64 protein-coding genes and 1 pseudogene (1 of these 65 cut by a window edge) are annotated in these 54,506 nt (G+C 60.2%); 45 read left to right on the top strand and 20 right to left on the bottom strand.

Annotated elements, in window-relative coordinates:
• Both JQ567_RS38040 and JQ567_RS04425 read right to left on the bottom strand, forming a co-directional pair.
• Positions 1–53: the 5' portion of a hypothetical protein gene (locus JQ567_RS38040; protein ID WP_212263907.1), read on the bottom strand. It extends 223 nt beyond the left edge of the window; 53 of the gene's 276 nt are visible here — the first part of the coding sequence; the start codon lies at positions 51–53; the stop codon falls past the left edge of the window.
• Between the two features lie 182 nt (positions 54–235).
• Positions 236–853 carry an XRE family transcriptional regulator gene (locus JQ567_RS04425; protein WP_212437652.1) on the bottom strand — a complete coding sequence of 206 codons (618 nt, stop codon included), beginning with the start codon at positions 851–853 and terminating at the stop codon, positions 236–238.
• A 133-nt stretch (positions 854–986) separates the two neighbouring features.
• Here JQ567_RS04425 and JQ567_RS04420 point away from each other — a divergent pair, with 133 nt between their 5' ends.
• Both JQ567_RS04420 and JQ567_RS04415 read left to right on the top strand, forming a co-directional pair.
• Entirely contained in the window at positions 987–1,517 is a 531-nt protein-coding gene (locus JQ567_RS04420) for a GcrA family cell cycle regulator (protein ID WP_212437651.1), read from the top strand.
• Positions 1,518–1,583: 66 nt separating this feature from the next.
• On the top strand, positions 1,584–2,153 hold the full coding sequence (locus tag JQ567_RS04415; protein WP_212437650.1) for a DUF6456 domain-containing protein: 570 nt from the start codon (positions 1,584–1,586) through the stop codon (positions 2,151–2,153).
• Between the two features lie 3 nt (positions 2,154–2,156).
• Here the strand turns inward: JQ567_RS04415 and JQ567_RS04410 are convergent, their stop codons facing one another.
• On the bottom strand, positions 2,157–3,743 hold the full coding sequence (locus tag JQ567_RS04410) for a winged helix-turn-helix domain-containing tetratricopeptide repeat protein (protein ID WP_249165218.1): 1,587 nt from the start codon (positions 3,741–3,743) through the stop codon (positions 2,157–2,159).
• Between the two features lie 125 nt (positions 3,744–3,868).
• Here JQ567_RS04410 and mddA point away from each other — a divergent pair.
• The 3 genes and pseudogenes from mddA to JQ567_RS04395 all read left to right on the top strand — a co-directional run bounded on the left by mddA (position 3,869) and on the right by JQ567_RS04395 (position 6,622).
• Positions 3,869–4,637, top strand: a pseudogene (mddA, locus tag JQ567_RS04405) (methanethiol S-methyltransferase).
• 36 nt (positions 4,638–4,673) lie between these two features.
• Entirely contained in the window at positions 4,674–5,096 is a 423-nt protein-coding gene (locus JQ567_RS04400) for a GFA family protein (RefSeq protein WP_212437648.1), read from the top strand.
• 263 nt (positions 5,097–5,359) lie between these two features.
• The gene (locus tag JQ567_RS04395) at positions 5,360–6,622 is read left to right on the top strand and encodes a CaiB/BaiF CoA-transferase family protein (protein WP_212437647.1); all 1,263 of its coding nucleotides are present in this window, start codon (positions 5,360–5,362) and stop codon (positions 6,620–6,622) included.
• 116 nt (positions 6,623–6,738) lie between these two features.
• Here JQ567_RS04395 and JQ567_RS04390 read toward each other — a convergent pair whose 3' ends face one another.
• Positions 6,739–6,924, bottom strand: a complete 186-nt coding sequence (locus JQ567_RS04390) for a hypothetical protein (RefSeq protein ID WP_212210050.1) — start codon at positions 6,922–6,924, stop codon at positions 6,739–6,741.
• 25 nt (positions 6,925–6,949) lie between these two features.
• On the opposite strand from JQ567_RS04390, the gene JQ567_RS04385 reads away from it, so the two are divergent.
• On the top strand, positions 6,950–7,135 hold the full coding sequence (locus JQ567_RS04385; protein WP_212437646.1) for a hypothetical protein: 186 nt from the start codon (positions 6,950–6,952) through the stop codon (positions 7,133–7,135).
• Between the two features lie 24 nt (positions 7,136–7,159).
• Here the strand turns inward: JQ567_RS04385 and JQ567_RS04380 are convergent, their stop codons facing one another.
• The 4 genes from JQ567_RS04380 to JQ567_RS04365 all read right to left on the bottom strand — a co-directional run bounded on the left by JQ567_RS04380 (position 7,160) and on the right by JQ567_RS04365 (position 10,260).
• Entirely contained in the window at positions 7,160–7,480 is a 321-nt protein-coding gene (locus JQ567_RS04380) for a cupin domain-containing protein (RefSeq protein ID WP_212437645.1), read from the bottom strand.
• The gene (locus JQ567_RS04375; protein ID WP_312017341.1) at positions 7,477–8,184 is read right to left on the bottom strand and encodes a YqcI/YcgG family protein; all 708 of its coding nucleotides are present in this window, start codon (positions 8,182–8,184) and stop codon (positions 7,477–7,479) included. Before JQ567_RS04375 ends, JQ567_RS04380 begins: the two co-directional genes overlap by 4 nt.
• A gap of 73 nt (positions 8,185–8,257) precedes the next feature.
• Positions 8,258–9,550 carry an MFS transporter gene (locus JQ567_RS04370; protein ID WP_212437643.1) on the bottom strand — a complete coding sequence of 431 codons (1,293 nt, stop codon included), beginning with the start codon at positions 9,548–9,550 and terminating at the stop codon, positions 8,258–8,260.
• Positions 9,550–10,260, bottom strand: coding sequence for a hypothetical protein (locus tag JQ567_RS04365; RefSeq protein WP_212437642.1), 711 nt, complete (start codon positions 10,258–10,260; stop codon positions 9,550–9,552). The genes JQ567_RS04370 and JQ567_RS04365 overlap by 1 nt, the downstream gene beginning before the upstream one ends.
• A gap of 63 nt (positions 10,261–10,323) precedes the next feature.
• Here JQ567_RS04365 and JQ567_RS04360 point away from each other — a divergent pair, with 63 nt between their 5' ends.
• The 5 genes from JQ567_RS04360 (at position 10,324) to JQ567_RS04345 (ending at position 14,174) form a co-directional block, all read left to right on the top strand.
• Positions 10,324–11,343, top strand: coding sequence for a GlxA family transcriptional regulator (locus JQ567_RS04360; RefSeq protein ID WP_212437641.1), 1,020 nt, complete (start codon positions 10,324–10,326; stop codon positions 11,341–11,343).
• Positions 11,344–11,591: 248 nt separating this feature from the next.
• Entirely contained in the window at positions 11,592–11,720 is a 129-nt protein-coding gene (locus JQ567_RS38560; protein ID WP_283816444.1) for a hypothetical protein, read from the top strand.
• A 96-nt stretch (positions 11,721–11,816) separates the two neighbouring features.
• Positions 11,817–12,950: an alpha-hydroxy acid oxidase gene (locus JQ567_RS04355; RefSeq protein ID WP_212437640.1), complete on the top strand. Its 1,134-nt coding sequence runs from the start codon at positions 11,817–11,819 to the stop codon at positions 12,948–12,950.
• A 230-nt stretch (positions 12,951–13,180) separates the two neighbouring features.
• Positions 13,181–13,378 (top strand): hypothetical protein, encoded by a 198-nt coding sequence (locus tag JQ567_RS04350; RefSeq protein ID WP_212437639.1) that lies wholly within the window; start codon positions 13,181–13,183, stop codon positions 13,376–13,378.
• Between the two features lie 442 nt (positions 13,379–13,820).
• Entirely contained in the window at positions 13,821–14,174 is a 354-nt protein-coding gene (locus tag JQ567_RS04345; RefSeq protein ID WP_192738658.1) for a phasin, read from the top strand.
• Positions 14,175–14,183: 9 nt separating this feature from the next.
• Here the strand turns inward: JQ567_RS04345 and JQ567_RS04340 are convergent, their stop codons facing one another.
• The 3 genes from JQ567_RS04340 to JQ567_RS04330 all read right to left on the bottom strand — a co-directional run bounded on the left by JQ567_RS04340 (position 14,184) and on the right by JQ567_RS04330 (position 15,699).
• Positions 14,184–14,441, bottom strand: a complete 258-nt coding sequence (locus JQ567_RS04340) for a hypothetical protein (protein ID WP_212210059.1) — start codon at positions 14,439–14,441, stop codon at positions 14,184–14,186.
• Between the two features lie 455 nt (positions 14,442–14,896).
• On the bottom strand, positions 14,897–15,106 hold the full coding sequence (locus tag JQ567_RS04335; protein WP_249165215.1) for a hypothetical protein: 210 nt from the start codon (positions 15,104–15,106) through the stop codon (positions 14,897–14,899).
• Between the two features lie 407 nt (positions 15,107–15,513).
• Complete coding sequence (locus JQ567_RS04330; RefSeq protein WP_192738654.1) at positions 15,514–15,699, bottom strand: hypothetical protein; 186 nt, start codon at positions 15,697–15,699, stop codon at positions 15,514–15,516.
• An 848-nt stretch (positions 15,700–16,547) separates the two neighbouring features.
• On the opposite strand from JQ567_RS04330, the gene JQ567_RS04325 reads away from it, so the two are divergent.
• From JQ567_RS04325 to JQ567_RS04280, 10 genes are all read left to right on the top strand, one after another.
• Positions 16,548–16,979 carry a hypothetical protein gene (locus tag JQ567_RS04325; RefSeq protein WP_212437637.1) on the top strand — a complete coding sequence of 144 codons (432 nt, stop codon included), beginning with the start codon at positions 16,548–16,550 and terminating at the stop codon, positions 16,977–16,979.
• Positions 16,980–17,072: 93 nt separating this feature from the next.
• On the top strand, positions 17,073–17,612 hold the full coding sequence (locus JQ567_RS04320) for a hypothetical protein (protein WP_212437636.1): 540 nt from the start codon (positions 17,073–17,075) through the stop codon (positions 17,610–17,612).
• A gap of 5 nt (positions 17,613–17,617) precedes the next feature.
• The gene (locus JQ567_RS04315) at positions 17,618–19,165 is read left to right on the top strand and encodes a hypothetical protein (RefSeq protein WP_212437635.1); all 1,548 of its coding nucleotides are present in this window, start codon (positions 17,618–17,620) and stop codon (positions 19,163–19,165) included.
• A 503-nt stretch (positions 19,166–19,668) separates the two neighbouring features.
• A complete protein-coding gene (locus JQ567_RS04310) occupies positions 19,669–19,833 on the top strand; it encodes a hypothetical protein (protein ID WP_212437634.1) in 165 nt (54 codons plus the stop codon).
• Between the two features lie 8 nt (positions 19,834–19,841).
• Positions 19,842–20,087 carry a hypothetical protein gene (locus tag JQ567_RS04305; protein ID WP_249165214.1) on the top strand — a complete coding sequence of 82 codons (246 nt, stop codon included), beginning with the start codon at positions 19,842–19,844 and terminating at the stop codon, positions 20,085–20,087.
• Positions 20,088–20,091: 4 nt separating this feature from the next.
• The gene (locus tag JQ567_RS39005; RefSeq protein ID WP_249165213.1) at positions 20,092–20,571 is read left to right on the top strand and encodes a phage terminase large subunit; all 480 of its coding nucleotides are present in this window, start codon (positions 20,092–20,094) and stop codon (positions 20,569–20,571) included.
• Between the two features lie 163 nt (positions 20,572–20,734).
• Complete coding sequence (locus JQ567_RS04295; RefSeq protein WP_212437632.1) at positions 20,735–21,001, top strand: hypothetical protein; 267 nt, start codon at positions 20,735–20,737, stop codon at positions 20,999–21,001.
• Positions 21,002–21,009: 8 nt separating this feature from the next.
• Complete coding sequence (locus JQ567_RS04290) at positions 21,010–21,513, top strand: hypothetical protein (RefSeq protein ID WP_212437631.1); 504 nt, start codon at positions 21,010–21,012, stop codon at positions 21,511–21,513.
• Positions 21,485–21,685, top strand: a complete 201-nt coding sequence (locus tag JQ567_RS04285) for a hypothetical protein (protein ID WP_212437630.1) — start codon at positions 21,485–21,487, stop codon at positions 21,683–21,685. The genes JQ567_RS04290 and JQ567_RS04285 overlap by 29 nt, the downstream gene beginning before the upstream one ends.
• 41 nt (positions 21,686–21,726) lie before the next feature.
• Positions 21,727–22,725, top strand: a complete 999-nt coding sequence (locus JQ567_RS04280) for a phage tail protein (protein WP_212437629.1) — start codon at positions 21,727–21,729, stop codon at positions 22,723–22,725.
• Here the strand turns inward: JQ567_RS04280 and JQ567_RS04275 are convergent.
• Positions 22,722–23,585 (bottom strand): class I SAM-dependent methyltransferase, encoded by an 864-nt coding sequence (locus JQ567_RS04275; protein ID WP_212437628.1) that lies wholly within the window; start codon positions 23,583–23,585, stop codon positions 22,722–22,724. The genes JQ567_RS04280 and JQ567_RS04275 overlap by 4 nt on opposite strands.
• Positions 23,586–23,643: 58 nt before the next feature.
• On the opposite strand from JQ567_RS04275, the gene JQ567_RS04270 reads away from it, so the two are divergent.
• From JQ567_RS04270 to JQ567_RS04235, 9 genes are all read left to right on the top strand, one after another.
• Positions 23,644–24,360 carry a hypothetical protein gene (locus JQ567_RS04270; protein WP_249165212.1) on the top strand — a complete coding sequence of 239 codons (717 nt, stop codon included), beginning with the start codon at positions 23,644–23,646 and terminating at the stop codon, positions 24,358–24,360.
• 2 nt (positions 24,361–24,362) lie between these two features.
• Positions 24,363–24,521 carry a hypothetical protein gene (locus JQ567_RS04265; protein ID WP_212437627.1) on the top strand — a complete coding sequence of 53 codons (159 nt, stop codon included), beginning with the start codon at positions 24,363–24,365 and terminating at the stop codon, positions 24,519–24,521.
• Complete coding sequence (locus JQ567_RS38555; protein WP_283816443.1) at positions 24,521–24,655, top strand: hypothetical protein; 135 nt, start codon at positions 24,521–24,523, stop codon at positions 24,653–24,655. The genes JQ567_RS04265 and JQ567_RS38555 overlap by 1 nt, the downstream gene beginning before the upstream one ends.
• A gap of 248 nt (positions 24,656–24,903) precedes the next feature.
• Entirely contained in the window at positions 24,904–25,287 is a 384-nt protein-coding gene (locus tag JQ567_RS04260) for a hypothetical protein (protein ID WP_212437676.1), read from the top strand.
• Complete coding sequence (locus JQ567_RS04255; protein WP_212437626.1) at positions 25,284–25,586, top strand: hypothetical protein; 303 nt, start codon at positions 25,284–25,286, stop codon at positions 25,584–25,586. The genes JQ567_RS04260 and JQ567_RS04255 overlap by 4 nt, the downstream gene beginning before the upstream one ends.
• A 140-nt stretch (positions 25,587–25,726) precedes the next feature.
• Positions 25,727–26,155: a GNAT family N-acetyltransferase gene (locus JQ567_RS04250; RefSeq protein WP_212437675.1), complete on the top strand. Its 429-nt coding sequence runs from the start codon at positions 25,727–25,729 to the stop codon at positions 26,153–26,155.
• Between the two features lie 203 nt (positions 26,156–26,358).
• A complete protein-coding gene (locus tag JQ567_RS04245) occupies positions 26,359–27,585 on the top strand; it encodes an acyl-CoA dehydrogenase family protein (protein ID WP_212437625.1) in 1,227 nt (408 codons plus the stop codon).
• A 10-nt stretch (positions 27,586–27,595) separates the two neighbouring features.
• Positions 27,596–28,147 carry a flavin reductase family protein gene (locus tag JQ567_RS04240; RefSeq protein ID WP_212437624.1) on the top strand — a complete coding sequence of 184 codons (552 nt, stop codon included), beginning with the start codon at positions 27,596–27,598 and terminating at the stop codon, positions 28,145–28,147.
• Complete coding sequence (locus tag JQ567_RS04235; protein ID WP_212437623.1) at positions 28,147–28,833, top strand: TetR/AcrR family transcriptional regulator; 687 nt, start codon at positions 28,147–28,149, stop codon at positions 28,831–28,833. The genes JQ567_RS04240 and JQ567_RS04235 overlap by 1 nt, the downstream gene beginning before the upstream one ends.
• A gap of 8 nt (positions 28,834–28,841) precedes the next feature.
• Here JQ567_RS04235 and JQ567_RS04230 read toward each other — a convergent pair whose 3' ends face one another.
• Together JQ567_RS04230 and JQ567_RS04225 are read right to left on the bottom strand one after the other, a co-directional pair.
• Positions 28,842–29,717: a polysaccharide deacetylase family protein gene (locus JQ567_RS04230; RefSeq protein WP_212437622.1), complete on the bottom strand. Its 876-nt coding sequence runs from the start codon at positions 29,715–29,717 to the stop codon at positions 28,842–28,844.
• Between the two features lie 25 nt (positions 29,718–29,742).
• Positions 29,743–30,843, bottom strand: coding sequence for an LLM class flavin-dependent oxidoreductase (locus tag JQ567_RS04225; RefSeq protein ID WP_212437621.1), 1,101 nt, complete (start codon positions 30,841–30,843; stop codon positions 29,743–29,745).
• 186 nt (positions 30,844–31,029) lie between these two features.
• Here JQ567_RS04225 and JQ567_RS04220 point away from each other — a divergent pair, with 186 nt between their 5' ends.
• Genes JQ567_RS04220 through JQ567_RS04210 form a run of 3 tightly spaced genes read left to right on the top strand, consistent with a single transcriptional unit; the run spans position 31,030 to position 34,783 of the window.
• On the top strand, positions 31,030–31,914 hold the full coding sequence (locus JQ567_RS04220; protein ID WP_212437620.1) for a xanthine dehydrogenase family protein subunit M: 885 nt from the start codon (positions 31,030–31,032) through the stop codon (positions 31,912–31,914).
• Positions 31,911–32,393 carry a (2Fe-2S)-binding protein gene (locus tag JQ567_RS04215; protein ID WP_212437619.1) on the top strand — a complete coding sequence of 161 codons (483 nt, stop codon included), beginning with the start codon at positions 31,911–31,913 and terminating at the stop codon, positions 32,391–32,393. The genes JQ567_RS04220 and JQ567_RS04215 overlap by 4 nt, the downstream gene beginning before the upstream one ends.
• Positions 32,390–34,783: a xanthine dehydrogenase family protein molybdopterin-binding subunit gene (locus JQ567_RS04210; protein WP_212437618.1), complete on the top strand. Its 2,394-nt coding sequence runs from the start codon at positions 32,390–32,392 to the stop codon at positions 34,781–34,783. The genes JQ567_RS04215 and JQ567_RS04210 overlap by 4 nt, the downstream gene beginning before the upstream one ends.
• A gap of 23 nt (positions 34,784–34,806) precedes the next feature.
• Here the strand turns inward: JQ567_RS04210 and JQ567_RS04205 are convergent, their stop codons facing one another.
• On the bottom strand, positions 34,807–35,961 hold the full coding sequence (locus tag JQ567_RS04205) for a zinc-binding dehydrogenase (protein WP_212437617.1): 1,155 nt from the start codon (positions 35,959–35,961) through the stop codon (positions 34,807–34,809).
• Between the two features lie 189 nt (positions 35,962–36,150).
• Here JQ567_RS04205 and JQ567_RS04200 point away from each other — a divergent pair, with 189 nt between their 5' ends.
• The 7 genes from JQ567_RS04200 to JQ567_RS04170 all read left to right on the top strand — a co-directional run bounded on the left by JQ567_RS04200 (position 36,151) and on the right by JQ567_RS04170 (position 42,971).
• On the top strand, positions 36,151–37,158 hold the full coding sequence (locus JQ567_RS04200; protein ID WP_212437616.1) for an extracellular solute-binding protein: 1,008 nt from the start codon (positions 36,151–36,153) through the stop codon (positions 37,156–37,158).
• Positions 37,159–37,196: 38 nt separating this feature from the next.
• On the top strand, positions 37,197–38,012 hold the full coding sequence (locus tag JQ567_RS04195; RefSeq protein WP_212437615.1) for an ABC transporter permease: 816 nt from the start codon (positions 37,197–37,199) through the stop codon (positions 38,010–38,012).
• Positions 38,013–38,015: 3 nt separating this feature from the next.
• A complete protein-coding gene (locus JQ567_RS04190; RefSeq protein ID WP_212437614.1) occupies positions 38,016–38,801 on the top strand; it encodes an ABC transporter permease in 786 nt (261 codons plus the stop codon).
• Positions 38,798–39,859 (top strand): ABC transporter ATP-binding protein, encoded by a 1,062-nt coding sequence (locus tag JQ567_RS04185; protein WP_212437613.1) that lies wholly within the window; start codon positions 38,798–38,800, stop codon positions 39,857–39,859. Before JQ567_RS04190 ends, JQ567_RS04185 begins: the two co-directional genes overlap by 4 nt.
• A gap of 8 nt (positions 39,860–39,867) precedes the next feature.
• On the top strand, positions 39,868–40,707 hold the full coding sequence (locus tag JQ567_RS04180) for a phosphodiesterase (protein ID WP_212437612.1): 840 nt from the start codon (positions 39,868–39,870) through the stop codon (positions 40,705–40,707).
• A gap of 202 nt (positions 40,708–40,909) precedes the next feature.
• The gene (locus JQ567_RS04175; RefSeq protein ID WP_212437611.1) at positions 40,910–41,878 is read left to right on the top strand and encodes a tripartite tricarboxylate transporter substrate binding protein; all 969 of its coding nucleotides are present in this window, start codon (positions 40,910–40,912) and stop codon (positions 41,876–41,878) included.
• Positions 41,879–42,236: 358 nt separating this feature from the next.
• The gene (locus tag JQ567_RS04170; RefSeq protein WP_212437674.1) at positions 42,237–42,971 is read left to right on the top strand and encodes a Crp/Fnr family transcriptional regulator; all 735 of its coding nucleotides are present in this window, start codon (positions 42,237–42,239) and stop codon (positions 42,969–42,971) included.
• Positions 42,972–43,017: 46 nt separating this feature from the next.
• Here the strand turns inward: JQ567_RS04170 and JQ567_RS04165 are convergent, their stop codons facing one another.
• The 5 genes from JQ567_RS04165 to JQ567_RS04145 are packed head-to-tail and all read right to left on the bottom strand — an operon-like array spanning position 43,018 to position 48,043.
• Entirely contained in the window at positions 43,018–43,704 is a 687-nt protein-coding gene (locus JQ567_RS04165; protein ID WP_212437610.1) for a cyclase family protein, read from the bottom strand.
• A 24-nt stretch (positions 43,705–43,728) separates the two neighbouring features.
• The gene (locus tag JQ567_RS04160; RefSeq protein ID WP_212437609.1) at positions 43,729–44,436 is read right to left on the bottom strand and encodes a substrate-binding domain-containing protein; all 708 of its coding nucleotides are present in this window, start codon (positions 44,434–44,436) and stop codon (positions 43,729–43,731) included.
• Positions 44,433–46,574 carry a molybdopterin cofactor-binding domain-containing protein gene (locus JQ567_RS04155; RefSeq protein ID WP_212437608.1) on the bottom strand — a complete coding sequence of 714 codons (2,142 nt, stop codon included), beginning with the start codon at positions 46,572–46,574 and terminating at the stop codon, positions 44,433–44,435. Before JQ567_RS04155 ends, JQ567_RS04160 begins: the two co-directional genes overlap by 4 nt.
• On the bottom strand, positions 46,571–47,041 hold the full coding sequence (locus JQ567_RS04150) for a (2Fe-2S)-binding protein (protein WP_212437607.1): 471 nt from the start codon (positions 47,039–47,041) through the stop codon (positions 46,571–46,573). Before JQ567_RS04150 ends, JQ567_RS04155 begins: the two co-directional genes overlap by 4 nt.
• 27 nt (positions 47,042–47,068) lie before the next feature.
• Positions 47,069–48,043 (bottom strand): tripartite tricarboxylate transporter substrate binding protein, encoded by a 975-nt coding sequence (locus tag JQ567_RS04145; RefSeq protein WP_212437673.1) that lies wholly within the window; start codon positions 48,041–48,043, stop codon positions 47,069–47,071.
• Positions 48,044–48,351: 308 nt separating this feature from the next.
• On the opposite strand from JQ567_RS04145, the gene JQ567_RS04140 reads away from it, so the two are divergent.
• The 5 genes from JQ567_RS04140 (at position 48,352) to JQ567_RS04120 (ending at position 54,453) form a co-directional block, all read left to right on the top strand.
• The gene (locus JQ567_RS04140; protein ID WP_212437606.1) at positions 48,352–49,437 is read left to right on the top strand and encodes a hypothetical protein; all 1,086 of its coding nucleotides are present in this window, start codon (positions 48,352–48,354) and stop codon (positions 49,435–49,437) included.
• 152 nt (positions 49,438–49,589) lie between these two features.
• A complete protein-coding gene (locus JQ567_RS04135) occupies positions 49,590–52,364 on the top strand; it encodes a xanthine dehydrogenase family protein molybdopterin-binding subunit (RefSeq protein WP_212437672.1) in 2,775 nt (924 codons plus the stop codon).
• Positions 52,361–52,885, top strand: a complete 525-nt coding sequence (locus JQ567_RS04130) for a (2Fe-2S)-binding protein (RefSeq protein WP_212437605.1) — start codon at positions 52,361–52,363, stop codon at positions 52,883–52,885. The genes JQ567_RS04135 and JQ567_RS04130 overlap by 4 nt, the downstream gene beginning before the upstream one ends.
• A gap of 22 nt (positions 52,886–52,907) precedes the next feature.
• Positions 52,908–53,525 carry an Isoquinoline 1-oxidoreductase subunit gene (locus tag JQ567_RS04125; protein ID WP_212437604.1) on the top strand — a complete coding sequence of 206 codons (618 nt, stop codon included), beginning with the start codon at positions 52,908–52,910 and terminating at the stop codon, positions 53,523–53,525.
• 613 nt (positions 53,526–54,138) lie between these two features.
• The gene (locus JQ567_RS04120; RefSeq protein WP_212392208.1) at positions 54,139–54,453 is read left to right on the top strand and encodes a DUF3303 domain-containing protein; all 315 of its coding nucleotides are present in this window, start codon (positions 54,139–54,141) and stop codon (positions 54,451–54,453) included.
• The last annotated feature ends 53 nt before the right edge of the window (positions 54,454–54,506 follow it).

The raw sequence follows: 54,506 nt of genomic DNA, 5'->3' as shown, positions 1-54,506 counted from the left end.
ATAGCTTCTCGGCCGCGACGGCCGTAATCGATCATCACGACGAAATACTGCATGCTTGGCAATCTGCCTGAACAATTCTGAAGACGCCATTATAGTTCCGAAAATCAGAATTAGTCAAGCAAAAATTCCGAAAAGAAGAAATTCGGCGGGCGTGATTCGGCTCACCGCAGGGGACGGACCGAATCACCTTGGCGATTTGCCGCCAGGCGCCCGCTATTTCTCCGCTCGTCTGTCGCTATTTTGCCTTGGCCGCCTTGCGTGTCTTCGCAGCTGCCTTATTGCGCAGGCGTTCGATCTGACCCCGCGGCAGGGTGACGCAGATCTCGCCGATCCATTCGAGTTTCACGCCAGTGATCGGCTTGGCGTTGAAGCTCTTGAGATTGACCAGAGGTGAGGACTTTCCTCGCTCGATCGTCTTCAGATAGCGCTCGCCGCTCTTCAGGCGCACCACGGCCTCTTCGCCGTAGAAACTCGACAGCGGATGCCGCTGCTCGCGAAAAACGACAATAACGTCGCCATTTTCGTACTTTGGCAGCATGGAATCGCCTGCAACTTCAAAGGCGATGGTCTCTTCGGCCATCGGGAAGGGCAGTTCGACCTCCCCGAGGCCTTCCGGCGGCACCTGTTCATGCTCCGGCTCGATCGTTGCGCCGGCGCCGACCCGCCCCATGATCGGCACCGAATTCAGCCCGAGATATTCCGTGATCGGTGCGATCTCGGACGCCTTGATCAGCCGTATCCCGGACAGGATTTCCGAGACTGCGCCTGCACGGACCCCCATAGCGTCCGCCAGGCCACCCTTGCTTTTGCCCGTTCTTTCAAGTGCTCGTTCGATCATTTTGACGTCCAGCATGTGCTCATCCTTTCCCGAATTTCGGAAACACTAGCAGTTACGATTACCAGAAATCAAGCTTGACTTTTTGTTCGGAATATCGGAAATAAATGGAGGGTATCGGGCGGCGTTGAAAGAAACAGGAAATTCGGTAATGGAACCAACAGACTGGGCGCCCGAGCACTCGGGCGCGCTGCGGGAGCTTTTTGCCCTGCATTTGTCCTTTGCCAGGATCGCGGCAGCTATCAACAGGAAATTCAACACAGCTTATTCGCGCAATGCCGTGCTGAGCCGTGCCAGGCGGATGGGGCTCGCCGGGAACGATCGGTCCGGATCGCCCCCATACGCGCAGTCGCGGTTAGACCAGCCGGGCGAAATACACCTGGTAGAGTCGACATCGCCCAGGTTTCCATGGCCGGTGCCGCCGTTTAGAGGGGCGAAGCCGGTCGAACTGCGTTGTGTCGAGATTGATCCGCGTCATCTTTCGCTGATCGAACTGGAACGCGGCGATTGCCGCTACCCTTACGGTGGGGACGAAGAGGGCGAAGCCATCACCTTCTGCGGTCATCCACGCCGGCCTGGCTCGAGTTACTGCACACCGCATTTTCATTTGAGTCGCGGCCCCGGCACGCCATCGGAACGCACGGCGTGCACCGTCTTGCTCAAGCTGGTTGAGACGGCATGAACAGCAACGCCAGGTTCCCCCGGGCGCAATCCAAATCCCATCGTTCTTGAAAGGAGATCATCCGACATGCCGAGAGCCAAACGGAACAAGCCGTATAACCCTGCAAAGGCTCATGACCGGAAATCCCGGGATTTGCCACGCAACGCCGAGGTCGCGACCGTCGAGGTCGACAATCCCCTGGCGCTGGAGCCGGGTGAGAAGATCGTTACCCTGCGTTCGATTCGCAACGATCCGCTTGCCCGTCTGCATTCGCATCGCCAGATCGACGAGGCGCAGTACCAGGGCGGGCGGGCCTTTCAGAGCGATTGGGAGAGAGCCGAAGGCGGCCCGCGCGCGGTCGATCCGACCAGGGAGTACGTTGATGGCGGGCAGATGCGCGAGCCGATCACCGAGGGACAGCGCAAGGCGGTGCTGCGGCTCAATCGCGCCGAGCGCGAGCTGGGGGCCGATGGTTCGGCGCTGGTGCATGACGTCCTGGTTCATGGCTTGACCATGGAGCAGGTCGGGCAGAGGCGGGGATTGCGCACGCAGCGCTGGAAGGACTATTTCGCACGCCGGTTCTGTGAATGCCTCGACCGGCTGGCGCTGATCTATGGGTTCGCGACAGCCAATACCGCAAAAACGCCCCCGCGATGAAGGTTATTCCAGCCCTGCGCGGCGGAAACCTTCCAAATAATGCTCCCGATCCGCGTCGAGCTTCCAGGGCAGCTGCGTCGCAACCCAGGCCAGCGATATGTTGGGCTGGGTCCGCCGCAGCTCCTCGAGCGCGGCTTTGGCGACGTCGATCTTCCCGGCCATGCCGGCGGCCACCGTCAGCACCCGGTAGGCGCCGCTGAGATCGCCGCGCTGGCGGGTCGCTTCGCGGGCGAGCGAGATCGCTTCACAATAGTTCCTGCCGACGAACTGGGCATAGGCGGCGACGCCGTAATAGATCGCGGACGAAGGATCCCGCGGGCTCTGGCGGATGGCGCGTTGCGCGGCCGCATAGGAGTCCTGCCATCGCCCGCTGTAGGACAGCGCCAGCGCGTAGTATCCTTGCGCCAGCGAGAAGTTCGGGTTGAGCTGTAACGCCAGCTCGAATTCCGCCAGGGCGTGGTCGAGGCGACGTGTGGAGAAATAGACGCTGGCGAGCGCGGTATGCGCCCACGCATCCTCGCTGTCGGCAGCAATGGCTGCAAGCGCCGCGCGCTCGGCGATGGGTGCTACGGCCGTAATGTCCGCCCAGCCCAGATGCACGCCGAACATGCGGTTGGTGGCGATCAGGGCCAGCGCCTGGCCGTAATTCGGATCGATCGCAATCGCCTGTTCCAGGAGCGTCTGAGCGGCGGCGCTGTCCGCCCGCGTCACGCGCCAATGATGCGACAGTGCTCGCATAACAAGGTCCCACGCGTCCACGCTGTTCGGTGGTTTGCGCCGGCTGCGGAAGTTTTCGGCGGCATAGATCTGCGGCTCGATCGCCGCGACGATGGCATCGGTGATCTCGTCCTGCACGGCGAATACGTCGACGAGATCGCGGTCGTAATGCTCTGCCCAGACGTGGCTGCCGGTCGCAGTGTCGTTGAGTTGCGCGGTGATGCGCACGCGATCGCCGCCCTTGCGAACGCTGCCTTCGAGGACGTAGCGCACCCCCAGTTCGGCGGCGACCTGCTTCAGATGCACCGCCTTGCCCTTGTAGGAAAACGACGAGTTGCGGGCGATGACGAAGAACCAGCGCAATTTCGACAGCGCGGTGATGATGTCTTCGCTGATCCCGTCAGAGAAGTACTCCTGTTCCTGGTCGCCGCTCATGTTGTCGAACGGCAACACGGCAATCGCCGGTCGATCCGGTAACGGCAAAGGCCGGGGGACCGGTTCGGCAGCTGCTTCGGCTGGCTCGGGGGTCGGGTGAACGCCATTCACATGCTCGTTCACGGCTCCAACGAAACGAAGACCCTTTCGCGGAATTGTCCGGATCAGCCGTTGCTCCTTGCCGCAGTCGCCGATGGCGTTTCGGGCGGCGTTGATGCGGCTGTCGAGCGTTGAGTCCGACACGGTCCGACCGCCCCAAACCAGCGCGATGAGATCGTTCCGACTGACGACGTGATCGCGATGCTTCAACAGATGAACCAGCAAGTCGAATACTTGCGGCTGCATCGCAACCAGTTCGCCGTCGCGGCGCAACTCGCGAAGATTGGTGTCCAGAGCGTACTTGTCGAAGGCAAATTTCACGTGCGTTGTCGCATCCATTCTCAACAAACAATCAAGTCCATCTCATGGAGAGATCAAGCGTCAGGCAAAGTCTTGTCGGCGCGTTTCAGTCATTCTGCAAAAACCGAAGTCGCGATCCCATTACTCTCCACGGAGTTAATTTCATGTCCGAAGCCCGAGCCATTGGCTCAGTCATACCGACAAATCGAATGCTCAGATTCACTGCATTTCTGTTCGGCGCTGTGGCCTATTTCACATTTCTCTTCACGATTTTGTATGCGATCGGGTTCGTATCGGACCTGGTCGTGCCGAAGGCCATCGATACCGGCGTGAATTCGCCCGTTTTTGAAGCAATCGCCGTCAATCTCGCGTTGATGTCGCTGTTTGCCATTCAACACGGCGTGATGGCGCGTAAGGGCTTTAGACAATGGTGGACGCAGTTTATTCCGAGACCGTTCGAGCGCAGCACCTGTGTGCTGTTTGCCAGCCTGACGTTGCTTCTGCTGTTCTGGCAATGGCGGCCGATTCCGACCGTCGTCTGGCATATCGAAGAGCCCGAAATGGCCGCAACGATCGCCATATTGTCATTTGTCGGCTGGGTGGTGGTGTTTACCAGCCTGATCAATCATTTCGAATTATTCGGACTGCATCAGGTCACCAGCCACCTGACCGGTCGGCAGATGCCGCCACCGACCTTCAGGACGACGCTGCTCTACAATTTCGCGCGGCATCCGATCTATCTCGGCTTCATCATCGCGTTCTGGTCGGCCCCCACCATGAGCGTCGGACATCTGTTGTTCGCGGCGGTGACCACGGCCTACATCCTCATCGGGATATTGCTCGATGAGCGACCTCGTCGACATGCTTGACGACGACTATCTTCATTACAAGCCGCGGCTATCGATGCTGTTCCCGTGGCGCAAGTTGATCTGATTCGATCCTTCAATTGTCTGTAAGGAGACGGAGGCTATGAAGCATACGGGAAATTGTTTCTGTGGTGCGGTCGAAGTGCAGGTGACGGGTTCGCCGGAGGGCATGGGGTACTGCCATTGCAGCTCGTGCCGGTCGTGGTCCGGCGGGCCGGTGAACGCCTTTACGCTGTGGAAGCCGGAAGCGGTGGAGATCACATCGGGCAAGCAACACGTCGCGACATTCGAAAAGACACCGATGAGCCAACGCAAGTACTGCGCGAAGTGCGGCGGGCATCTGATGACGAACCATCCTACGCTAGGGCTCGTCGACGTCTTCGCCGCGACGCTCCCGACGCTCCGCTTCACGCCGGGCGTGCACGTCAATTACGCCGAGACCGTGCTGCCGATGCGTGATGGCCTGCCCAAGCTGAAGGACTTTCCCGCCGAGTTGGGTGGTTCCGGTCAAGCCGTTCCCGAATGAGGGAATGAGCTTTCCATAACGGGAACGACGTGGCGAACCGGGCTCGCCGTGCAATCGCCTTGTGAAGCGTCGCCGCTCGATCCCCGGTAGACCCGGATCGGGCGGCGTTCGCGCTTGGGAGAGAGCTATGTGAGAGACAGGTCCCGCCCTGCAAATTCGGGGTTTGGCGTTGGCTGCAGGCTTCCGGTAAAAGGCCTTGAACCACCTTTCGTGGCGGCGGCTGTCTGTTCCGCCAGGCAAAATAACACGAGGAAATGCCCGACATGACTGCCAGACCGCGATTGCCGGAGCGCACGCCGCGCGCCAAGGGCGAACCGACCGCCCTCGATGGTCTGCTGGTCGTCGATTTCACCCGTGTTGTTGCAGGGCCCGCCTGTACGCAAACGCTGGCCGACTTTGGCGCCGAGGTGATCAAGATCGAAAATCCGGATGGCGGCGACGATACGCGTCATTATGAACATGCGGAAATCGGCGGGGAGAGTGCGGCCTTCCTCAGTCTCAACCGCAACAAGCGCGGTATTGCGCTGGATTTCACCAACCCGGCGGCGCTGGAGGTCGCGCGCGAACTGATCGCGAAAGCGGACGTCGTGGTGGAAAATTTCTCTGGCGGCGTGATGAAGAAATTCGGCCTCGACTATGCGTCGGTCGTTCCAACCAATCCGCGACTGGTCTATTGCTCGATCTCGGCCTATGGCCGCAAGGGAGAGCTCGCCTTGCGCCCCGGGTTCGACCCGATCACACAGGCCGAAAGCGGCTTCATGTCGCTGAACGGCTTTCCGGATGCTCAGCCGGTACGAACCGGCCCGCCGATCGTGGACATGGCGACGGGAATGTCGGCGTGCAACGCGATTTTGCTGGCTCTGATCGCGCGCGACCGGCTCGGCCGTGGCCAGCAGGTTGAGGTGGCGTTGATCGACACCGCGGTAGCGATGACCGGCTTTTATGGTATGGCCTACCTGATCAGCGGCGAGAACCCTGGTCGTTTTGGTAATTCACCTAACGGCTCACCGACGGTCGGCGTGTATCAGGCCGCCGACGGGCCGCTCTATATGGCCTGTGCCAACGACCGGCTGTACCGCCGCCTTGTGACGGAAGTGCTGGAACGCCCCGACCTCGTGACCGACCCTGAGTTCGCCCATCGGAAAAACCGAACGGCCAACAAGGAAAAGCTGCGCGCCATCATTGCCGGCGTTTTTGCCAGCGACCGGCTCGAGAACTGGATGGCGAAGATGAAAAAGGCGAACATACCGGTCGGCTATCTGCGCACCGTCGAGGAGGGCTTCAACGCGCCGGAAGTGCGCGACCGCGATCGCCTCAGTCACATCCCGCATCCGACCGCAGGTTCGGTGCCCAACATCGAAACGCCGCTCAATATGAGCCTCACGCCCACGATCGATCCCGTCGCTGCGCCGCTGCTCGGCGAGCACACCAAGGAAGTGCTGCGCAAGACGCTTGGATACGATGACCGCCGTATCGCTGATTTGGCCGAGGCGGGGGCTTTCGGAAAGACTGGTAATACCGGCTGATCGGCTGTCTTTCCAATCGTGTCACCGGCGCGGGGGCTGATCCATTCGGACCGGTCCCGGCACCGCACATTTCCCGTCGACCCCCTCGACGCACCGAATCGGGCCGTTTCGGCCGTTCAGTTCGGCTTGCTGCGCAGGTTGTTTTTTGGCATAGTTGCAACCTGTTCGGGCTCCGCGCGATCGATTTCCAGGCGAGCCATGCGAAGTATCAGGGTCGCCGTCGTCAGGCCGAGCCGTTCGGCTTCTTGCGCAGCAGTATCTACTTTCTGGGCCAAGCCCTCACGTTTACCTGGATATGCCATTCCTGTTCCTCTTCTAAGGTGCGAGATGAAAAATCCCACTTATGTTGCAGAGCTGCAGAAGAAACTCGGAGCTCCATCGAGCGAAACGATCGAAAGCCTGCGACTGTTGAAGGCTTTCGTGAAACTTCCGTCCGGTCAGCGTTCCGAAATCATCGAGCTGGTCGAACGGGCGGCGACGGACCCTTTGTCTAACGATCCCTCATTGTCTTGACCCCCATTGCACGCGCGCCTTGCTTCAATTGTTCGCTTGATGGGCGGGTGGACGGGTTGCGATCGCGTAGACCGCGCCGCCCTCCAGCGCTTCGGATTGGTGGAGTGTGCCGGCGGGAAGGTGAATGGTATCGCCGGCGCCGACGATGCGCTCGCCGCCATCCCACGTGAAATTCAGCCGGCCGCTAATTATCACAAGGATTTCATCTACCGGATGGGTGTGAAAGCGATGCACCTTGCCCGCGGCGTCATGCTGCAATTCGATGCTGCCTTGCTCGGGGAGCAGGTTCAGGATGACGGGATCGATAGCGAACTCGGTTTTCTGACTTGCAATGATTTGGGTCATGCCGCTTGCTCCTTGTCTTCGATTTGAGATGGTTTGCTCTGCGCGAGCTTGGCGAAGGGACAGCCTCCTCCGGATTCGTTATCGTCATGCAGGAAGTATTGCTGGTACTCGCGCCCGTCGGCCGCACCGTAACGGCCGAGATGCGGTGAGGGGCTCGCATTGTCGTAGGGAATGAGCCGCTTGCGTACTTCGGCGAATGCGGCGTTGGTGGCCTTTTCGCTACCGAGGATCTTCTCGAACACCCATCGTGGCTGGAAGGTGAGCATGAAGGCGCTCGACCGGCGGCTTTGCCGCATCACGTGTGCCGGCGTCGTGCACACCACGAAAATTGGCTCTCCGGCGAATGAGAACTCCCACATTGGATGATCGATCTGTTCGGGGATCTCTGCCGGCCATGGACTCTTGTCGAGCCGCGCCAACTGGTCGAGCGTCAGCCACATCTTGCGGTAATAGGCGTCAAGCGTCTGCACCGGGCGAGGCCGGGTGAATACGATCAACGAAGTGTTGGGACCGTAGGATCTGGACTCGGAGACGTATTGTGCGAGTTGGACGCCTAGAATCTCGACATCGTAGGGATCGAGGAACAGATAGCGCAACTGGTCCTGCCGATGGCCGGTCACGCCGAAAACACAGGGAAAAGGTCTCGCTTCGCTGCTCATCTGGGCTTCGAATTCGGAGAACATGACGGTTTGCCAACTGCTCACCGCATACTTCGAAGCGACTTCCTCTCTTCTCAAAAACAAACGCTCCATAACGGCCCCTCTACGTTCAATACGTCTAGCGAACTATCAATTTGGTCCTCATCAATAACGGTCCGGCAACACCCGGCAGCGACATGAGCAGTAGAATTCCGATAAGCATGCTGTAACCGGCGTCGCCGATCGCGGCAGCGCCTTGCATGCCGCCGCTGGCGGCAAGCGGACTGGCGGCAATCATGGCGAACCCGATGACGGGCTGTGCCGCGCCGGCGAAAATTCCCGCGGCCGTCGTGTTCACGGACGCGCCGACGCCGATAAGGTCGGAGGTGTATAGTTTCTTGGTGCATTTCAGCACCAGGGGCACCGTCCCGCCGGCGACAAGTCCGAGCGCCGTAAACACGATGGTAACGTAGATCAGGCCGAACGCCTGTGCGATCGGCGGCAGCAGCATTGCAATCAGCACCATCCGCAGCACGCAGATGAGGATCAGCGCGGTGTCGAGCGCGGCTGCTGCGCGGTCAGCCATGTGACCGAGAAAGATCGAGCCGACCGCGTTACCGATCATGAAGGCGAGCAGGGGAGTGGCGGCCGCCGTCGGCGAGATATTGAAGAAATGCGCCACCATCGGAATGCCCCAGACGCCCGACAGTGTGGTCACGACGGCGAAGTGGGAGGCAAAAGTCATGGCGCAGCCCCAGTTGGCGAGCTGGGTCAGAGATTGTCCGGCGGCCACAACGACGCTCTTCAACGTCTTGTTGCTGCGCGACACCGGATCAGGCTTCAGCACGACCTTGGCGAAGGCAAGGTTGGCCAATCCAACGGCGGCGATGAACAGAAAACACGCGCGCCAGCCGAAGCCGGTTACCGCGGCCGCGAGTGGTGTCGTCGCGATGACCCCGCCGACGTAGCCGGATACTTGCGAGATGCCTGACATGACGCCGAACCGCTCGTCGCTGAAGCTCTGCGCCACGAGCTTCAACAGCGCCGTGAATACCAGCGCGTCGCCGCAAGCGATGACGAGGCGCGCCGCAAATACGTCGAGCATGTTCGGCGCCAGCGCAAACGCAGCACTCCCGAGCGAGGATGCCACCATACTGAACAGCACCACGCGCTTGACGCCGTAACGGTCGACCAGAAGACCCGCCGGAATCTGCATCAGCGTGTAGCCCCAGAAGTAGCTGGAGGCGAGCATCGCGACGCCGGCGGCGTCGGTGCTGAAGTCGTGCATGAGATTCAGGCTGACCGTTTGCGGCGACACGCGCTGCAGGAACGCAATGGCGTAGGCGATGGCCACCGCTGCCCAGGCCAAATAGGCGCGATCGGTGAACCGCGAGACCGGTGCGATCATGGCCTGTTGTCCGGGCATCGACATCATACCCTCGCGTATCCGACCGAGAACAGGGCATCGGCCGTATCGGGAATCACACGGGACATCGCGGCGTCGACCAGCGACGCCGCGCCATGATAGTCCTGCCGGTGGTGCTTAATGTGGCCGTAGGCGCCCCGCATGATCATGCCGGGTAGTTCCAGCAGTTTGCCGGGGTACAGCGAGGAGCACATCTCAATGCAGGCCGCTTGCAATGCGGGATCCTGCGTGTCCCCAAGCAGCGAGGGGGCAACCTTCTCGCAGATCTTGGCATTGGCGGCCCATACGATGGGATTTCGCGTCCGCCATCCATAGAGCACGCTGTCACCCTTCTCGGCCGCACCAGAGCATCTCAGGACTTCCGAGGTGAAGAACCCGTAGAGCCCGCGGCCCTGATGGGCGGGGAGCACCTCGGTTCCGCTGCGATAAATTGCAAGTCCGCTGGAGATTCTCAGCACGCGATAGACTGAAAACGCGGCCAGTCCGGAGCTGCTAAAAACCAGAATGAGGCTGAACTTGCTGTCGAACGGGGAGGCGTCCGCCGTCCAATGCGGCTCGCTGGCTTTCCAGTTGACGGCGATGATGCCGTTCATCGCGTCCATCAGCGATTGGCGGTCGGGGGCTGCGACGCTTGATGCATCCGGAAAGCTGTAGACCGCGTAGTCTGTCCAGGGCGATTTGATCGCCTGATACCGGCTGCCCAGATTTCGCGTCATCGCCGAACTCCAGTTACGCATCCCGAGCTATACAGGCGAGCCTCGAATGGCTTAAAGGACAATATGCCCTCGAAATCTGCCAAACCCCGACGTTCCGGACCGGGTGAAGCGCCGTCGACGCGGCGAATCGCGATCGTCGCCTTTCCGGGCGTGACCCTGCTGGATATCTCCGGTCCGGCCCAAGTATTCGCGGAACTGGCGGCGATCGAGTTGCCTGGTCCGGGCTATTCCCTGTCCTATCTCTCGGCCTCGGGCGGGCTGGTGCCGACCGACGTCGGGATGATGGTCGATACCGCCGCGATCGAGAGCCTCCGGCCGCATCAGGTCGATACGCTGGTGATCCCGGGCGGGCCGGGAATTTGGGATATCCGCGAAGACACCCGGCTGATGCAATGGATTTCGCAGACCCTGCCCAAGGCGCGTCGGGTGGCATCGGTGTGTCTCGGGGCCTTCGCGCTGGCCTGGACCGGCGCGCTGGACGGAAAGCGCGCCGCGACCCATTGGCGCTATTGCCCGAGACTGCAGGACAGCTTCCCCAGTATCCGCGTCGAGCCGAACGCGATCTTCGTCAAGGACGGCAGGGTCTGGTCATCGGCTGGTGTCAGTGCCGGGATCGACCTGGCGCTCGCCATGATCGAGGAGGATTTCGGCCACACCACCGCGCTCGACGTTGCGCGAAGGCTGGTGGTGTTTCTCAAGCGGCCCGGCGGCCAGAGCCAATTCTCTACCGTGCTCGCGGCGCAAGCCTCCGACGTCGAAGGGCGGTTCAGCGCGTTGCACGCCTGGATCATCGAGAATATCGCAAGCGATCTCAGGGTCGAAACACTCGCCGCGAAGGCCGGGATGACGCCTCGGACTTTTGCTCGCACCTATGCCAGCCGCACCGGAATGACGCCGGCGAGCGGTGTCGAAGCGCTGCGGGTGGAAACCGCACGTCTGTTGCTGGAAAGCAGGCAGGTCGGCGGCGTGATCGAAGTCGCCAAACGCGCTGGGTTCGGCGATGACGAACGCATGCGGCGCGCGTTCCTGCGCCACCTCGGCGTATCTCCCACCGAATACAGGAGCCGTTTTTCGGGCGGCTGAGCCGCGCGACCGGGCCTGCGGCCACGAAGTTCCCCTGCGCTGGTCCCGAAAATGCGCCAACCTCTGACGTTTTTGGCCACAATCCACATCGACCTTGAGGACATGAAAACGCTGGCCGTCATTTCGATTCTCGCGCTGCTCACGGTTTCCGGGGCGGCCTATACCGACCAGCTTTTCACGGGCGATCAGCGGACGACGCAAGGGGCGGATTGAACGCGCCTCACAAGCACCTTTTGGGGACGACGAGCATGCTTTCAATCGATCAATTCCTGCGACTCATCAGCGTACCGGCCGTGGTGGCGGCATTCCTGATTGCCTCCCAGGTCTCGGGCGCAGGAGTTTTCCATTCCAAGCTGATGTATCTCGCCAGCGAATAGCAGCCCTCCATTCCAGCGCCGGATTAACCCGTTCAAAGCGGTAGCTTTTCCCATTTGTCTGCGGCTAATGTGCCGCCAAAACGGGAGAGAAACAGCATGAATGATGGGACCCCCATCCGGCCGGCGAGGAATGTCGAACTCGGCGCCAGCGGCGAAGAATTCCAGAATCTCCACGAATTCGTGCGCAAGGCGCGGGCCCGGCTGAACCAGAACGCCTGGGACTATATCGTCGGGGCCTCGGAAACCGAGACGACCATGCGCCGCAATCGCATGGCCCTCGACGAGATCGCATTCCGGCCGCGGGTCCTGCGTAATGTCGCCCGGGTCGACGCGTCGACCGAATTGTTCGGGCGTAAGTTGCGCCTGCCGGTGATGATCGCGCCCGTCGGTGCGCTGGAGATTTTCGATCCCGATTCAGGTGCTGCGGTTGCGCGAGGAGCCGGCCAGTTCGGCGCTGTCCATATGCTCAGTTCGGTCTCCGAGCCAGGGCTTGAGGCTACGGCAAAAGCAGCGCCCGATGCGCTGCGCATCTTTCAGCTTTACGTTCGCGGCGACGATGCCTTTGTCGAAGATACCGTCAGCCGCACGATCGAAAACGGCTATGCCGCGTTTTGCCTGACGGTCGACACCGCCCATTACAGCCGGCGCGAACGTGATATCGCCAAGCGCTATGTCCGCGAAAGCCGCATCCGCGCTACCGGCGGCGACTTCCAGAAGGGGCTGGAATGGCGGACCGTGAAGCTAATCAAGGACAAGTATAAAATCCCGCTGGTGCTCAAGGGCATCGCGACCGCGGAAGATGCGGCCATTGCGCTCGATCATGGGGTGGACTGGATCTATGTGTCGAACCACGGCGGACGCCAACTCGACCACGGCCGCGGCTCGATGCATGTGCTGCCCGAAATCGTAGACGCCGTTGCCGGCCGCGCCAAGATCATGGTCGACGGCTCGTTCTGCCGCGGCACCGACATTGTGAAGGCGATCGCCTCGGGTGCCGATCTCGTCGGCATCGGCCGGCTGCAATGCTGGGCGCTCGCCGCCGCGGGCGAGGCCGGCATCACCCGGATGCTGGAATTGCTGGAGGATGAAGTGATCCGGTGCCTCGGGTTGCTCGGCGTCACCAGTCTTGCGGAGCTTAACAAATCCTATCTACAAGCGGCGATGCCGACCAACCTGCCGAGCGTGTTCAGTGCATTCCCGCTGCTGGATATTGAACCTTACCGGTACTGAGCGCGGTGCTGCGGGCCGATCTGGGTGGATGGCGCCTGACGACGTTGCTGCGTAGACAGCGGGGCTGTTTTTTCGCGACGGCTCTGCTCAAGGTTTGCGCGGCGCACAGGGAAGGTCTTGAACGCCATTCTCAGGGAGGTGGGCGCCGATTGTCGCATTAGCCGGTGCGCGCAAGAAGCTGCCGCGATGCAGACAAAATCTGATCGAAATCTACCAATAGTCGAGAAGGGATGGTGGACAATCCTTTCGCTGAACTCGGCCTCGAAAAGGCTATTGGCCTTCGTTGGACGCTGCGGGACATTCAGGCCCGCCGGCTGAAAATGTCGCCTGTCAGTGACGAAGATCTGCACGTTCTGACCGAACTCGGTCTGATTGAGATACGAGACGAGGGGCCGGTGCTGACGGAGGCAGGGGCTGCCGTGCTGTGACCCGATTAGCGGGCCTTCAAAAAGCTCTCGCCCGAGTCGCATGGGGTGCATCGATAGGTCAGCACATCGTAACTTTGATCGCGTGGCTCGATCGTGGCCAGCCTCATTTGCGCGCCGCATTTGATGCAGGGCATTTCTATGCTGGTTTGAAAGCGCGTGCAGGTTGGCGTTGGCCGGAATGTTTGCAGCATTTGATCCCCATGTTCCCGAGAGCGACGCAACGCCACAAACCGTCGAACTCGAGCCCCCGAATCACTATGCCACACTGTTGACATGATTGGAATCGGGTGCGCCAGCCCGCATCGCTACGGGCCGGAGTAGGAAACAATTCCTTCACTGAGGCGCCTGCATGACATCCCAGGAAGTGCGGCGCCGGCCAATACGGCGCAGACGCGGCCCTGAACTATGCTAACCTCCCAGAGACGACATTGGAGAGGCGATCATGATTGAACCGAAACTCGAAGTTCCGGCCGAGCTGCGCGATCTGGCCGAAAAAACCATCGATCAGGCAGAAAAGGCGTTCGGCATGTTCTTCGATGCCGCCGGCAAGTCGATGACGTCGATGCCGGGGCCAGGGACGGAGATTTCGAAGCAGGCGCTATCGTTCACCGAGCAGAACATGAAGGCAGCATTCGAGCACGCCCGAAAGCTGGTTCATGCGACCGACCTCCAGGAAGCGATGCGGATTCAGTCCGAATTCCTGCGAAGCCAGTTCACCAATGCCGGCGAGCATATGAGACAGATCAGCGGTGGTGTCATGTCGGCCGCCAAGGACGCGACCAAAGGCAAGTTCTGAAGGCAGCCGCTACCGCCGGCGCGCTATTGCGACTCCGAACAGGAACGCAACGAACAGGCTCGCGAGGGGCGCTTCCCGGGTAATTGCGCTGACGGTGGATAGCGGCTTGCCGGGTTGCCGTGCCGTTGCGATCGCCTCGGCTAGACGATCGACCGCGGCCTGAAGCGCTGCAGACACATCCGTGATCGTGCGCGATACATCGGTCGCGGTGTCGATCGCGCGTTCGGCCATGTTGGGCTGCAACGGTGGAGGTGTCTCGATGCTCACTGTCGACACTCACTTTAAACTTTGAAATCTGTTCAGCATGCTGGAAATGCGCGAGTTGGCGATTTGTTCCGCCACGGTTCCGCGACAGGGCGGTCTGAAGGCGGAACAATCGTCAGCCCCGGGATTTGATTCCAACACAGCAATCAAACCCGGGTTTCTAAAATGACGAACGATCATGCGAAGGAAAGCCATGCGACACGCCGCGGCGGAGCACCTCTGGCGGTCGCGATTGCAGTCGCGTGTGTTGGCGGGTTCAGCATGTTGATCGCTGATTACGGCCCAAGGAATAAGCCCAAGGTGCAAACGGCCGCGGAGGCTCATCACAGCACCACAGGCGACGCCGCCCGGGCGGCCGGCGCGAAGGTGATGCCGACCGAACCGAAACCGCAACTAGAACCTGATGCGCCGGGGCCGAAGCCCGTGCAGCCGGCAAACCCCGTGCGGTCCGGGGATAACTAGTCGGCAGGTTGGTCCTCGCTGTGCGAAACCCTGAGGGCAGCGTCAATTCTCATGTGAACACGACGCTCGGCCATGTGAATCAGCCGCGTCCTGGTCTTGCCGGCCACGGTCTGTTCGCCGATCTGAAATCGCCATTGCCAGACATCCGGTTCGCTGGTGGCCGTGACGCTGTATTCCACGCCCTTGTAAATCACGATCTGCCCCACGCTGGGTCAATATCGTGAGGGACAATTCTTTGCCGCTGCAATCAATCCGGGAGATTACGGAAAATGGCCTGTGATCTGCATGCTTCCTATGCAGATCACAGGATGGTCGCGTCCGCTCAGTCCGCACCCAACAACCAGGCGCCCGTCTGCGCCATCAATTTTCGTTTGTTGGTAAGCCCAACCGTCCAATTGGCGTGAAACACGAATGGCTCGATCCTGCCTTCCAGGGGCGCCGCGGCCGGTTCACTCAAGAGGTTCCGATAGCCGATCCCGTTGACGAATAGTCCTTCGGGCGGCGTGTAAGTAGCCGCGAGGGTTGATGCGGCGATCCTGATTTCGCGTTTGACACGTCGGGCAAATCAGGGGCAGGTCATCATCATCGCGAAATCAGGCTCGTGACCGGCGCGTCAGCGTACGCTGACGAACGCGCCCCATACGGCAGCAAGCCCCGCTCCCACCAGGACGAGAAGCGGGTTGGCACAAAACGAACTGCCGTACTGGCACATCGTGACGCCGAGCGAGCCGATCTCGTTATGGCTTGCCGCATAGAACAAGCCCGACAGGATCGCGAGCACGGTAGCTACGAAATACATCAGCGGCCTCCTTGCGATCTGATTGAGCGTTGGCTGGTGCCCTGCGCCCAATGTTTCCATTTGAATGTCGATGCACCGAACCAATTTTTTGCGCTTGACGCGTCGGGCAAATCAGCGGCACAGCTTCATCATCGCCGATATCGTAAAGCTCGCGCTGGTAAATCGGCCGCGGGCTTTTTCATTTGCAGCGATGCTATCCGCGGGAAAGTTTCAAATTATCGAACCTGTTGCATCGCATTTTCGGTAATTTGTTGACGGTCCGAAAAACATTTGACACGTCGGGCAAATCACCGGCAGATCTACATCATCGCGAAAATCGTGCAGAGCCCGGGCGGAGAAATCCGCCGCGGGCTTTTTCTATTGAAATTTTCCAATCGGACGGCGGCCGCTTGTCACGACGCCACAACTCCCAACGCCCGTCGCCTGACGCGTCGCGGGCGCGCCGTCGTCCGAACCTTCGAGATCATCACTAGCCGGCACGCGCGAACGTGCCGGCGTGCGGCGTGGTGCAGAAGCCACGGTCGCAAGCGGCCCCTGCAGCAGGGATACCGTTCGCGCCCGAAATGATCGCACCGCAGCGATCATGCCGCACATTTTTTCCCGGAGAGAGCCGATGACCGCGTATCTGACATCGCTCGCGCTGATCGGCCTGATTGCAATCGCGGTATGGGAGGATCCATCATAGGCGATGGTGCGAAAAAATTTCCGTCACGAAGATACTGTTCAGGCAAATACGCTGGTCGAGTGGTGACATCGCGTTCAAGCGAAATTGACTAAGTTCATGTTTTGTTCTATTCAAGCGGATTAGTTGCCAACGAGATATTCGACGAGCGGGCAGGGAAGAATTGATGTTTCGAAATGCAGGCAGGCTGATTGCCTTGCTGGCTCCTGTTGGAACGGCGCTGGCTTGTTTTCTTTTGTCGAGCGATACCGCATGGGCTGCTGACTATAGCGTCGACTATGGCGTCGATACCGTCAACGCGGGCAAGGATGCCGGTACAGTTGCGTGCCAGCTGAAACAAACTTGCAAAGCAAAGATCGAATCGTTGGAGTTGAACGTCAGCTTTTCCCTCTCTTGGAAGTCAGGGGAGGCTATTGTAAAGTTGGAGAACGACGATCTCACTTGCTGTTACTTCTCCGGCGGAGGTCGCTCTGTAATCGTTAACGCACATACAAAACTGTCTCGATTGCCGTTCTTTAAAGGGACGGCCCCACGAGGTGGTCTATTCATTCAGAACGAGCCTGCAGGCATTCTCTACCTCAGATTTGATCTTCAATAGGATCGCTTAGATCGATCGGGATAGCCAAAATGTCGACGATCGAGAGAACCTTTATCGCTACTAAATTCTCGGATCACTCTGATGAGGGGACTTATGTCAAAATCCATTCACGCTGAACCGATACGCAGCCTTCTGAAAAAGTTCATGGCGACAGCCTTCGTGGTTTGCTTGTTTGGGGTATTGTCGCTTGGTACAGGCATTTGTCAGGCTCCTAGCTACGCCGAAGAGCCGGGCCCGTGGGTGCCTTACACAAGTGGACGATACTTCGGTCAACTTCAGAAGATTGTTGATATCTATCGGTTCTCCGACCGCAAGATCGACTATCTCCATTTCGAACTATCAGACGCCGGTGTCGGGCCGGTCGATCTGTTTCGTATTCCCGTGAGACGAAGCGCAGATTGCAGCTTAAGTGACTGCTATTTTTTCGTGCTTGTTGCTTCCGACTACAGCGGGGCGCCGCTTGTAACCCCGTGTCAGTTCAAGGAGGCCGGTCTCACCCATCTGTTTAATCCCGATGGTTCGAGATTTTATGGATTCGAATTCTTTTGCGAGCGCAGTGTGCTTCAGGTGAAGGTGACCCCGAACCACTTCATGGCGAACCTCATCGAACGACCCGTTGAAACTGGAAAGTAAACGAAATGGCCGAACTTGCGTATCGATTTACCGGGGTGAATACCGGACAACTTGCAAACGAGGTGCGGCTGTTACGCGAAAAGTCCAGTACATTCCGCGCAATGGAAGAAGCGGCTGTGGCGGCGGGCTACAAGACGATCGAAATCAGGATGGGCGCCAATGTTCTTCAAACAAGCATTGCTGATTCAATAAGGACAGATCCATCCGCGCGAACAATCCGGATAAATTCCGATACCACGGGAAGTTGGGGTGTTGGCGGTCGACAGGTGACGGTTGGCGAAGTGATCGCGCATGAACTCGCGCATGCCGTTGTTCCCAATGAATTTCGCGAACCCGGGCGCTACGACTTCAGCGAGAGGGGCAAGGAAGGAATGTGGGTGCGACGCCAGGCCGGTCAAGTAGCCCTTGATCTCGGGCTACCCGGCGCAAACAATGCGGATCATCTGATAACGAAAATTCCGGTCAACGAGACTCAGGGTTGCACGAGGGAAAAGCCTCGTGGCGATGGAGCGCGTGATGGCGTCCTCTTTCTGGACGGTTCAAGAGGGTACAATGGAGTCGGATCGACTGTGCCGCCCGGTTCGGGTTTGCGGGACACGATTGATTCGCGTCGACTTGCGCACGATGAAACCGATCACGAAGTAGAACGCGCCGATTCAGGCGGTCCAATCCCGTTCCCGCGGTTAAGTCGGATTGCTCCGCTGGCGAGAGGAGGAGCTGCTACGGCGTTAGAAAGCCGTTTCGGAAATTGGGACTTCTCTCCGGTAGGCGTCGCACCGAGCGATAGCGGCAACAGCGTTGAGAGCCGGGGCTTTTCTCCCGAAGGCGTCGTCGCTCCGAATCCGACACAGCAGGCACCGCCCCCGCACGTCAGCGGGCTCACAGAAATCTCGGGCAGCACCAGGGCGATGCAATATCTGAGCCGGAGGGATGGCAACACACCGGCAGCGTCCGTATTCGATACCGGCGTACCGGCCGCGCAGTTCGTTCTTCCCGATCAACTGAACTCATCCGGCCGCTCCACCGATTGGGCCGCCGCTCTGGCCGGCCTAGGTCCGCTGAATCCGATGCAAGCGGCGCCGCTGCCGCAAGCGGGAGGAACGCCCGGAATCTCCAGCAGCAGGCCGGTCCGATATTTGAGCCGGACGATTGCCGACCAACCGCAAGCATCCGTATTTGACACAAGCGCGCCGACAGTGCCGTTCGTTCCGTTCAATGAGGTTTTTTCTCCCGCGCGCGGAGATGCCTTCGCTAGCGGAAGTGACGCCTCTTTGCCTGCAGGCGGTGCCGGCGGCTCGTCTATGCCAGGCCCCCAGGGATCGAGCGCTTCCACTCTTTTGGAATACATTCGACATCTGAACCAGCTGGACGCCACCAAACCGCAACCTTCCACGGTGGACCCGGACGCATCGCTCGCTCCCTCGGACAGTTCAATTCCGATGGGCGGTCTTGCGGGCCGGATCGCGGCACTTACGGGCTTCGATCCCGACAATCCGGATGCGCCGCCGCCCGGCGGGCTGTTCAAGCTTTTGCTCGCCGCCCAGCAGCGATAGTCTCGAAGACCAAAATTCCATCGGCTCGCGCTTTGTTGCCAGGCGAGGCTTGTCGCATCGGCGCTCCCTGATCTTGACGGCCTGAAAAAGAATTTGACACGTCGGGCAAATCACCGGCACATCTACATCATCACGAAAATCATGCAGAGCCCGGGCGGAGAAATCCGCCGCGGGCTTTTTTGTTGAAATTTTCTGAATCGGACGGCGGCCGCTTGTCACGACGCCCCAACTCCCAACGCCCGTCGCCTGAGGCGTCGCGGGCGCGCCGTCGTCCGAACCTTTGAGATCATCATTAGCAGGCACGCGCGAACGTGCCGGCGTGCGGCGTGGCCAAGGTCACGGCCGCAAGCGGCCCCTGCATCAGGGATACGGTTCGCGCCCGAAATGATCGCACCCCAGCGATCATGCCGCGCATTTATTTCCAGAGAGAGGCCGATGACCGCATATCTGATATCGCTCGCGCTGATCGGCCTGATTGCAATCGCGGTATGGGAGGATCCCTCATGAGTGCCGAAATCATCCAGTTCATCCCGCGCCCCGGGCATGATCATGAACAGACCGATTTTCCGACGATCGCGTTCCGCTCCGCGGTGCACGAGCCTGCGGCGGACCCGACCGACTTTACGCCGTGCGAATACGTCGCGGCGGATCATGACGAGACGCGGTGAGGAAACCCTTGGCAGACATCCGCTCACTGGCACGGAGCCAGACCAAGACGGCCATCAACGTCCTCGTCAAAATCATGCATAGCAAGGATGCGACGCCTGCGGCGCGCGTCTCGGCGGCCAACGCCATCCTCGATCGCGGCTGGGGCAAGGCCGCGCAACCATCGGAGCGCGGCAATGAAGTCCCGGGCGAGTCTCCCCAACGCATCGAACGGCTCATCGTCAACCCTGAAAATCCCGACAGCGAAAGTATTTGAGCCGTTGCTTCGGCCCAGCAGGTACCGCGCAGCATTCGGCGGCAGGGGATCCGGAAAATCGCATTTTTTCGGCGAGCTTCTGGTCGAGACATGTCAGGCCGAACGCGGCACGCTCGCGGTTTGCATTCGCGAGGCGCAACGGACATTGGCGCAGTCGAGCAAGCGGTTGATCGAAAGCAAGATCGCCGCGCTCGGCGTCGGCAGCGGTTTCAAGCTGTACAGCGACAAGATCGAGACGCCCGGAGACGGGATTATTATCTTCCGGGGGATGCAGTATGACGCCGGAAAATATCGCCTGATGATGAAGACCAGGGATGCGGCTGCCGCAAGGCCGCTGCCGCCGGTGCAGCGCCCCGGCATGGCGCGCACGCCAGCGGAACGCGAGCATGCTGATCTGCGAACGCTCAATGCACGGCTGTCGAGTTCGGGCGACATCAAGGACGCGGTCGCGCTGTACCACGCGCGGAAGGCAGGCAAACGATAGATGCGTGACGATCGACCGGCCAAATGGCCGCCCGATTGCAAGCCCGCCGCTCGTGCCGCTGATTTCAGATTGACCGACTGCGCAGATGCTATTGCGATGATTCGGAGCAGCCGTGGTTCTTCCAGTGATCACGTGTTGAGCAAGCCTAACGGAGGAGTAGCCCATGACGCATGACGACCGGGACTTCATTGAACGCGTGGAATCCGTCAACGAAAAACTCAATGGAAAGCCGATGGCGATCGATGGAATGGCTGAAAAGTTTGCTCTCTACGGCGTGAAGAAGCGGGCCGCGGCGCTCGAAGGCTTCGATGCCGAACTGCGGGGCGAGATCGGGTCGGGTTCGCACAATTTGCGCCGGCATGCGCAATTGACAGCGCTGCGCAAGAAGATGGGCGGCGTCCATGAAGCGTTGCGCAAGGCCCGGCGCTGAGTCGCCCGATGCGCGCGACGACAAACCCGGTGCTTGCTGCGCTGGCTCTGGCGCGGATGCGTGCCGCACCGATGTTCACAAAATGGTGCGAGCTCAACGGGCTCTCGGCCTGTCCGGCGGCTCCGGCGAATGTCGCAAAATTTGTTTCCGACTGTGCCGCGCTTGGCATCGAACGGCTGTGGCCCGCGGTGCTGGAGATCTCGAAGTTGCACAGTTCGGTCGGGCTTGCCGATCCAACGCTGGGTGGCGTAGCCGCCGCAGCAATCAGCGACCTCGCTGGCATCGAGCCGCCGCGGTCCTGGCCGGAAGATCGCAAGCACCGCTTCAAGTCGCTGCCTTATGATTTGCAGGTCTACGTCGCAGCCCACGAATTGCAGCGCGAGAAAGCATTGCGGCGTGCACAGAACGAGGCCGCTATTGCCAAGCAAAAATTGACTGCATGCCAGCAGCCGGAGGTTCGGACAGATGAGGAAAGCAAAGCCGATGAGAACGTTGCCCGCCCTACCCCTTGAAGAACGTATCGAGCAGATCCGGGCCGAAATCGAGGCCGTCATCGACGCGCGGGTGAAGCTGGTCGCCAGCGAAAGCCTCGGCGTTCCGCCTGGCGTCATCCGCAACTTACTGACGGCACGCGCGCCGGCGTGTCCCTGCACGCAATACCTGGAATTGAGCGCGAAGAGATAGCCCGGCAAGGCGCCGGAAGAGACGAAAAAGGGAATTCAGGAATGACACTCTATAAATGGTCGCAAATCGCGGCCAATAACGCAACGGCAGACAGCTTGGTCAACTGGCAGGAGGGCCAAGCACCGTCCAGCGTGAACGATTCCGCGCGTCAGATGATGGCAGCGGTAGCGAAATATCGCGACGACGTGTCAGGGGCCATTGTTACGAGCGGAACGTCGACGGCCTATACGGTCTCGAGTTTCGAGACGTTTGACACGCTCGCTCATCTGGGTGGTCAGACCATTGCATTCACGCCGCATGTCACGAACGGCGCGACGGTGACGCTCAGCGTGGACTCGTTAGGTGCGAGGCCGCTGCGGTCTTTCGTTGGCGTCGATTTGCTGGCGGGAGTCTTGATTCAGGGCACGCCTTATACCGCGCTCTACAATAACTCGGATGCGGTCTGGTATCTGCAAAACTTCTACGGCAATCCGTATAATATCCCGCTTGGCGCCGGCATGGACTATTGGGGCACTACAGCGCCGAACAGCGCATTTGTATTTCCCTATGGGCAGGCTATCTCGCGAACAACATACTCGACGCTGTTTAATCTGATCGGCATCACCTACGGCCCCGGCGACAACAGCACGACATTCAACTTGCCAGACTTGCGCGGGCGCGTGACGGCGAAAAAGGACGATATGGGCGGCTCGTCAGCTAACCGTCTGACCGATGCGAACGATGGTCTTGATGGCGACGTACTGGGGGACACTGGCGGCGGCGAGACGCAAGTTCTGGTGACGGCGAACCTGCCTGCCTATACGCCGGCCGGCGGTCTGACTGTGGTTTCCACAGTCGGACAGGTCATGCAGACGAACTCTATCGTAGAAGCCATCATAGGGACTGGCGGCGGCGCGGCGGCAGGTGCGGTCGGCATTACTGGTGTCAGCACGATTACGTCTACCGGCACTCTGGCAGGAACGGCACAGGGCGGCACCAGCACTGCGTTTGGCGTCGTTCAGCCAACCATCATGTGCAATTACATCATGCGCATCATCTAGTACGAATGGCGTCGGGCCAGCCTACGCCAGGTCCGAGTGGCCCTGCTAATAAAGTCCATCGGAGTATCTGGGGTCTTGGACGTATAAAGTCCGCTCAGTTTCTGAGATTTGGACAGTTCTCGCCAAGGATGCTTTTCAAGCAAAGCGATGCCTAGCCGACGCATCACCACTAGTTTGCGGTCGTAATTCAGTGCGTCGTCAGCAAGGCGGGCTGTCTGGAAAAACTCCCTGCAACATTCGAGAAGTTCGCGCTTGGAGAGATATTTAAGTCCGGTGTTGCAATACGTCACATTGTAGTCGGCGACTTCGCTGGCGGTCTTTAGATGATACTGATGTTCGTTTCGGATTCCGAGAAGAGACCAGAAGTAAAAATACCACCACGACTGGAAAAGCGAGCCGAACGGCACGTACATATGCGGCTCAATGAAAATCGACTTTGGCGGATATACGTGAAAGGTAAATCCGTCCGTCTTCACCACTCTCGAAATCTCCTTCATCGTCTGGCGCATGTCCATGACGTGTTCAAGGACTGAGGTCGAGTAAACGACATCGAAGGTTTCATCGGGGAACGGGATATGGAATGTCTCAGCGTCTACAACGGCGTTAGACGTGTCCGATTCCGGGTTGTTGACGAAGCCAAAGAAGCGACGGTCGTCCGGATGCCTGTACTTCACGCGGTCATGAATGTCGAAGCCATAAGCGTCGATGCCACGGTCTCTGAGTTCATAAACGAGGCCACCTTCACCGCATCCGAAGTCCAGAAACTTGGTCTGCTGGTTGCACCATCGCCCTAGCAGGGCGAATACGACAAGCGTGTGGTCGGCAAGACTATAGGTGTTCTGATCGTGGATCTTCCGCATTCACCCCGTCCCGGAATTGGATGGGTCTTCTAGCACCACAATCCCAAAGTGAGCAAGCATGGTCGATCTAGTAGCGCTCAAGGCAGCGAACGCGAAACGCTGGGCAAATGCCAGGTTAACGCGAGCAGGCGCATTTTCCACGGTTGCGAAGCGTTTGAGTACTCCAAATGCCAAGGCTCGCTACCAGGCCGTGGCCGCAAAAACCGGCGTTCCGTGGCCTTTTATCGCCGTCGCTCACGAGCGCGAATGCTCGCAGGACTGGAGCGGCAGCCTCGCGCAGGGCGATCCCTGGAACAGGGTCTCGGTTCATGTTCCGGCGGGGCGAGGGCCGTTTAGGAGTTGGGAGGATGCGGCCATTGACGCCCTCGTCAATTGCGCCCCTCGCGCGGCCAGAAACAAGGATTGGTCGATCGGCGGAACGTTGACGATGCTGGAGCAATATAATGGCCTCGGCTATGCGGCGCGCGGGAGGCCGTCTCCGTATATCTGGAGTGGTACCGATCAGTACGTTTCAGGAAAATATGTCCGGGACGGCGTCTATGGTCCGAGCGCGGTGGATCGTCAGTTGGGTTGCGCCGGCATATTGATGGCGATGATGGCGCTTGATCCGACGATTACCTTTCCGGGTACGACGATCCCGCCCGCCAAATCAATAGAGAAGCAAGAGCCTGTGTCGATCGAGCGATCCGCGGGGCCGTCGATCGCGCATCCGTCCCAAGGCTCGATCGGCGTGTTCATTGCCAACATCTTCGCTTCAGTTTTCAAAAGGAAATAGCCATGTGGATATTCTTCGACGTCCTCCTGCTCATCTCCGGTTACGTCGCCTCGATCTATTCGTGGCCGAAGATAAAGGTCTGGATCAATGGAGTGAGCACCGAGGCCGCCAGCCTTCGCCAGAAGGCAGCCCGGCTCGAAGCGAAGCTCCGGAGTCTGTGATGCTGACGAAGCTGCGCGTTGATGGGTTTATCGTTGCCGCTGCTTGCGCGCCTGTCGTTGGCCTGGTCTTGGCGATCTGTTCGAAAGAGCCGGGCTGGCTGTTTCTATGTTTTGCGCTCACCCTGTTTTTGTGAGGAAGAATGCTGGCGAGGATCAAGGCGTTCTGCCTCAACTCCCTGACGATCGCCTGGAGCTATTTCCTGGCTTTCCTTGGATTGATGCTCCAGCTCGTTGACGCAGCGGGCGATATCCTGGGTGATCCGGCTATCAAGGATCAGGTGTCAGCTGCTGTCGGCGATCCGACATGGGCTGGCAGGGTGCTGCTGGCTATTTCGATCGTAACCTTGGCCGCGCGCCTGCGGTCTCTAAGGAAGCAATCCTGATGTGGATGACTATTATCAGTTTTTTGGGCGGTCCGGTGATCAAAGGCTTGATCGATGCCTACAATGCGCACCTGAAGGCGCAATCGGCTGACGCCGCGACGGCGGCCAATTTGGCCGGGAAAGAGATCGCCGCTCAGGTCTCCGAAACCAACGCCATCATGCAGTATCGCATTGCCGAAATCGGGCACTGGTACGAGCCCGATAAGCTCATGGGATACTGTGTCGCTGCATACTTCTGCAAATTGTTGGTCTGGGATAAGGTCATGGGACTTGGCACGACCGATCCCCTCGCAGGGTTTGCAGCGGTCACATCGAACCTCGTCGTATCGTTCTATTTCGCCAAGCGTGGTTTCGAAAACATCGCCCGGATCATCAAGCGATGAGCGGCCTGGAAGGTTCCGATGTCAGGGCCATCGTGGTCGAAACGCTAGCCGAACAGCAGCGGCTGCATCGCGACGATATCGACGCCGTGGTTCTAAAATCCGTCGCGACCGTTCTGACCTCATTCGGCATCGACGAGGAGGATCGAAAGGAACTACGGGCGGATTTTCAACATCTGCGTCGCTGGCGCAGAAGTGTCGAACAGGCGCAGAGTTATACATTCAAAGCAGTGATTACCGTGATCGTCACCGGATTTGTCGGTGCGGTCTGGCTCGGCATCAAGGCGACGCTTGGCAAGTGATCGCGGAGATGCGCCATGACCGGAACATCTCGGGCGTTTGTTGCGCAGCCACGGTCATCGATGTGGCGTCCAGATTCATTGCCGACGGTTTGCTGAATGCAATCGGTCGACAACTCAAATTTCAGCATCAGGTGGCGCCAATGTATCGGATTCGTGAGGTTGACGGGCACGACGATGAGATAGCTGATACGCTCCTGGAACTTCATCGGCTGACATTCTTGGATTGTGCCCCTATACCAAAGTTCGACCATGGGCATTGGTGGCTCGCTCGTTGCGAGACGGAGCCAGTCGCCTTTGCGGGAGTGGTCCCTTCAACCCACGTTTCCAATGCCGGCTATTTCTGCCGGGTTGGCGTGCTGAGGAAGCATTGGGGGCGCCGGCTCCAACTGCGTTTGATGCGCGCCGTGGAGGGACGTGCGCGGCTCAACGGATGGTGCTCGGTCATTTCCGACACGACTGACAATCCGTCGTCAGCCAATAATTTCATTCGCGCCGGCTACCGGCTGTTTCAGCCGCCAGTCCCGTGGGCTTGGCCAAATACGCTTTATTGGCGCAAGCTCATTGGATAGCCAGCGTCCAGCATTCTTTCGAAGTACTCCTCGCCCGGTGGCCTGACGGCCGCCGGGCTCTTTTTCGTTTTGCATAGGTTGCAGCAGCCCAATTTGGTGGAAGAGCCATGTTCCGCGCGCCTTGATCATTGGCGGTGAGGCGGTAGACTGGCCAGGCTCAACCGCTTCCAGTTCGCAACGACGGGTTGGGCAAGGAAACGCCAATGCCAGGGGACGGCCGCAGGCCAGATGCAAGTTCGCTCGCGGGACCGGGTACGGACAGCTATGCCGCTATCGTCGCGCGCGCCAGAGCGTTGATCCCGAAGCTGCGGGAGCGTGCTGCCAGGACTGAAGAACTGCGGCGCCTGCCACCGGAGACCGAGCGAGATTTACACGATGCCGGCCTGTTCCGGATCGTGCAGCCCAAACGCGTCGGCGGCGCCGAACTCGACTATGTTGCCCTGGTCGATTGCGCCGATGCGCTGGGGCAGGCGGATGCTTCCGTAGCGTGGAACTTTGCCAACCTTGCCAGCCATCACTGGATGCTGGGCATGTTTGACCGGCATGCGCAGGAAGCCGTCTGGGACAAGGACGCCGATGCGTTGATCGCCTCGTCATTCATCTTTCCAGCCGGCCGGGCCAGAAAAGTCAATGGCGGTTATGTGCTCAATGGCCACTGGCCGTTTTCCTCAGGCGTCGAATCCTGCGATTGGAACATGCTCGCCAGCGTGGTTTCGTCCGACGATGACGCCGACGGTATCGAATACCGGATCTTCCTGCTCAACAAGAGCGACTACAAGATCAACGATACCTGGAACGCGACCGGCCTGTGCGGGACCGGATCGAACGATGTCAGGGTCACGGACGCCTTTATCGCGGAGCAGATGACGATCGCCGTCAGCGATCTTACCGGCGGGCCAACCCCGGGGAGTGCCATCAATCCAAACGCCCTTTATGCGCTGCCGGTATTTTCGTTGTTCCCTTATGTATTATCAGGCGTCGGTCTGGGTAATGCACAGGCCTGTTTGAATGATTATGTCGAATTCGCACGTCATCGCGCCTCGACCTATAATCGTGCCAAGCTTAGCGATATGCAGACGACCCAGATCAAGATCGCGGAAGCCTCCGCCAAGATCGACGCGGCGCGGCTGGTCATGCGCACGAATTGCATCGATGCCATGGCGGATGCTCGACGTGGCCACGTTCCGGACATAGCAGACAAGACGCGATTGCGGCGTGACGGCGCGTTTTCTGTCAACCTCTGCACTGACGCCGTATCGCTGCTGTTTGCTGCAAGCGGCGCGCGCAGTCTGTTTACGTCAGGTGCGTTGCAGCGGCAGTTTCGCGATGCCCACGCGGTGAATTCGCACCTCGCGTTCAATTTCGATGCGGCGGGAACCAATTATGGACGTGTGGCGCTTGGCCTGCCGTCCGAAAACCTGACGCTCTGAGGCGAGGTGGATGTCCGACGCACCCAAACATCCAGCCGATCCCGCTAACGAGTTCGCCAGCGACAACTCGGCGATCGATCCCCGGGATTTTCGTAATGCGCTCGGTACGTTCGCTACCGGCGTCACTATTGTTACAGCGATGGCGGCTGACGGAAAACCATATGGCGTGACCTGCAACTCCTTTGCCTCAGTCTCGCTGAATCCGCCGCTGGTCTTGTGGAGCCTCGGCATGTTCTCGCAGGGCTTGACCATCTTCCAGAACGCCAGCCATTTCGCAGTCAATGTTCTCGGTGCTTCTCAGCAGGCACTGGCCTCGCAATTCGCAAAATCCTCCGCCGACAAATTCGCCGGCGTGAGCTGGACGCCGGGGCTCGGCAGCGCGCCGGTGCTTGCTGACAGCGTCGCAAGTTTTCAGTGCCGTGCCGCCAATCGATACTACGGCGGTGACCACATCATCTTCCTGGGGGCCGTCGAGGCCTATACTTATAATGGGCAGGAGCCACTGTTGTTTGCACGCGGCGGATTCGGCCGATTCCTTGCCGGCGATGACGGCAAATCCTGATGAGCAGGAAAGATCAGCCCAAACGTGCTGGCACCAAGCAAAGGCGCCTCTCTCCCGACGATCGTCGCCGGGAAATTGTTGCGAAGGCGACCGAATTTTTCTCGGAAGAAGGATTTGGTGGTGGAACGCGCGCACTGGCGCGACGGCTTGGCGTAACGCAGCCGCTGCTCTATCGTTACTTTCCAAGCAAGGACGACTTGATCAAGGAGGTCTATCGCACGGTCTATCTCGATCCGCTGGAAACCGGCTGGGAGAAACTGCTGACCGACCGCTCGCGGCCGCTTCGCGACCGGCTGCTGGAATTCTATCGCGCCTATACCGATGCGATCTTCACCCGGAAATGGCTTCGCATCTATCTCTATTCGGGCTTGAAAGGTCTCGACATCAATCGCTGGTATGTCGGCATGGTCAAGGACAAGATCCTGACCCGGATCATCCGGGAGTGCCGTCATGAAGCGGGGCTTATCGTGCAAAACAAGCCGAGTGCGACCGAACTCGAACTGGCCTGGGTCTTTCACGGCGGAATCTTCTATTACGGCGTCCGCAAATACATCTACGAATCGCCGGTGCTCGAAGACAAGGATCGCATCATCAGCGATGCGCTGGATGTCTTTTTGGCCGGCTTCGAGCGGGTGAATGAAACCTCGCTGGACGTCCGCCGCGCACCAATCAAGGCGGTCGGATAAGCCAGCCGTTATTTTCCGGCTGTTTCCGCGCGATACCAGTCGCCGATCTCGCTTGCGGTCATCAGTGCCACGCCGTCATGGCTGATGACGTAGTCCAGCAGCGCCTCCAGATATTTGATGCGATGCGGGACCCCCGTAATATAGGGATGGATCGAGATCGCCATGATCCGCGCGTTCGATTCGCCTTCGAGATAGAGCCGGTCGAACTGATCCATGCCACGCTTCAGGAATTGCTCGGAGGGCTGATGTTGCAGCGCATGGACGACGATGTCGTTGGTTTCGACCGAATAAGGGATCGTCGTGATGGTGCCGTGGGGCGTGGCGATATCCTGCGGCAGATCGTCGATGACCCAATCCGCCAGATATTCGATGCCGTTGAGGCGCAGGAGATCGAGCGTTTCCGCGGTCTCGGTCAGGCCCGGGCTCTCCCATGATCGAGGTGGCTTGCCGGTGAACTTTGCAATCGTCTCGACGGAGCGTTTGATCGCATCGGCCTGGTTATCGAGCTTGTGCATCGGGCCCTGCAGGAATCCGTGACCCATGAACTCGAAGCCGGCCTCGAGCGCGGCGGACGCAACGCGCGGATAGGAATTGCAGACATTGGCATTCAGGGCCAACGTTACCGGCATCTTGCGGTCGGTCAGCGCCTTGAACTGCCGCCAGAAGCCGGCCCGCATGCCGTATTCATGCCAGGACCAGTTCGGCACATCAGGCAGCAGCGGTTGGCCCATCGGCGGGCTCAGCACCGTCCGCGGCATCGCGTTCTCGATCCGCCATTCCTCGACATTGAGGATTACCCATACGGCGAGCTTCTTGCCGCCGGGAAGCGTCAACTTTGGTCGGTCGATTTGGGCCTGATAGGGGATACGATCACTAAGAGCCACGGCGGATTTCCCTGAATGAATTGATCTATCCGGACGCCTTGCCGGACATGTCTGTGTTGACGCGCGGCATGACTTTTTCGGCCATCAGGATCATCGACTGGCGTCCAAGCTCACGATCCTTCCAGTCCTTGCCGGCATAGAGGAGGGTGCCAAATGGCCCGGTCTCCTCCTGAAAAGCCAGCAGTTGGTCGGCCACGCTATCGGGCGTGCCGTGAATGATGAGTTTGTCGCAGATCGACTCGAGCGTCACTTCCTCGTCAGGCTGATCGCGGCGCGTTTTGAACAGTTCGATACGGCCGCCACGCTTCAGCTTGGTGAACAGCGAACGATAATAGTAAACGTACGGCCCGTTCGGATCCGTGGCATAGGCTTTTGCCGTGGCGGCATCCTTGGCGACAAATATGCTTTTGGCGACCCGCCAGTTCGCCGTCTCTGCGGGGCGGCCGACGCGTTCGCAGCCTTCAACGTATTTCGGCCAATGGCTTTTGACCCAAGCCGGCATCAGGAAGTTCGCCGAAATCGGATCCCAGCCGCGCGCAGCGGCTTCGGTCACGCCTTTCGAGAACGGCGCCACTGCCGTCACCACGATCGGTGGATGCGGCCGCTGTAGCGGGCGCGCGATGAACCCCTGGCCGATGTCCTCAATCAGGGTCTTCTGTACCGATACATTCCAGTACTTGCCCTGGAGGTTATACGGTGGCTCGCTTGCCCAGATCTCAAGGACCTGATTGATCGCCTCAAGGAACATCGCGTTGCGATCTGCGTCGAGATTGCCGAAAACTTCAGCGTCGGACAGTAGCCCACCGGGGCTGATACCGAAGATCAGGCGGCCGTCGAGCATGTGATCGAGCATCGCGATCGAGGCTGCAAGCGCCGCCGGATGAGTGTTCGGCATGTTGATGGTGCCGGTTCCAAGCTTGATTTGCTTGGTCGCCGCGGCAAGCCAGGCGATGAATGCGATGCAGGAGGTGATGTTCTCGGCTTTGTCGGTGACGTGCTCGCCGACATAAGCTTCGCTGTACCCGAGTTCGTCGGCCAGCAGGAAGGCTTCGCGATCCTCTTTGAGGGACAGCCGCCAATCCTTGTCGACAGGATGGATGGGCATCGTGAAGAACCCAAGCTTCATGGTCTGCTCCTCCCCAAGGGCAGGCGTTTCGTTTGGTGGGAAACGTGCTTCGACCGCAACATGATAACAAGTCCCAAAATCGCAGGCACCGAAATAATCACTCGATAAACAAACTTGACCTTTAAAAATTGTCGCCGTCTAATCCAAAGAAAATGCCGATATCCGGCCGGGGGAGGTTGCGTCGAAATGAAAGCCTCGGCTTTCGCTTACGCCCGCGCTACCAGCGTCGTGAATGCGCTGGAGTTGCTGGCTGTGTATGGCGACAGGGCCAAGGTGTTATCCGGCGGCCAAAGTCTGATGCCGGCAATGAATCTGCGCCTGATCTCCCCCGAATTCGTTGTCGATATCGGTGAATTGGCTGAGCTTCGCGGGATAGTTGTGAAAGGCGACGTCCTAACCGTTCGTGCGCTGACGCGTCACGTGGACGTCCTGAGATCTCCCGAAATCGCGACCCATGCTCCTCTGTTGAGGGATGCTACCTCCCATGTCGCGCATCCGGCGATCCGCAACCGCGGCACGCTCGGCGGCAGCCTTGCGCACGCGGATCCGGCTTCCGAATTGCCGGCTTGCATGGTGGCGCTGGGCGCAACCGTCATTGTTTGCGGGCCACGCGGCGAGCGGCGAATCCCTGCTCAAGAATTCTTCACCGGCATTTATGAGACGGCACTTTCGCCACAGGAACTGCTGGTTGCCGTCGAACTGCCTGTCGCGCGGAAAGATTCCGCGCACTTCTTCCATGAATTTGCCCGCCGTCACGGCGACTATGCCATTGTCGGCTTGGCGGCCCAGTCGACCATCGTAGACCAGCAGTTCACTGATCTCCGCCTCGGTTTCTTTGCCGTGGGCGACCGGCCTTTGCTCGCCGGGGCTGCCGGGAAACTTGTTAACGTCGCCGTCACGCCGGAAGTCCTGGCCAAAGCCTCCGCGGTACTGGGCGAAGAGCTGGATCCCCAGGAGGATCAGCAGGCTACTCCGGCCATGCGGCGGCACCTCGCGAAAGTATTGCTTCAGCGTTGCGTGTCCACGCTGCTTTGCCGTCCCGATTTGCAGTCGGGGGTACCCGCGCGATGACCCCTGTGCCCATTTTCCTCGAAGTCAATGGCGAGCGTATCGACACCCATGTGCTGCCGCGGCTGAACCTGGCCGACTTCCTCCGTGAGCATCTGAAGTTGACCGGCACGCATGTCGGGTGTGAGCACGGGGCTTGCGGTGCCTGCACGGTGCGCTTCAATGGCGAGATCGTGCGCTCCTGCCTGATACTGGCGGTACAGGCCCAAGAAGGGTCGGTCGAAACGATCGAGGGGTTATCCGACAGCGGTGAAATCGCGGATTTGCAGGCTGCGTTCCGCGATCGCAACGCTCTGCAATGCGGCTTCTGCACACCGGGAATGCTGATGGCGGCGCAGGATCTGCTGAGGCAGACGCCAGAGCCAGATCGGGAAGAGATTCGTGAGCACCTTTCCGGCAACTATTGCCGTTGCACCGGCTATCAAGCGATTATCGATGCAATTGAGACGACAGCGCGGTTGCGCGCGGAACGCGCGCCATGACGCATACACCTGAGAATCGCGACGCGTTTTCGGTGCTTGATCGGCCAAACTCCTATATCGGCAAGACCGTGCCGCGGCCGAACCTCGACCGGCTGATGCAGGGACGCGGGTTATATGTCAGCGACATCGAACTGCCGCGCATGGCGCATGTTGTGTTCCTGCGCTCGCCGCACGCGCATGCAAGAATCACAGGTATCGACGCAGCAGCGGCAAAACGTATGCCGGGTGTAATTGCCGTCGTCACCGGCCAGGAAATTGCTGTGGTTATCACGCCGTGGGTTGGGGTGCTCTCGCACTTGAAGGGTCTCAAATCTGCGCCGCAAAGCGCGATCGCGGTTGATCGGGTGTGCTGGCAGGGCGAAGCCGTCGCGGCAATCATCGCAACTAGCCGCGCCGCCGCCGAGGACGCGGCAGAACATATCTCCGTCGCGTATGAAGAGCTCGACGCCGTGACGGACATGCAAACTGCGCTCGATCCCACAACGTCTGTGATCCATCCCGCGCTCGGCGACAATCTGGCCTTCGAGCGTAATCATGACGCGGGCACCGTCGACGCGGCCTTTGCTGCCTCCGACGAGGTGGTGGAAGCAGAATTCATTTTTGGGCGGCACACCGGCGTGACGCTGGAGCCGCGTTCGGTAGTTGCCGACTGGAACGCAGCCGAAGGGCGACTCACGATCTATCAGGGCACGCAGGCCCCGCATATGGTGCAGAATATTGCGGCGCTGCATCTCGGTCTTCAGGAGTCCCAGGTCCGCGTGGTCTGCAAGGACGTCGGCGGCTCCTTCGGTATCAAGGTCCACATCTACGCCGACGAAATGGCGACTTACGCACTGTCGAAACTGCTGCGGCGACCGGTCAAGTTCGTCGCCGACCGGGTCGAGAGTTTTAACACCGATATCCATGCGCGCGACCATCGCTGCAAGGGAAAGATCGGCGTCAAATGTGATGGCACCATTACGGCGTTCGAGATCGACGATCTCACGGGTATCGGGCCGTATTCAATGTATCCGCGAACCAGCGCCATCGAGGCCAATCAGGTCGTCAACCTGGTCGGTGGGCCCTATGTGACCAAGAACTACCGCGCCCGTGCCCGCGTCGTGTTCCAGAACAAGAACGTCATGTGTCAGTATCGCGCGGTCGGGCATCCGATCGCCTGTTCGGTAACTGAGGGTCTGGTCGATCTGGCGGCGATGAAGATCGGCATGGATCCCGTCGAAATTCGCCGCCGCAACTTGATTGCCGACGACGCTTATCCCTGTGCCTCGCCTTCAGGTTTGCGTTTCGAGCAATTGTCGCACCATGCCGCGTTGGCGAAACTTATCAAGATGATGGACTATGGCGCGCTGCGCGCGGAACAGGCGACGTTGCGAGCCAGAAATATTCATCGCGGTATCGGCATCGCCAGCTTTATCGAAGTCACCAATCCCAGCGCGGCATTCTATGGCGTCGGCGGCGCCAAGATATCGTCGCAGGATGGCGTTGCGGTGCGGCTCGATGCTCAGGGAGCCGTCGTCTGCCAAACCAGCATCACGGAGCAGGGGCAGGGTTCGGAATCGCTCACCGCCCAGATCGTCGGCAGCGTGCTCGGTGTCTCGATGGATCGCGTTCGCGTCATTCTGGGGGACACCGACAACACGCCCTATGGCGGCGGCACGTGGGCTTCGCGCGGCGCTGGCATCGGCGGTGAGGCCGCACTTCAGGCCACCAAGGTCCTGCGCAAGAACATCCTCGATGTCGCCGCCGCCATCCTGCAATCGTCACCCGGCGATCTCGACATCGTCAGCAATAATGTTGTGAACGTCAGCGATGGCGCGCCGCGCATTGAATTGAGTGAACTGGCGCGGATCGTTTATTTCCGCCCCGATACGCTGCCACCGGGCATTCAGGCGGAGCTGATGGCGACACGGCATTTTGTCCCGCGAGAATATCCCTTCGCCTTTACTAACGGTGTCCAGGCCTCATGGCTGGAGGTCGATACCGACACCGGCTTTGTCAAATTGTTGAAGCACTGGGTCGTGGAGGATTGCGGCACGATCATCAATCCGCAGTTGGTCGACGAGCAGATCAGGGGCGGGGTGGTGCAGGGCCTTGGCGCCGCGCTATTCGAAAAATGCGTTTATGACGAACATGGCCAGCTCACCAACGCCAACATGGCCGATTATCTGGTGCCGATGTCCGGCGAAATGCCGGATATTGATGTCGGCCACGTGGTCTCGCCGACGCTGGAGTCGGAATTAGGCGCGAAAGGCGCCGGCGAGGCCGGAACGGCGGGAGCCGCGGCTGCGGTAACCAATGCAGTCAATGACGCGCTCAGGCCATTCGGGACGTTCATTACTGAAATTCCGCTGACGCCCCAAATTATCCTGACTGCACTGGGTCGAATCTGACGAACGACGAGCAAAACCGGTGTTCACTCGGCTGCTGCGCTCGCGATCGAGCTCGCTTTCGGATTGGTAACGACCACCTTGATAGCATCGTCAACACGCTCACGCGCGTATCTTAGCGCAGTTGGCAGATCGGCCAGCGGAAACGTGTGTGTATGGATTTTCGTTGCGTCGAAGCGCTTTTCTGCCATCAGCGCCATAGCGCGGCGGGTCGCGCTGCGACCTTCGCCGCGAATGCCGTAGGCATAGATGTTGTTCTTTACGAGATACGCGATATCCATCGTGACGGGATCATGCGGAAACGCCGCGAGGCAAATTTTTCCGCCACGATTGGTCATATGAATAGCTTGATTGATTGTCGTCTCATTCCCAGCGCATTCCACCACATAGTCGGCGCCAATACCGCCGGTGAGTTGTTTGACGACCTCGACTGCGTCTTCGTCGTTGATATTGATCACGCGGTCTGCGCCGAGTTCCTTGCCGATCGCGAGCCGTCTGTTGCGCGTTCCCGTCAGGATCACCGGGCTGGCGCCGAGCGCCTTGGCGACGGCCACCGCGAGCAATCCGATCGGTCCCGGGCCGATCACCACAACGCTCTCACCGGCCACCAACCCTCCCAATTCGGTCAAGCCATACATCGAGGTGCCGGCGGTGACGACCAGCGTCGCCTCCGCATCGCTCATGGTATCAGGGACGCGCGCCAGCGTGTTGATGTGATTGACGGCGTATTCGGCAAAACCGCCATCGGTGGTGAATCCATTGGCGCGGTGACCCTTCTCGGGCTTCCCGTAATTCAGGCACGAGGTGTACATGCCCTGGCGGCATCGCTTGCACTGGCCGCAACCAGCGTGGATCTCCACGCTAACACGCTCCCCAATTTCGAACTCGTCGACGTCAGGCCCGAGAGCTGCGACGGTGCCCATATATTCGTGGCCCGGCGTAAAATCCTTATTGAAGGGCAGGCCGCCCTGAATGCTCGCCGGCGAGCCTGTATGAATGATCTCAAGGTCAGTCGCGCAGATCGCAACTGCATCGATCCGGACCAGGACTTCAGCCCGTGCGGGAACGGGCACCGGCTTCTTCCGCAAAGCGAGTTGATCCGGGTCGCCGAGAACCCAGGCTTTCATGCGATCAGGGATGAGCAGTTTAGGCGAAGTTCTGACGCCGGTGGGCTGATACATGCAGCGGATCCTCTCACGGGCGAGCCTAGCGGAAATCGCAGTTGGGCGAAATTGCCGGATGCTGGAAGCGACGCGGCACCGTTTGCTGCATAGCAAAATGGTTTGTCGCAAATCCTTCATACGCGGCCTGTACTTGGTCCCCGGTTGGTGCTGAAATCCTTTCACTGCCTCGCAAAATCGGAGTTTTCCATGAAGACCGTCCGCTTTGTTCTTGCCTTGCTGGCGCTATCGCTAGTTCCGCCCGGGCAATCCGCCAAAGCGGCCGACGTCATCTGCTACAATTGTCCCCCGGAATGGGCGGACTGGGCCTCGATGCTCAAGGCGATCAAGGCCGACCTCAATTACGATATTCCGCACGACAACAAGAACTCCGGTCAGGCGCTGGCGCAGATATTGGCCGAGAAGAGCAACCCCGTTGGCGATATCGGCTATTTTGGCGTTACCTTCGGCATGAAGGCCAAGGCGCAGGATGCCCTCGAACCTTATAAGCCCGCCAACTGGGATCAGGTCCCAGCCGGCCTGAAGGACGCCGACGGTTTCTGGACCACGATTCATTCCGGTACGCTTGGCCTGTTCGTGAACAAGGATGCGCTTGGTGGCAAGCCGGTGCCGGCCTGTTGGAAGGACCTCCTGAAGCCCGACTATAAGGGTATGGTCGGCTATCTCGATCCGTCTTCAGCCGCGGTCGGGTATGTCGCTGCAGTCGCGATCAACCTGGCGCTTGGCGGCTCGGCGGCCAATTTTGATCCCGCGATCAGCTTCTTCAAGGACCTGAAAAAGAACGACCCGATCGTCCCCAAGCAGACTTCCTATGCCCGTGTGGTTTCCGGCGAGATGCCGATCCTGCTGGATTACGATTTCAACGCCTATCGCGCGAAATATTCCGAGAAAGGCAATTTCGAGTTTGTGATCCCTTGCGAAGGTTCTGTGGTGTTTCCTTACGTCGTTGGCCTCGTCAAGAACGCGGCGCACAAGGACAAGGCCAAAAAGGTTCTCGACTATCTTCTGTCCGACAAGGGGCAGGCGATCTGGACCAACGCCTATCTGCGTCCCGCGCGGCCGATCGAGCTGCCTGACGCCGTGAAGAAGAAGTTCCTGCCCGACAGCGACTACACGCGCGCGAAAAATGTCGACTGGGGTCAGATGGAAAACATGCAAAAAGGCTTCGTCGACCGCTATCTCGCCGAGGTTCGCTGAGGCAATATGGCGTCCTTCGCCCGGGGCGCCTTCTGCTGATGTCGCATAGATCCTTTGTCTGGTTGTGCCTGCTGCCGCTTGCGGTGGTGACGGCGGCGTTTTTCCTGCTTCCGATGGCGCGGCTGGTCGTGACCGGGGCGGAAGGCCCACAGGGCGCTGCGGGCTATCTGGCGATCCTGACCGAGCCGCGTTACCGCGCAACCTTGATCAATACGGTCGTGCTGGCGGCTGCGACCACTATTGTGACGCTGGTCGTGGCGACGATTGCTGGAATGTTCCTGCAGAGGCATCGCTTCTCCGGCCGCGCCGTACTGATTGCGATGCTGACCTTTCCGCTGGCGTTTCCCGGCGTGGTTATCGGCTTCCTGATTATCCTGCTCGCCGGACGCCAGGGGCTGATCGGCGATCTTTCCAACCGCGTGCTTGGCGAAAAGCTGGTCTTTGCCTATTCGATCTACGGCCTGTTCCTCGGTTATCTCTATTTCTCGATTCCGCGCGTCATTCTCACCATCATGGCCGCGGTGCAGAAGCTCGATGTCGGCCTCGAGGAAGCCGCCCGTTCGCTGGGCGCCAGCCCATGGGCAGTGCAGCGCGATGTCGTGTTGCCGGCGTTGGCGCCGGCCTTCGTCGCTTCCGGTGCGATTGCCTTTGCGACGGCGATGGGGGCGTTTGGTACGGCGTTTACGCTGGCGACCAACATCGATGTGTTGCCGATGCTGATCTATACCGAGTTCACGCTGGCTGCGAATTTTTCGACTTCGGCCGCGCTGTCGGTCGGGCTCGGCATCATTACCTGGTTCATCCTGGCGCTCGCCCGCTCTTTCAGCGGCAGCGCAGTTGCGGCGGCTGGATGAGCCATGCGTGATCGTCTGATCTTCACCGGCCAGCTAATTTTTACATTGATCGTCGCCGCATTCCTGGTGGTGCCCGCGATCCTGTCGATTTCCGCCGGAGTCACCGTGAACTATTTTCGCGGAATCCAGTCCGGCGTGACCCCGCAATGGGTCGTCCAGGTCTGGGAGCTCTATGCCGGCACTATCCTGCTGTCATTCGTGATCGCCTTTGCAACCCTCGCCGTGACGCTGGTCATAGGTGTTCCCGCAGCCTACGCCTTGCACGTGCGGGGAGGGCGGCTGTCGCGCATCGTCGAGGAGATCATCACGCTGCCGCTGGCGATACCAGGTCTGGCAATCGCCCTGGCATTGCTGCTCACCTACCAAGGCTTCAGCGACTTCCGCCGTTCTTGGCTCTTCATCCTGGTGGGGCACGTCATTTTCACCATGCCGTTCATGGTGCGGTCGGTGATGGCGGTGTTTGCAACGGTCGATATCAAGACGCTCGACGAAGGCGCGGCTTCGCTCGGCGCATCGCCATGGCGGCGCTTCCGCGACGTGATCGTGCCGAATGCAGTGCCGGGGATACTTGCCGGCAGCCTGATGGTGGTGACGCTCTCGCTTGGCGAATTCAACCTCACCTGGATGCTTCATACGCCCCTGACCAAGACGCTGCCCATCGGGCTTGCGGACAGCTACGCCTCGATGCGACTGGAGGTCGCGTCGGCCTATACGCTGATCTTCTTCGTGATGATCATCCCGCTGCTGGTGGCCATGCAGTTTTTTGCCGAGAAGGAACAGAAGAGATGAGTGCGTCAGCGGGACATGGCGCCTCGGTGCGAATTGAGGCCTGTGGCAAGACGTTTATCGATGGAACGCGCGCGCTGGAGCCCGCGACGCTCGATATTGCCCGCGGCGAGACGCTGGTGTTGCTAGGTCCGTCCGGCTGCGGCAAGACCACGATGCTGCGCATCATCGCGGGCCTCGAATTGCCTGATCCCGGCGGCAAGGTATTGTTCGACGGCAAGGACATGACGTCGGTGCCGATCGAGCGGCGCAACGTCGGTATGGTGTTCCAGTCCTATGCGTTGTTTCCCAACATGAGCGTATCTGACAACATCGGCTATGGCCTGAAGATCCGCGGTGTGCCGGCCAAGGAGCGTGCGGCGCGCGTCGCCGAACTGGTGGCGCTGACCAATATTGCCGGGCTGGAGAATCGCCGCATCGACCAGCTTTCCGGAGGGCAGCGCCAACGCGTGGCACTGGCGCGTGCAGTTGCAATTCGGCCGGGTATCCTTCTGCTTGATGAACCCTTGACGGCGCTCGATGCGGCGCTACGCGATCGGCTACGCGGCGAACTCAACCGCCTGCTGCGTGCGCTTGGCATCACCACGATCTACGTGACGCATGACCAGGCCGAAGCGATGGAACTCGGCGATCGTGTTGTTGTCATGCAGAAGGGAACGATTGCCCAGATCGGTACACCGCGCGAGATCTACTTCACGCCGCAAAGTCGCTTCGTGGCGGAATTCATAGGTGCCGCTAATATTATCGAGTCCCCGATCGAGAACGGTTATCTCGTTTTACCGGGCGGGCGGCAGGCGATCGGGATCGACGCAAATTTTCCGACCGTGGTCGCCATGATTCGTCCCGAAACGATCCGCGTAGTGGAGACGGGGAGTGCCCCGCTTTCCGGCGTCATCGACAGCGTCAGCTTTATTGGCGACCGGCAACGCCTGGTGATAAGTGGTGTATCCAATAGGCTATTTACTGTTGATGCGCCGAATACGGTACAAGCGAAGGCCGGCGAACGGGTCGGGCTGTTGATTTCTCCGGATGCTGTCCGTTTGCTGCCGTCCGATAATTGAGAACGCCGATGTCACCAAAACCGGTTTGTATCGCCCAAATTTCCGATCTGCATATCAAGCCGCCGGGCTCGCTCGCCTATGGCCGGGTCGATACTGCCAGGGCCCTTGAGCGTTGCGTCGCTGCGTTGAACGAATTTCAGCCGGCGCCTGATTTTGTGGTGATATCAGGTGATCTGGCAGATACGCCGACGGCTGAGGAATATCAGTACCTCAAGCGGCTACTGACGCCATTGAAACTCCCGTTCGCCGGCATTCCCGGCAATCACGACTCGCGTCAGCTGATGCGCGATGCGTTTCCCTCCGCTCCATATGCCTTGGCGTCTGGGCCGCTCAACCAGAAGATTGAGATCGGCGGGCTGGATCTGCTGCTGCTGGACTCAAGCGTACACCAAAAGCCGCATGGCGAACTCGAAGAGCCCACGCTGCGCTGGCTTGACGCGACACTGGCTGCTTCGCCCGATCGACCAGCGCTGCTGTTCCTGCATCATCCGCCTTTCAAGGCCGGAATCTGGCACATGGATCGCCAGAATCTCCTCAACGCCAGCGAGCTCGCCCCCATCGTTCGGCGTCATCCGCGCGTGCAGCTCATCTCGGCCGGTCATGTTCACCGTGCGGCACTGACGATGTTCGCGGGCGTGCCGACCACCATCTGCCCGGCGGCGAACCACGCGGTCGATCTTGACCTTGCTGAACTCCGCGAGCCCTCGTTCAAGGTGGAGCCGCCAGCCTTCCACCTCCACAGCTGGTTTCCGGGCGAGGACTTCGGCAGCATCGTCACCCATCAGGTGCCGATCGGGACATTTGATGGCCCGCACCCATTCTTCGGGCCGGATGGGAAATTGCTTTAGGAGCCTCTTAGGCCAACGGCCGGTGGCGTTTCGGGACATTGTCGCGCCATTGCATCCCTTGTCCGGTTAGCGCTCCTCCCCGGCATGTCGATTGACGCATCGGATCATCCGTCACATTGCCAAGTTGGATGTGGAGGAGCAATCATTCTCCGGAAGATGTGGCCCATATCCCAAATGCTGACCGCCTGAGGAGAATCATGAAATGCGCCTTCTCCAGTCGTTAATTCCGGCGCTCGCGCTGCTCCTGAGCTCTAATGCGATCGCACAGACATCCTATCCGGACCGGCCTATCAAGATGATAGTGCCGCTGGCTGCAGCAAGTGCGGTCGATGTGGCGGCGCGGATCGTGACGCAGAAAATGGCCGACAATATGGGCCAGCAATTCGTGATCCTGAACCAGCCTGGCGCCTCAGGGATGATCGGGGCGGAGCAGGTCGCGCGGGCTGAACCGGACGGCTACACGATCGGGGGCTTCAACGACAGCATCATGACCATGGTGCCCAACCTGCAGTCCAAGATGCGCTGGGACATATTGAAGGATTTCGAGCCGGTATCGCTGGTTGCAACCGTGGAGTGGGGGCTGGTCACCAGCAATCGGGCCAGCTTCAAGAGCGCGGCGGATCTGATCGCAGCCGCGAAAGCAGCACCTGGCAAGATCGATTATGGCTCGGGTGGCCCGGGCAGCCCGCAGCATTTGGCCATGGCGATGTTTGCTTCCGCGGCCGGCATATCGCTGACCCACGTGCCCTATAAGGGCGCAACGCAAGCCGCAACCGATGTCGCCGCAGGCCAGATTCCAGTCGGCTTCCAGGGGCTCGGTACGGTTGCTGCCCTGGTGCGCGGCGGCCAACTCAAACTGATCGGAGTGACTACCGAGAAAAGATTGGCGCAATTCCCCGACGTGCCGACCGTCTCTGAATCCGGCTTGCCAGGATTCTTCTTCAACTCATGGTTTGCGATTCTTGCTCCTGCCGGCACGCCGAAGGCGATCATCGCTCGGTTGAACGCCGAGGCGCTGAAGGCGGTCGGTGATCCCGAAGTACGCCGCAAGCTGGAGGAGCTGGGATTTGCGGTGCGCGGCAGTTCGTCGGAAGAATTGCGTGTCATGACGCATGATCAGCTTGCCAAATACGCGCGCGTGATCAAGGAAATGGGTATCGCGAACGAATAAGCCGCCGGAGGGAAGCGGTCGGCGCTGCCGCGGTCCATTCTGTGTCGCCGTTACGAATGACGGACGCATGCAACTAGGGAGGTCTGTGTTGGAAAGGTTGACCAGGAGTTGCGCCGGCGAAGTTGGTTACAGGCCGAAATTGGTGCCTCAATGGCGTCTGGCTATTTCCGCGTGACGGGATAGCTCGATGCCCGTACCATCCGATCGCGGGTTCCAGGGTTATCGGAGCGTTAATGCCTGGGCTGCCTTTGAGTTTTGGCCGCTAAATCGACGCAGTAGGATGCTTTCCGGTTGAAAAGCCAACCGGCGTTGATTACGGAAGAGCTACATCCCGAACAGTTTCTGGAGTTTGACTGGCGTGCCTCAACAAAGGACGGGTGAAGCTCAGGGATTTTCGAGCAGCAAACTGTCGGTTTTGCGCAAGCATCCCTATTTTGTCGACCTTGAGCCCGAAGCCTTCGATCAACTCTGCCGTTACGCCAAACACGTCACGCTGAAGCGGGGCGCGACGATCTTCGCCAAGGGAGATCCCGGCAACAGCCTGTTTGCCGTGATCTCCGGCACGGTGAAGATCAGTATTTCGTCGCCCGATGGCCGCAATGCAATCCTGAACCTGATCGGGGCGGGGGAGATTTTTGGCGAAATCGCGCTGCTTGACGCCTCTGTCCGCTCGGCAGACGCGACTGCGAACACCGCCTGCGAGCTCTTCACGATCGACCGGCGCGAATTCATTCCCTTCGTGCGCAGCCAGCCGGGGCTTGCGATGAAATTCATCGAACTGTTGTGCACGCGGATTCGCTGGACCAGCGATCAGGTCGAACAGGTCATCCTTCAAAATTTGCCGGGTCGGTTGGCCAGCGCGTTGCTTCGCTTAACCGAGAAACACAAGCTTGAACCGCAGGGCCGAACTATCGCGATTACCCAGCAGGAGATCAGCGAGATGGTCGGTATGACCCGAGAAAGCATCAATAAGCAGTTGCGGGCGTGGGCGGCGCGCGACTGGGTGCGGCTCGAGCACGGCGCGATCGTTGTGTTGAAGGCCGAGCCGCTGCAGGCCTTGGCCGAAGCCGGGTCTGGCGACGAAGGCGAATAGCGGCGTGCAGCCGGCTAATTCTTCGGCGCGTTTCACGATATTATTCTCACAGGTCGAACACGGCCACAGCGCGGATCGGGGAGGCGGTGCCCCCGCGCCACTTCATCGGCAGGCCGATGAAGGTGAACCGGCCTTTACCGAGCAGCGCTTCCAGATTGCACAAGCTCTCGATGTGGGTGATGTCGAGGTCGAGACAGGCCTTGTGAACGAGCGCGTTCACGTCGCCTTCGGGACCAGGCCGCATCGAGTCGATGCCGAAATGCACGATGCCTTGCTTGGCCAGCCATTCAGTCGCGGCGACATTCACGCCGGGATTGTCGTTCGAATATTCCTTGCGCGGGAACGTGCGTTCGTGGTGGCCGGTGCAGAGCAATACGGTGCCGCCTCTCGGGACCGGCAGGTCGGCCTTCTTCACCGCCACTTCGAGATCGGAGGGCGTAATCTCGGCGCGCGGCAGAATGTGGCGCAGGTCGAGGCAGATACCCGGCACAATGCATTTCTCCAGCGGATACTGGTCGATCGATATGCCGCTCTTGCCGAAATGCCGGGGCGCATCGATGTGGGTGCCGGCGTGGTCGACCATTGAGATGAACATCGATGCAAGTCCGTGCACGTTACCGGACTCGGCAAGGGATTCGTCGTGGGTCTTCCAGACGCCGTGGATGACAGGTGGGTGACCCGGATAGCTCGGGGTGCGATGATAGAGCTCTCGGCTCAGGTCGATGATTTTCACGATAGAACCCTTTGGAAGATGCGGCTATTTCGGAATGCTGATAAACCCTGAGCGCTCGCGTTGTTCTTGTTGCCCTGCGCCGATCAACAAGCCGATCAATTCCTGCGCCTGGGGAGCGTGGGCAGCCCTGGTAGCGATACCAGCTGTGTACATAGTCGCGAGTTCGCAGCCGGGTGGCAGCGTCCCGGACAGGCTGACGCCCTTGGTGCTGATGATCTCGGTCGATTGCGTGCAGCCGATCGGACGTCGCGCATCGGATGCCGCCATTTCGCGCATAGCGGTCGCGCCGTTCGGGAAGATGTTGAGCCGTGCGGCGACTTCATCGGTGATGCCGAGTTGCGCCAGAACCTTCGCGACGTGAATCCCGGCGGTCGAGGCTACCGTGTCCGGCACGTAGATCGCATCCGATGCAAGCAAGCATTCGCGCAAGCCGACGGTATCCTTGACCGTAACCCGAGGATCGCCGGCGCGAACGGCGAGGGCGGTCTCTACCAAGCCGACATTTGCGATCGACGAAGCGACCACCAGCTTCTCCTCGGCAAGCTTGGCCACGATCGCTGCGGTCAATATGACGATGTCGGCCGGTGTGCCCTTGCGCAATATGTCGGCCATGGCGCCAACCGCGCCAAACTCTCCCGCGATATCGAAACCGGTCTGCGCCTTGAATTTCGAAGCCAGGCTGCCGACCAGTCCCTGTGCCGCGCCGCCGCTCAGGATGTTCAGGTTGCTCATGGGGCCTGCTCCATGGCAGCGATGATACTTTCGCGCGTGATTGGAAGATGGCGCACGCGCACGCCGAGCGCGTCGAACACGGCGTTGGCAATGGCCGCCGTGACCGGGCCATGGGCAGCTTCGCCGGCACCGACCGGGTCCATCTCCGGGCGCTGGATCAGTTCGACTTCTACCTCCGGCACCTCGCTGAAGCGAAGGATCGGATATTCCGTCCAATTGGTGCTGGTGATGCGTTGCCGGTCGAAGCGGACGCGTTCCTTCAACACCCAGCTCGTGGCCTGGATCGCGCCGCCTTCGATCTGGTTGATGACGCCATCGGGATTGATGGCCTCACCGACGTCGACCGCCAGGGTCAATTTTCGGACGCGGATATCGTCGGCCCCCTCAATCTCGGCGACTACGGCACAATAGGCGCCCGTGTTCTTGTAGCGGGCAAAAGCGATGCCGTAGCCAATGCCGGGCTGCTTCTCCGGCTTCCACCGGGCGCGCTTTGCAGCGGCGCGGATCACGTCCTTTGCCCGCTCATCCGTCAAGTGACGCAGCCGGAATGCGACCGGGTCTTCGCCGCGCTCGGCGGCGATCTCATCAAGGAAGGATTCAATCGCGAATACATTGCCCTGCGCGCCAAGCGTCCGCAGCGCGGAGGTGCGGATCGGCATCGTCGTCAGGCGATGGCTTTCGATCTGCCAGGATGGGAAGTCATAGATAGGTACGGCGTTGCGATCACCGCCGCCGCCATTGGCCTGCGGTGGATTGGTCGAGATCATCCGCGGAAACGGATTTTCCAGGTCGAATCCCGCCAGCAGCGCCGGTTGCGCCGCGCGCCCCGGCCGTGCCACATGGCCGTTGCTCCAGATGGAATGGTGCCAGTCGATGATCTCGCCCGCTGCGTCGAGATCGGCCTCAATCTCGATCGTCATGGCGGCGCCAAACGGGGCATCCGACATCTCGCCTTCGCGCGACCATTGCACCCGCACCGGTCGGCCGCCGACGGCCTTGGCGAGCAATACAGCGTCGAGCGCAACGTCGTCGGCTGCGTTATGTCCATAGCAGCCGGCGCCCTCCATATGTTCCACTATGATGTTTTCGGCCGGCAGTTTGAGAACCAGCGCCAGATCGGTGCGCAGGAGATAGACGCCCTGGCTGTGGGTCCAGACGTGGACGCGGTCGCCATCCCACTGTGCCACAGCGCAGGAAGGCGCGATCGAGGCGTGGGCGATATAGGGGCGGCTATATTGCCGTTGAAGGGTCCGCTTCTTGGCACCGGGCGACGATGCGATGCGCTTGTCGACGACCGTTGTTTCCGAGGGTTCGGCCTTCAGGAATGCAGCTAAATCGCTTTCGTCGGGAAGTGGGGCGCCGTCGGCCCAGACCGCCCCCTTGCGTAGGGCTTGCAGCGCTGCTTCCGCGCCATGCTCGGTTTCGCAGACGACGCCCGCGAAACTGCCATCGCGCACAACAGCGACGAAGCCTGCTATCGTCCGGACACTGCCGTCCTTCAGCCCGATGAGTTTCGCGCGCGCGTTCTGCGGCCGCAACACGCGGCCGTGCAGCATTTCCGGCAATGCCCAATCGTGAATGAAGCGCGCCCGCGCGAATACCTTGTCGGGGATGTCGATCCGCTGCACCGAGTTTCCGGCGAGCGCGCGGCGTGTGGCCGGCTTCGCCTTCACATCGGGCGTCGCGTCGCGATCGAGCGAGACTTCTTCCGCAAGCTCCCAATAGCTCGTCCTGACATTGCCCGGCCCTGAAATGGTGCCGTCCTCGACACCGAGCGCCGCGATGTCGACACCCAGCCGTTCCGATGCCAGTTGAAGAAATATCTGGCGTATCTCGGCGCAGGCATGCCGCATCGCGCGGCCCGATTGTTGCACGGAGAGGCTGCCTGAAGTCACGCCCTCGTTAGGGCTGACAGCGGTTGACGCGCGGATCATCTGCACGCGGGAAATATCGATGTCGAGTTCGTCGGCGGCGATCTGGGCCAGGGCCGTTACAATACCTTGCCCGATCTCCACCTTGCCCGGCGAGACCGTCACCTGTCCCTGCGGCGAAAATTTCAACCAGGATGACAGTTTCGGGTTTGCCGCGAGATTCACCGGCAATTTGGGCGAGGACGGGCTGGGCGCTGGCTGGTTCATTCCGCGGCCATCTCGTCGGCTGCGCGCAGCACCGCCCGCACCATGCGGTTATGTGAGCCGCAACGGCAAAGGTTACCGTCGAGCGCTTCTTTCACCTCTCGGCTGCCGGGCTTGGGATTTCGTTTCAGCAGCGCGGCCGCGCTCATGAGAATTCCGGAGACGCAATAACCGCATTGCAGCGCCTGTTCGGCGATGAAGGCGCGTTGCAATGGATGCGGTCGCTCAGGGGTTCCCAAGCCCTCGGTGGTCGTGATGTCCTTGTTCGCCACCGACCACAGCGGCGTATCGCAGGCCGCCACGGCGCGATCGCCGATTATGACGTTGCAGGCGCCGCATTCACCCGCGCCGCAGCCGAAATGCGGTCCGGTCACGCCGAGCTGCCCGCGCAAAATATCCAGCAGCGACCGATCGGGATCGGCGTCGACGTCAGTCTCCACGCCATTAAGGCGAAATCGAACGCTCGGCATCGTGGGTGGGCCTTGGCTGGCGCTTCTTTACTGGGGCTTGTCGAACTTCTTGACGACCTCGGCCCATTTCACAATATCGCCGCGCAGGAATTTGTCGAACTCTTCCGGGGTCATCGCCATGGGAACCGCGCCCTGCTGGGTCCAGAGCTTGACGATATCCGGCCGTTTCACCGCGGCGTTCACGGCGGCATTGATTTTGTCGATGACCGCCTTTGGCGTTCCTGCCGGAGCCATCAATCCCAGCCAGATGGTCGCCTCATACCCGGCAACGCCAGCCTCGATCGTCGTGGGCGCGTTGGGCAGCACGGTGGAGCGCGTCTTGCCGGTGGTCGCCAGCGCGCGCACTTGGTTCTCCGCAACATTGGGCGCCATCGTCGGAACCGCGTCAATCATCATCTGCACCTGGCCGCCAATCACGCCGCTACGCGCCTCGCCGCTGTTGCGGTAAGGCACATGCACGAGATCAACGCCGGCCATGGTTTTGAACAGCTCGCCGGCCATGTGATACGGCGTGCCCTGGCCGGACGACGCATAATTCAGTTTGCCGGGCTGCGATTTGGCCAGCGCGATGAATTCCTGCAGCGTCCTTGCCTGAACGCTTGGGTGGATCACGATCACGAGGTCGGAATAGTTGACCGGAGCGATCGGCGCGAGATCTCGCATCAGCTCATATTTGCGCTGCGGCACCAGGGACTCATTGGCGGTCTGGGTGTTCGACATCATCAGCAACGTGTAACCATCAGGCGGTGACTTGGCCGCCTCTAGCGTGCCGATGACGCCGCCGGCGCCGGTACGATTTTCGATCACGAAGGGCTGGCCGAAGCTTTCCTGCAAGATGCTGCCGATCAGGCGGGCGGTGACGTCGGCAGGGCCACCGGCGCCGAACGGGACGATCACCCGGACCGGCCTCGAGGGATAGTCCTGCGCCAGACCTGCCGTTGTCAGGACTGTCTGTGCCGCGAAAAGCGTTGCCGCGAGCGCAAGCGCCAATCTCAAGCGCATCATTTGAACCTCCCCGAAACCAGTCTTGTTCTGTTTGGCCTGTTGCCGGCCCATCTTGGCTTCAGGGACGAAGTCTAGCGATCCGGGCGATGATCGCCAGTACCTTCAGATGCGACATTCGTCGCGCTGCCGGCTGGTTTGACCCTGGCCCTTCTCCGGAGGCGCCTTGTCCCATTTGACGTATTGCATCAATCAGGCCGCAACCATCTGCATCATCGACCCAACGCATGCCGTGGCCAACGCATATAGAATCATTGAGAGTGGCGAGACTGGTTACTGATCCAGGCCGATGCCGCGAGGAATGTGACATGAAGCTTCATCCCTGTCTGGCGATGGCTGTGCTCCTGCTTGCCGGCGGCGGCGCCACCGCCCAAACACTGCCTGCCTACATGGCGCCGATCTCGGGTAAATCCGCGGCCACGGCCTCGGATATCGCGACCAAGGACATGCTGGCGCTCAACACCGGCATGTTCGAACTTTATGGCGATGCAGCAAAGATCTTCCAGAAGAATATCCTGGGCAAGCATCCGGTGATCCTTGGCCTGTTCTCGGGTGCCGGCGGTCGGATGATCCTTTACCGGCCGGGGATGGCGCCAATGGATGCGCCGCAGGTGCCGATCGTCTATCAACTGCTGAAGTCGGTCGGCCACAGCACGATGGCGCTGGCCCAGGTCGTCGGCCCCTATGTCGACAATCCCGATGACAAGTCCTGGCGCGGCTCAATGCTCGCCTATCGCAGCCGCATGCAATCGGCGCTCGATGGCCTCGACGCCACACCGATGGAACCCGGTTGGCGCGACAATAATCGGACCATCCTGCAGAACAACCTCGCGTTCATGGACGAGTGCGTTGCCAAGGGCGTCGTTCCATTCGCCACGCTCGATGCGTTCGGCAAGAAGCAAGCGCCGTATCTGGCGAAGAACGTGACTTGGGCGGCGCAGACACAAGTCGGGCACTGGATGACGGTGCTGGCGGACTGGAAGAAGCAACTCGGTACCGACTGGGACAAGACCTATGCCGCGAGCAACACGATCTATGTGGCGCGCCAGAACAACGTGCTGTTCAGCGTCCTGGCGCAATTCTTTGGCCCTGACGCGATCAACAGCCGCTTGCTGCTGATCGAGACGATTTCCTTCACGACGTCGCCGGCCGAAATGCTGGAGTCATTGACCCGTATCATTGCGGATCGTTCGGTCGGCTCGCTGTTCTTTGGCAACTATCACCTGATGGACTACGAGCTGATGGGGGGCGACGCGCGTGTCGCGATCGTTGCGGAAACCGGCAAGCGCGGCATGACGCCGTTCCTGCCGCCCGTCGTTCCGTTCGGCTCGAAGCAATGGCCGGCGTTGGTGACAACAGGGCCAGGCCCGGCATCGATCGCCGATCTGAAGTAGTTCCGGAAGACTTGCGCAGCCGGTTTGAGAACCGGCTGCCATCCTCTATTGTTTTGCGACGAATCAATTTGCATCCGTCGTCAGACCCTTCGTGTGAGTCGACATATTGCTGCTTCGATATGTGGATGACAGCGTTGACCAACAGGTGGGACATGCGGCCTTCGCGACGCGAATTTGTAAAGTGGATATCGGCAAGCGGCATCGCCCTTAGCCTGTCGCGCCTAAGTGCGGCGGAGGCAGCCGGGTTGCCCCCACGTGCAGTGCTTCCGGGGCGCGAGGGTTGGAATCCTGCGGCCAACGGTGCTGGCCGCGTTGACGGTGTCGCCAAGGTTACCGGTGCGAAACTCTACGCGTCGGATTTCCGCGCGTCCGATCTGCCGGGCTGGCCGCAAAACACCTCGCACGCGATCCTGGTTCGCGCGCCCGATGCTACGCGAGTCTATATCGGCATGGATCTGGCGCGGCTGAGCGGCGCGCTCAAGCCGTCGGTGGTGGTGACCGCGGCGGATCTCGACAAGATCGGCACCCGCGTTCCCGAATTCTATACCGGCGACCTGTTCTGTCCGGTCGGCAAGACGCCGATCTATATGGGGCAACCGGTCGCGCTGTTGATCTTCGAGACGTTCGACGCCTTCGATCAGGCACGGCTGGTGCTGCGTGACGGGACGTTCGTCAATTTCGGCGAAGAGACCGGCCCGGTTGCGATGCCGGGCTACGGCGCCAATCGCTTCACGCGCGTGGCCGGCGCAACACCCGATGCGCCCGATGTCTATTCGCCGATCCTCGCGGGCTGGGTCAGCCCGGGACGCTCCCAGAGCTCGCCACTCCCGGTTTGGTCCCCGCTCGCAAAGGACACGCCGGCGCCGTACTCCAAGGCCGCGGTCTATGGCGAACAGATCCGTAGCGAACTCGCGGCCAAAAATTCGAACCTGCTGGTGCTGGACCGCGAGTTCGACACCCAATCCGTCGATCCGATGTTTCTCGAACCGGAAGCCGGTCTCGCCTGGTACAACAACAAGAGCGAAAGCCTTGAACTCGTTCTCGGGGTCCAGTCCCCCTACGAGGCTGCGGAATCGATTGAGTATCTGCTGGGCAAGGCCCAGGCGCCGTTCAAGCCGGCGCGCATCAATGCCCAGTTCACGTATGTCGGCGGTGGTTTCGGGGGCCGCGACCACACCCCGTTCATATTCTACGTGGCGCTGGCAGCGATGTTCTTTCCCGGCCGTCCGGTCCGGCTGGCGCACGATCGCTATCAGCAGTTCCAGAGCGGCATCAAACGCCATGCTTTCAAGATGCGATCCCGGATCGGCGTCGATCGAGCGACAGGCAAGATTCAGGCCTTTGCAGCGGACCATGTCCTTGACGGCGGTGGCCTCGCGAATCTTTCGGGCCAGGTCGCAACCGTTGCTGCGACCGCGGCAATTGGCATCTACGACATTCCGAAGGTCGACGTGACCACGGTCGCTCTGCATTCGCGCGGCGTCACGGCCGGATCGATGCGTTGCTACGGAACGCTGCAGTCGATGACCGCGCTGGAGGTCCTCATTGACGAGGTGGCAACGGCCCTGCCGCTCGATCCGATCGAGTTTCGGCGCCGCAACTTGCTGAAGCCCAACGGCCGGACCATGTGCGGCAATCGCTACAGCGTCTCGGTTCGTACTCCGGAAATCCTCGACAAACTCGAGAAACATCCGATCTGGCAGCAGCGCGCGCAGCAAAAATCAGCCGCGCAGCCGGGTATTCTCGTCGGCACCGGGGTCGCCTGTGTGACCAAGGACTACGGCACCGGGGCCGATTGTTCGCTGGGGCGAGTCGAGCTCTCGGCCGAGGGCAAGATCACGATCTATTGCGACCATGTCGAGATGGGCAACGGCATCGGCACCGCACTGGCCAATCGGGTGGCGATCTATCTCGGCGCCGTCGCCGACGAAGTGTCGGTCGCGCGCGTCGATAGTTATGACGTTCTCGGGCTGGTCACGTCGGGCAATTCCTACACGATGGATCAAAAGACGCAGGACCGGGCGGAGAAGGACCCGCGATGGGTACCCGCGATCAGTTCGGCGACCAGCGCCTCGATCGGCGCGCATGTCGGCACCCATTCGGCCGGAGAGGCGGCACGCGTGATCTTCCGCTTTGGCCTGTGGCCGGCGGCGCTTGAGTTGTGGAGCATCACCCCGAACGATCCGCGCGCCAGGGACTGGGCAAAGGCGCAGTGGAAAGATGGGCAGCTTGTTATGTCTGGTCTTGCGCCGCTGCCGTTGCCGTTGCTGGCCGCGAAAGCGCATGCACGCAATCTGGTGACCGGCGCAGTGGCGCACGCCTTTTCCCGATGGGAGTGGTCGCGCGCGCGCTTTCCGATCGCCGGCGAGCAACACCGCGCCGAGATTGATGCTTTGGCTGTCCGCAAGGGTAACGGCAAATTTGCGCGCATCGACCGCGTTAGCGTCAAATTCCCGTCAACCGTCAACAACCAGTCCGGCAATACCTACACATCGGCGTGCGGAACGCTGGTCCGCGTCGAGATTGAGCGCTCCACCGGTGCGCTGCGGATCGCCAAGGCCTACAGCGTGTTTGAATGCGGCCGGGCATTGGTGCCCGAAGTGGTACTGGGTCAGGCGCAAGGCGGTTTTGCCATGGCTGTCGGCTATGCGCTGCTGGAGACATTGCCACCTTATGAAGGTGGTCCCGGCAACGGCCAGTGGAATCTTGGGCAGTATCTCGTCGCACGTGGATCGGACCTGCCATTGTGGGACCTCGAAATCGAGAGGTTGCCGCCGCTGACCCCTGATGAGCCACCAAAGGGCATCGCGGAGGTCGTGATGATTCCAGTGGTGTCGGCGATCCTGAACGCCATCTTCGACGCTACAGGCCGTCGCTTCCAGTCCCTGCCGGTGACGGCCAACCTGCTCAAGGGAGTGCTCGCGTGACCAAATTGAGCATCACGATCAATGGCCGCGCGCACGGACCGACGGACGTGCGCGACGATCTCTCGATGAACGATTTCCTGCGCGAATATCTCGGCATGACCGGCACCAAGTTCGGTTGCGGTGCCGCGCAGTGCCTGAGCTGCGCCGTCATCGTCGACAACGCAGACGGAACAAGTTCCACCAGCCCGACCTGCGTCGTCTCAGCGGTAGGTTTCGATGGCAAGGCCATTCGCACCGTCGAGGGGCATGCGAAGAATGGCGAGCTCACGGCGCTGCAGAGGGCATTCATCGAACATTTCTCGTTCCAGTGCGGCTATTGCACGCCCGGTTTCCTGAACGAGGGCCAGGTGCTGCTGGAGCGTCTGGCGAAGACGCCGGTGGCACGCGCCGAGCTCGAAAAGACCATCGCCGAAGCGCTCGACGGACACATCTGCCGCTGCACCGGCTATATCAAATATCACGAAGCGGTACGTGACGTGATCCTCGCGGATTCCAAGCGCTATCTCGTGGCGAACCAATGACCGGGCGCGAGGACCAAGCGACATGAAATCGGAACTGCGGTTTAAGCTTGTCGTCTCCATCGTCACCGTGGCGACGAGCATGCTTGCGGGCTACGCGGTTTCCGAAACTGCGCCGCAGAGCCTTGCAAGCCCCGAGAGCTTTGCATCGATTGCCGATACGGACGCGCGATCGGCGGCGATGTTCACCGAACTTGGCAAGGTGCTGACCCATCCGCGCTGCACCAACTGCCATCCGGCGACTGACCGTCCGCGGCAAGGCGATTTAGGCCGACTGCATCAGCCGCCGGTCACCCGCGGCGTCGACGGCCACGGCCTTCCGGCGATGCGCTGTTCGATCTGCCATCAGAATGCGAACTTCGAACCCGGTCGCATGCCGGGTCACCCGGAATGGCACCTCGCGCCGCGCGAAATGGCATGGGAAGGCAAGACGGTTGCCGAGATTTGCACGCAGCTCAAGGATCCCGCGCGCAACGGCGGTCGCAAGCCCGAGGATCTGATCCATCACATCGGCGATGATACGCTCGTCGGCTGGGCCTGGGCCCCGGGCGTTGGCCGCAGCCCCGCGCCCGGTACGCAAAAGCAGGCCGGCGCGCTGGTCGAGGCCTGGGTGAAGACCGGCGCGGCCTGTCCTGCGCAGTAATCGCGGCCGCTATGCCCTTGAAAGCGGACTCGTTATGCTCACTTCGAGTTCTTCCGCTGTTGACCCAACTGAGACATTAGCGGACGAACGGCAAACGCGGCGGCGATCCAGCGCGCTGCGCCGAAAATCACAGTGTATCAGTAATACTGACCTTTGAACCGCATCAAAGTACGGCATGATTTTGTGATATGCTTTTGAAAAGAAAGACCTTGAGCTGGCTGAAAGTGGTCTCTTATGTCCGTCGATAGCTGGACCGACGATCTCGCTTCTGTCGTTCGATATGCGCTGACGACGACGCGCGCGACAGCGATTTGCCCGTTCCATCTCAATGAAACAATCCGTGTCGGTGATGACGCTGCGGAAACCCATGCCTATGTTCGTGCCACTAAAGTCATTAAAAGCGATGGCACAACATGGGAGCATGAAGCTCTAAACAAAGAAATTAGCCGCCAGCTCCACGAAGCAGCAGACGGGGTCTGCCCTGAGTGCGGAGCGCTCCAGCCCAGCTGCCGGCGGAGCGCTTCTTGACCTAATCCGTGCGCACCAATTTACCGACTTAGCCCGATGGCAAGCCCTCCAATGCCCACTTCACAACAAACAAAGGAGGATACCGATGAAGTACATGATCACCTGGAGCGAACGTTCGCAAGGATCGCCCATCGAGTACGAGAATGCCCAGAAGCGGATTCTGGAGGTCTTTACTCAATGGAAAGCGCCCGACAACTTCAAGATCGAGATGTTCGTCATACGAGTGGGGGACTGGGGCGGGTATATGCTGCTGGATTGCGACGATCCGTTGGCGGTTCACAAGTTCTGCTCGATGCTGCCTGCCTTTGTATTCGAAGCGCGGCCAGTGGTTCCTGTCATGGACGCCGTCCGGGTCGAGCTTGAAGCAATTGCCTTTCGCGACGAGCTCAAAGGCAAGTAACAGCATCACACCGGAAGACTGCAGGATCGCGAGCGCTCCACTGCTCGCTCCAC

The sequence above is a fragment of the Bradyrhizobium sp. AUGA SZCCT0431 genome, assembly GCF_018131065.1.
GTDB lineage: Bacteria > Pseudomonadota > Alphaproteobacteria > Rhizobiales > Xanthobacteraceae > Bradyrhizobium.
This window is presented reverse-complemented; position numbering and strand designations above follow the sequence as displayed.

Coding starts and splice junctions, on each gene's coding strand:
- JQ567_RS04320 (WP_212437636.1), top strand. CDS start 17,073: ATGTCAAAATCCATTCACGCTGAACCGATACGCAGCCTTCTGAAAAAG.
- JQ567_RS04420 (WP_212437651.1), top strand. CDS start 987: ATGGAACCAACAGACTGGGCGCCCGAGCACTCGGGCGCGCTGCGGGAG.
- JQ567_RS04250 (WP_212437675.1), top strand. CDS start 25,727: ATGTATCGGATTCGTGAGGTTGACGGGCACGACGATGAGATAGCTGAT.
- JQ567_RS04380 (WP_212437645.1), bottom strand. CDS start 7,480: ATGACCCAAATCATTGCAAGTCAGAAAACCGAGTTCGCTATCGATCCC.
- JQ567_RS04120 (WP_212392208.1), top strand. CDS start 54,139: ATGAAGTACATGATCACCTGGAGCGAACGTTCGCAAGGATCGCCCATC.
- JQ567_RS04190 (WP_212437614.1), top strand. CDS start 38,016: ATGCGTGATCGTCTGATCTTCACCGGCCAGCTAATTTTTACATTGATC.
- JQ567_RS04200 (WP_212437616.1), top strand. CDS start 36,151: ATGAAGACCGTCCGCTTTGTTCTTGCCTTGCTGGCGCTATCGCTAGTT.
- JQ567_RS04365 (WP_212437642.1), bottom strand. CDS start 10,260: ATGACGCGAAATCTGGGCAGCCGGTATCAGGCGATCAAATCGCCCTGG.
- JQ567_RS04145 (WP_212437673.1), bottom strand. CDS start 48,043: ATGCGCTTGAGATTGGCGCTTGCGCTCGCGGCAACGCTTTTCGCGGCA.
- JQ567_RS04235 (WP_212437623.1), top strand. CDS start 28,147: ATGAGCAGGAAAGATCAGCCCAAACGTGCTGGCACCAAGCAAAGGCGC.
- JQ567_RS04255 (WP_212437626.1), top strand. CDS start 25,284: ATGAGCGGCCTGGAAGGTTCCGATGTCAGGGCCATCGTGGTCGAAACG.
- JQ567_RS04175 (WP_212437611.1), top strand. CDS start 40,910: ATGCGCCTTCTCCAGTCGTTAATTCCGGCGCTCGCGCTGCTCCTGAGC.
- JQ567_RS04155 (WP_212437608.1), bottom strand. CDS start 46,574: ATGAACCAGCCAGCGCCCAGCCCGTCCTCGCCCAAATTGCCGGTGAAT.
- JQ567_RS04290 (WP_212437631.1), top strand. CDS start 21,010: ATGCGCGCGACGACAAACCCGGTGCTTGCTGCGCTGGCTCTGGCGCGG.
- JQ567_RS04415 (WP_212437650.1), top strand. CDS start 1,584: ATGCCGAGAGCCAAACGGAACAAGCCGTATAACCCTGCAAAGGCTCAT.
- JQ567_RS04370 (WP_212437643.1), bottom strand. CDS start 9,550: ATGTCGATGCCCGGACAACAGGCCATGATCGCACCGGTCTCGCGGTTC.
- JQ567_RS04240 (WP_212437624.1), top strand. CDS start 27,596: ATGTCCGACGCACCCAAACATCCAGCCGATCCCGCTAACGAGTTCGCC.
- JQ567_RS04260 (WP_212437676.1), top strand. CDS start 24,904: ATGTGGATGACTATTATCAGTTTTTTGGGCGGTCCGGTGATCAAAGGC.
- JQ567_RS04125 (WP_212437604.1), top strand. CDS start 52,908: ATGAAATCGGAACTGCGGTTTAAGCTTGTCGTCTCCATCGTCACCGTG.
- JQ567_RS04330 (WP_192738654.1), bottom strand. CDS start 15,699: ATGTATTTCGTAGCTACCGTGCTCGCGATCCTGTCGGGCTTGTTCTAT.
- JQ567_RS04185 (WP_212437613.1), top strand. CDS start 38,798: ATGAGTGCGTCAGCGGGACATGGCGCCTCGGTGCGAATTGAGGCCTGT.
- JQ567_RS04270 (WP_249165212.1), top strand. CDS start 23,644: ATGGTCGATCTAGTAGCGCTCAAGGCAGCGAACGCGAAACGCTGGGCA.
- JQ567_RS04410 (WP_249165218.1), bottom strand. CDS start 3,743: ATGGATGCGACAACGCACGTGAAATTTGCCTTCGACAAGTACGCTCTG.
- JQ567_RS04425 (WP_212437652.1), bottom strand. CDS start 853: ATGCTGGACGTCAAAATGATCGAACGAGCACTTGAAAGAACGGGCAAA.
- JQ567_RS04245 (WP_212437625.1), top strand. CDS start 26,359: ATGCCAGGGGACGGCCGCAGGCCAGATGCAAGTTCGCTCGCGGGACCG.
- JQ567_RS04360 (WP_212437641.1), top strand. CDS start 10,324: ATGCCCTCGAAATCTGCCAAACCCCGACGTTCCGGACCGGGTGAAGCG.
- JQ567_RS04400 (WP_212437648.1), top strand. CDS start 4,674: ATGAAGCATACGGGAAATTGTTTCTGTGGTGCGGTCGAAGTGCAGGTG.
- JQ567_RS04135 (WP_212437672.1), top strand. CDS start 49,590: ATGCGGCCTTCGCGACGCGAATTTGTAAAGTGGATATCGGCAAGCGGC.
- JQ567_RS04325 (WP_212437637.1), top strand. CDS start 16,548: ATGTTTCGAAATGCAGGCAGGCTGATTGCCTTGCTGGCTCCTGTTGGA.
- JQ567_RS04295 (WP_212437632.1), top strand. CDS start 20,735: ATGACGCATGACGACCGGGACTTCATTGAACGCGTGGAATCCGTCAAC.
- JQ567_RS04220 (WP_212437620.1), top strand. CDS start 31,030: ATGAAAGCCTCGGCTTTCGCTTACGCCCGCGCTACCAGCGTCGTGAAT.
- JQ567_RS04160 (WP_212437609.1), bottom strand. CDS start 44,436: ATGAGCAACCTGAACATCCTGAGCGGCGGCGCGGCACAGGGACTGGTC.
- JQ567_RS04225 (WP_212437621.1), bottom strand. CDS start 30,843: ATGAAGCTTGGGTTCTTCACGATGCCCATCCATCCTGTCGACAAGGAT.
- JQ567_RS04350 (WP_212437639.1), top strand. CDS start 13,181: ATGGTGGACAATCCTTTCGCTGAACTCGGCCTCGAAAAGGCTATTGGC.
- JQ567_RS04215 (WP_212437619.1), top strand. CDS start 31,911: ATGACCCCTGTGCCCATTTTCCTCGAAGTCAATGGCGAGCGTATCGAC.
- JQ567_RS04390 (WP_212210050.1), bottom strand. CDS start 6,924: ATGGCATATCCAGGTAAACGTGAGGGCTTGGCCCAGAAAGTAGATACT.
- JQ567_RS04180 (WP_212437612.1), top strand. CDS start 39,868: ATGTCACCAAAACCGGTTTGTATCGCCCAAATTTCCGATCTGCATATC.
- JQ567_RS04395 (WP_212437647.1), top strand. CDS start 5,360: ATGACTGCCAGACCGCGATTGCCGGAGCGCACGCCGCGCGCCAAGGGC.
- JQ567_RS04385 (WP_212437646.1), top strand. CDS start 6,950: ATGAAAAATCCCACTTATGTTGCAGAGCTGCAGAAGAAACTCGGAGCT.
- JQ567_RS04210 (WP_212437618.1), top strand. CDS start 32,390: ATGACGCATACACCTGAGAATCGCGACGCGTTTTCGGTGCTTGATCGG.
- JQ567_RS04280 (WP_212437629.1), top strand. CDS start 21,727: ATGACACTCTATAAATGGTCGCAAATCGCGGCCAATAACGCAACGGCA.
- JQ567_RS04310 (WP_212437634.1), top strand. CDS start 19,669: ATGAGTGCCGAAATCATCCAGTTCATCCCGCGCCCCGGGCATGATCAT.
- JQ567_RS04140 (WP_212437606.1), top strand. CDS start 48,352: ATGAAGCTTCATCCCTGTCTGGCGATGGCTGTGCTCCTGCTTGCCGGC.
- JQ567_RS38560 (WP_283816444.1), top strand. CDS start 11,592: ATGCTTTCAATCGATCAATTCCTGCGACTCATCAGCGTACCGGCCGTG.
- JQ567_RS04205 (WP_212437617.1), bottom strand. CDS start 35,961: ATGTATCAGCCCACCGGCGTCAGAACTTCGCCTAAACTGCTCATCCCT.
- JQ567_RS04265 (WP_212437627.1), top strand. CDS start 24,363: ATGTGGATATTCTTCGACGTCCTCCTGCTCATCTCCGGTTACGTCGCC.
- JQ567_RS04150 (WP_212437607.1), bottom strand. CDS start 47,041: ATGCCGAGCGTTCGATTTCGCCTTAATGGCGTGGAGACTGACGTCGAC.
- JQ567_RS04195 (WP_212437615.1), top strand. CDS start 37,197: ATGTCGCATAGATCCTTTGTCTGGTTGTGCCTGCTGCCGCTTGCGGTG.
- JQ567_RS04355 (WP_212437640.1), top strand. CDS start 11,817: ATGAATGATGGGACCCCCATCCGGCCGGCGAGGAATGTCGAACTCGGC.
- JQ567_RS04315 (WP_212437635.1), top strand. CDS start 17,618: ATGGCCGAACTTGCGTATCGATTTACCGGGGTGAATACCGGACAACTT.
- JQ567_RS04285 (WP_212437630.1), top strand. CDS start 21,485: ATGAGAACGTTGCCCGCCCTACCCCTTGAAGAACGTATCGAGCAGATC.
- JQ567_RS04345 (WP_192738658.1), top strand. CDS start 13,821: ATGATTGAACCGAAACTCGAAGTTCCGGCCGAGCTGCGCGATCTGGCC.
- JQ567_RS38555 (WP_283816443.1), top strand. CDS start 24,521: ATGCTGACGAAGCTGCGCGTTGATGGGTTTATCGTTGCCGCTGCTTGC.
- JQ567_RS04275 (WP_212437628.1), bottom strand. CDS start 23,585: ATGCGGAAGATCCACGATCAGAACACCTATAGTCTTGCCGACCACACG.